General features: G+C 62.6%; 58 protein-coding genes and 2 tRNA genes (2 of these 60 cut by a window edge). 21 read left to right on the top strand and 39 right to left on the bottom strand.

Annotated elements, in window-relative coordinates:
• The 5 genes in view from J5X93_RS24670 to J5X93_RS24650 are tightly spaced (at most 59 nt apart) and all read left to right on the top strand, a layout consistent with a single transcriptional unit that may run on beyond the window.
• Positions 1–284: the final stretch of a sulfonate ABC transporter substrate-binding protein gene (locus J5X93_RS24670; RefSeq protein WP_070572025.1), read on the top strand. It extends 682 nt beyond the left edge of the window; only the last 284 of its 966 coding nucleotides appear in the window; the start codon falls outside the window, past its left edge; the stop codon is at positions 282–284.
• Between the two features lie 59 nt (positions 285–343).
• The gene (ssuD, locus tag J5X93_RS24665; RefSeq protein ID WP_043208289.1) at positions 344–1,492 is read left to right on the top strand and encodes an FMNH2-dependent alkanesulfonate monooxygenase; all 1,149 of its coding nucleotides are present in this window, start codon (positions 344–346) and stop codon (positions 1,490–1,492) included.
• A 10-nt stretch (positions 1,493–1,502) separates the two neighbouring features.
• Entirely contained in the window at positions 1,503–2,297 is a 795-nt protein-coding gene (ssuC, locus tag J5X93_RS24660) for an aliphatic sulfonate ABC transporter permease SsuC (protein WP_043208290.1), read from the top strand.
• The gene (gene ssuB / locus J5X93_RS24655) at positions 2,294–3,106 is read left to right on the top strand and encodes an aliphatic sulfonates ABC transporter ATP-binding protein (RefSeq protein WP_090344330.1); all 813 of its coding nucleotides are present in this window, start codon (positions 2,294–2,296) and stop codon (positions 3,104–3,106) included. The genes ssuC and ssuB overlap by 4 nt, the downstream gene beginning before the upstream one ends.
• Positions 3,107–3,137: 31 nt before the next feature.
• Positions 3,138–3,353 carry a TOBE domain-containing protein gene (locus J5X93_RS24650; RefSeq protein ID WP_003255829.1) on the top strand — a complete coding sequence of 72 codons (216 nt, stop codon included), beginning with the start codon at positions 3,138–3,140 and terminating at the stop codon, positions 3,351–3,353.
• Positions 3,354–3,466: 113 nt separating this feature from the next.
• Here the strand turns inward: J5X93_RS24650 and J5X93_RS24645 are convergent, their stop codons facing one another.
• From J5X93_RS24645 to J5X93_RS24630, 4 genes are all read right to left on the bottom strand, one after another.
• On the bottom strand, positions 3,467–4,093 hold the full coding sequence (locus tag J5X93_RS24645) for a TetR/AcrR family transcriptional regulator (protein ID WP_250034172.1): 627 nt from the start codon (positions 4,091–4,093) through the stop codon (positions 3,467–3,469).
• The gene (gene gshA, locus J5X93_RS24640) at positions 4,093–5,670 is read right to left on the bottom strand and encodes a glutamate--cysteine ligase (protein WP_250034170.1); all 1,578 of its coding nucleotides are present in this window, start codon (positions 5,668–5,670) and stop codon (positions 4,093–4,095) included. Before gshA ends, J5X93_RS24645 begins: the two co-directional genes overlap by 1 nt.
• Before the next feature lie 274 nt (positions 5,671–5,944).
• Positions 5,945–6,328 (bottom strand): PaaI family thioesterase, encoded by a 384-nt coding sequence (locus J5X93_RS24635; RefSeq protein WP_052352403.1) that lies wholly within the window; start codon positions 6,326–6,328, stop codon positions 5,945–5,947.
• Entirely contained in the window at positions 6,328–8,649 is a 2,322-nt protein-coding gene (locus J5X93_RS24630) for a Tex family protein (protein ID WP_043208296.1), read from the bottom strand. The genes J5X93_RS24635 and J5X93_RS24630 overlap by 1 nt, the downstream gene beginning before the upstream one ends.
• Before the next feature lie 231 nt (positions 8,650–8,880).
• On the opposite strand from J5X93_RS24630, the gene ompR reads away from it, so the two are divergent.
• Both ompR and J5X93_RS24620 read left to right on the top strand, forming a co-directional pair.
• Entirely contained in the window at positions 8,881–9,621 is a 741-nt protein-coding gene (gene ompR / locus J5X93_RS24625; protein WP_043208299.1) for an osmolarity response regulator transcription factor OmpR, read from the top strand.
• A 123-nt stretch (positions 9,622–9,744) separates the two neighbouring features.
• Positions 9,745–11,058, top strand: a complete 1,314-nt coding sequence (locus J5X93_RS24620) for an ATP-binding protein (RefSeq protein ID WP_070572020.1) — start codon at positions 9,745–9,747, stop codon at positions 11,056–11,058.
• A 31-nt stretch (positions 11,059–11,089) separates the two neighbouring features.
• On the opposite strand, the gene rimK is transcribed toward J5X93_RS24620, so the two are convergent.
• Both rimK and rimB read right to left on the bottom strand, forming a co-directional pair.
• Positions 11,090–11,995 (bottom strand): 30S ribosomal protein S6--L-glutamate ligase, encoded by a 906-nt coding sequence (gene rimK, locus J5X93_RS24615; protein WP_043208300.1) that lies wholly within the window; start codon positions 11,993–11,995, stop codon positions 11,090–11,092.
• Entirely contained in the window at positions 11,992–12,474 is a 483-nt protein-coding gene (rimB, locus tag J5X93_RS24610) for a retropepsin-like aspartic endopeptidase RimB (protein ID WP_043208301.1), read from the bottom strand. The genes rimK and rimB overlap by 4 nt, the downstream gene beginning before the upstream one ends.
• A gap of 109 nt (positions 12,475–12,583) precedes the next feature.
• Here rimB and J5X93_RS24605 point away from each other — a divergent pair, with 109 nt between their 5' ends.
• Complete coding sequence (locus J5X93_RS24605) at positions 12,584–12,985, top strand: RNA-binding S4 domain-containing protein (protein WP_043208302.1); 402 nt, start codon at positions 12,584–12,586, stop codon at positions 12,983–12,985.
• 31 nt (positions 12,986–13,016) lie between these two features.
• Here the strand turns inward: J5X93_RS24605 and J5X93_RS24600 are convergent, their stop codons facing one another.
• Positions 13,017–13,817 carry a phosphatase PAP2 family protein gene (locus J5X93_RS24600; protein WP_090344339.1) on the bottom strand — a complete coding sequence of 267 codons (801 nt, stop codon included), beginning with the start codon at positions 13,815–13,817 and terminating at the stop codon, positions 13,017–13,019.
• 108 nt (positions 13,818–13,925) lie between these two features.
• Between J5X93_RS24600 and hslO the strand changes: the two genes are divergently transcribed.
• From hslO to J5X93_RS24585, 3 genes are all read left to right on the top strand, one after another.
• Complete coding sequence (gene hslO, locus J5X93_RS24595; RefSeq protein WP_043208307.1) at positions 13,926–14,825, top strand: Hsp33 family molecular chaperone HslO; 900 nt, start codon at positions 13,926–13,928, stop codon at positions 14,823–14,825.
• Between the two features lie 179 nt (positions 14,826–15,004).
• Positions 15,005–16,546 carry a phosphoenolpyruvate carboxykinase gene (locus J5X93_RS24590; RefSeq protein ID WP_043208309.1) on the top strand — a complete coding sequence of 514 codons (1,542 nt, stop codon included), beginning with the start codon at positions 15,005–15,007 and terminating at the stop codon, positions 16,544–16,546.
• A 179-nt stretch (positions 16,547–16,725) separates the two neighbouring features.
• Positions 16,726–17,160 (top strand): acyl-CoA thioesterase, encoded by a 435-nt coding sequence (locus J5X93_RS24585; RefSeq protein WP_250034168.1) that lies wholly within the window; start codon positions 16,726–16,728, stop codon positions 17,158–17,160.
• 66 nt (positions 17,161–17,226) lie between these two features.
• Here the strand turns inward: J5X93_RS24585 and J5X93_RS24580 are convergent, their stop codons facing one another.
• Together J5X93_RS24580 and fdhD are read right to left on the bottom strand one after the other, a co-directional pair.
• Positions 17,227–17,709 (bottom strand): glycine zipper domain-containing protein, encoded by a 483-nt coding sequence (locus J5X93_RS24580; protein WP_043208314.1) that lies wholly within the window; start codon positions 17,707–17,709, stop codon positions 17,227–17,229.
• 245 nt (positions 17,710–17,954) lie between these two features.
• Entirely contained in the window at positions 17,955–18,794 is an 840-nt protein-coding gene (gene fdhD, locus J5X93_RS24575) for a formate dehydrogenase accessory sulfurtransferase FdhD (RefSeq protein ID WP_043208317.1), read from the bottom strand.
• A 173-nt stretch (positions 18,795–18,967) separates the two neighbouring features.
• On the opposite strand from fdhD, the gene lysM reads away from it, so the two are divergent.
• Positions 18,968–19,408: a peptidoglycan-binding protein LysM gene (gene lysM / locus J5X93_RS24570; RefSeq protein ID WP_043208319.1), complete on the top strand. Its 441-nt coding sequence runs from the start codon at positions 18,968–18,970 to the stop codon at positions 19,406–19,408.
• 78 nt (positions 19,409–19,486) lie between these two features.
• On the opposite strand, the gene yrfG is transcribed toward lysM, so the two are convergent.
• Positions 19,487–20,149: a GMP/IMP nucleotidase gene (gene yrfG / locus J5X93_RS24565; RefSeq protein WP_250034165.1), complete on the bottom strand. Its 663-nt coding sequence runs from the start codon at positions 20,147–20,149 to the stop codon at positions 19,487–19,489.
• 64 nt (positions 20,150–20,213) lie between these two features.
• On the opposite strand from yrfG, the gene nudE reads away from it, so the two are divergent.
• Both nudE and cysQ read left to right on the top strand, forming a co-directional pair.
• Entirely contained in the window at positions 20,214–20,780 is a 567-nt protein-coding gene (nudE, locus tag J5X93_RS24560; protein WP_043208324.1) for an ADP compounds hydrolase NudE, read from the top strand.
• Entirely contained in the window at positions 20,777–21,610 is an 834-nt protein-coding gene (cysQ, locus tag J5X93_RS24555; RefSeq protein WP_043208327.1) for a 3'(2'),5'-bisphosphate nucleotidase CysQ, read from the top strand. Before nudE ends, cysQ begins: the two co-directional genes overlap by 4 nt.
• 39 nt (positions 21,611–21,649) lie before the next feature.
• Here cysQ and J5X93_RS24550 read toward each other — a convergent pair whose 3' ends face one another.
• The 8 genes from J5X93_RS24550 to J5X93_RS24515 are packed head-to-tail and all read right to left on the bottom strand — an operon-like array spanning position 21,650 to position 28,939.
• Positions 21,650–22,105 carry a thioesterase domain-containing protein gene (locus J5X93_RS24550; RefSeq protein WP_043208329.1) on the bottom strand — a complete coding sequence of 152 codons (456 nt, stop codon included), beginning with the start codon at positions 22,103–22,105 and terminating at the stop codon, positions 21,650–21,652.
• The gene (locus J5X93_RS24545; RefSeq protein WP_182816679.1) at positions 22,102–23,511 is read right to left on the bottom strand and encodes a sigma-54-dependent transcriptional regulator; all 1,410 of its coding nucleotides are present in this window, start codon (positions 23,509–23,511) and stop codon (positions 22,102–22,104) included. Before J5X93_RS24545 ends, J5X93_RS24550 begins: the two co-directional genes overlap by 4 nt.
• Positions 23,508–25,322: a sensor histidine kinase gene (locus J5X93_RS24540; RefSeq protein ID WP_043208333.1), complete on the bottom strand. Its 1,815-nt coding sequence runs from the start codon at positions 25,320–25,322 to the stop codon at positions 23,508–23,510. The genes J5X93_RS24545 and J5X93_RS24540 overlap by 4 nt, the downstream gene beginning before the upstream one ends.
• A 37-nt stretch (positions 25,323–25,359) precedes the next feature.
• Complete coding sequence (rfbD, locus tag J5X93_RS24535; protein ID WP_043208367.1) at positions 25,360–26,220, bottom strand: dTDP-4-dehydrorhamnose reductase; 861 nt, start codon at positions 26,218–26,220, stop codon at positions 25,360–25,362.
• A gap of 5 nt (positions 26,221–26,225) precedes the next feature.
• A complete protein-coding gene (rfbC, locus tag J5X93_RS24530; RefSeq protein WP_043208335.1) occupies positions 26,226–26,771 on the bottom strand; it encodes a dTDP-4-dehydrorhamnose 3,5-epimerase in 546 nt (181 codons plus the stop codon).
• The gene (rfbA, locus tag J5X93_RS24525) at positions 26,768–27,643 is read right to left on the bottom strand and encodes a glucose-1-phosphate thymidylyltransferase RfbA (RefSeq protein WP_043208337.1); all 876 of its coding nucleotides are present in this window, start codon (positions 27,641–27,643) and stop codon (positions 26,768–26,770) included. Before rfbA ends, rfbC begins: the two co-directional genes overlap by 4 nt.
• Entirely contained in the window at positions 27,640–28,722 is a 1,083-nt protein-coding gene (gene rfbB, locus J5X93_RS24520; protein ID WP_102081114.1) for a dTDP-glucose 4,6-dehydratase, read from the bottom strand. The genes rfbA and rfbB overlap by 4 nt, the downstream gene beginning before the upstream one ends.
• A 40-nt stretch (positions 28,723–28,762) precedes the next feature.
• Positions 28,763–28,939 carry a hypothetical protein gene (locus tag J5X93_RS24515; RefSeq protein WP_180962687.1) on the bottom strand — a complete coding sequence of 59 codons (177 nt, stop codon included), beginning with the start codon at positions 28,937–28,939 and terminating at the stop codon, positions 28,763–28,765.
• Here J5X93_RS24515 and J5X93_RS24510 point away from each other — a divergent pair.
• From J5X93_RS24510 to J5X93_RS24500, 3 genes are all read left to right on the top strand, one after another.
• On the top strand, positions 28,938–31,838 hold the full coding sequence (locus J5X93_RS24510; protein WP_250034163.1) for an aminotransferase: 2,901 nt from the start codon (positions 28,938–28,940) through the stop codon (positions 31,836–31,838). The two genes, J5X93_RS24515 and J5X93_RS24510, sit on opposite strands and share 2 nt — an antisense overlap.
• A 196-nt stretch (positions 31,839–32,034) precedes the next feature.
• Complete coding sequence (aguA, locus tag J5X93_RS24505) at positions 32,035–33,141, top strand: agmatine deiminase (protein ID WP_043208342.1); 1,107 nt, start codon at positions 32,035–32,037, stop codon at positions 33,139–33,141.
• A gap of 182 nt (positions 33,142–33,323) precedes the next feature.
• Entirely contained in the window at positions 33,324–33,521 is a 198-nt protein-coding gene (locus J5X93_RS24500; RefSeq protein WP_043208344.1) for a hypothetical protein, read from the top strand.
• A 96-nt stretch (positions 33,522–33,617) separates the two neighbouring features.
• Here the strand turns inward: J5X93_RS24500 and J5X93_RS24495 are convergent, their stop codons facing one another.
• Positions 33,618–35,705: a TonB-dependent receptor gene (locus J5X93_RS24495; protein ID WP_250034162.1), complete on the bottom strand. Its 2,088-nt coding sequence runs from the start codon at positions 35,703–35,705 to the stop codon at positions 33,618–33,620.
• 485 nt (positions 35,706–36,190) lie between these two features.
• On the opposite strand from J5X93_RS24495, the gene J5X93_RS24490 reads away from it, so the two are divergent.
• Positions 36,191–37,477, top strand: coding sequence for an OprD family porin (locus J5X93_RS24490; RefSeq protein ID WP_043208349.1), 1,287 nt, complete (start codon positions 36,191–36,193; stop codon positions 37,475–37,477).
• A 30-nt stretch (positions 37,478–37,507) separates the two neighbouring features.
• Here the strand turns inward: J5X93_RS24490 and J5X93_RS24485 are convergent, their stop codons facing one another.
• The 8 genes from J5X93_RS24485 to J5X93_RS24450 form a co-directional block, all read right to left on the bottom strand.
• A complete protein-coding gene (locus J5X93_RS24485) occupies positions 37,508–39,172 on the bottom strand; it encodes an FMN-binding glutamate synthase family protein (RefSeq protein WP_250034160.1) in 1,665 nt (554 codons plus the stop codon).
• A gap of 119 nt (positions 39,173–39,291) precedes the next feature.
• The gene (locus tag J5X93_RS24480) at positions 39,292–40,677 is read right to left on the bottom strand and encodes a trimethylamine monooxygenase (RefSeq protein ID WP_250034158.1); all 1,386 of its coding nucleotides are present in this window, start codon (positions 40,675–40,677) and stop codon (positions 39,292–39,294) included.
• 363 nt (positions 40,678–41,040) lie between these two features.
• Positions 41,041–41,241, bottom strand: a complete 201-nt coding sequence (locus tag J5X93_RS24475) for a DUF3079 domain-containing protein (protein WP_043210996.1) — start codon at positions 41,239–41,241, stop codon at positions 41,041–41,043.
• A 126-nt stretch (positions 41,242–41,367) separates the two neighbouring features.
• A tRNA-Thr gene (locus tag J5X93_RS24470) sits at positions 41,368–41,443 on the bottom strand.
• Between the two features lie 87 nt (positions 41,444–41,530).
• On the bottom strand, positions 41,531–41,779 hold the full coding sequence (locus J5X93_RS24465) for a hypothetical protein (RefSeq protein WP_043210998.1): 249 nt from the start codon (positions 41,777–41,779) through the stop codon (positions 41,531–41,533).
• Between the two features lie 21 nt (positions 41,780–41,800).
• Positions 41,801–42,181 carry an Aq_678 family protein gene (locus tag J5X93_RS24460; RefSeq protein ID WP_043211000.1) on the bottom strand — a complete coding sequence of 127 codons (381 nt, stop codon included), beginning with the start codon at positions 42,179–42,181 and terminating at the stop codon, positions 41,801–41,803.
• A gap of 18 nt (positions 42,182–42,199) precedes the next feature.
• Positions 42,200–42,406 (bottom strand): helix-turn-helix domain-containing protein, encoded by a 207-nt coding sequence (locus tag J5X93_RS24455; protein WP_043211003.1) that lies wholly within the window; start codon positions 42,404–42,406, stop codon positions 42,200–42,202.
• Between the two features lie 9 nt (positions 42,407–42,415).
• On the bottom strand, positions 42,416–42,997 hold the full coding sequence (locus J5X93_RS24450) for a hypothetical protein (protein WP_043211005.1): 582 nt from the start codon (positions 42,995–42,997) through the stop codon (positions 42,416–42,418).
• Positions 42,998–43,444: 447 nt separating this feature from the next.
• Between J5X93_RS24450 and J5X93_RS24445 the strand changes: the two genes are divergently transcribed.
• On the top strand, positions 43,445–43,804 hold the full coding sequence (locus J5X93_RS24445) for a multidrug/spermidine efflux SMR transporter subunit MdtJ (protein WP_043211007.1): 360 nt from the start codon (positions 43,445–43,447) through the stop codon (positions 43,802–43,804).
• Positions 43,798–44,115: a multidrug/spermidine efflux SMR transporter subunit MdtI gene (mdtI, locus tag J5X93_RS24440; protein WP_043211010.1), complete on the top strand. Its 318-nt coding sequence runs from the start codon at positions 43,798–43,800 to the stop codon at positions 44,113–44,115. Before J5X93_RS24445 ends, mdtI begins: the two co-directional genes overlap by 7 nt.
• Before the next feature lie 223 nt (positions 44,116–44,338).
• Here the strand turns inward: mdtI and J5X93_RS24435 are convergent, their stop codons facing one another.
• The 5 genes from J5X93_RS24435 to J5X93_RS24415 form a co-directional block, all read right to left on the bottom strand.
• Positions 44,339–45,574, bottom strand: a complete 1,236-nt coding sequence (locus tag J5X93_RS24435) for a methyltransferase (RefSeq protein ID WP_409287149.1) — start codon at positions 45,572–45,574, stop codon at positions 44,339–44,341.
• A gap of 126 nt (positions 45,575–45,700) precedes the next feature.
• Positions 45,701–46,390: an ABC transporter permease gene (locus tag J5X93_RS24430; RefSeq protein ID WP_043211013.1), complete on the bottom strand. Its 690-nt coding sequence runs from the start codon at positions 46,388–46,390 to the stop codon at positions 45,701–45,703.
• The gene (locus J5X93_RS24425) at positions 46,390–47,082 is read right to left on the bottom strand and encodes an ABC transporter permease (RefSeq protein WP_043211015.1); all 693 of its coding nucleotides are present in this window, start codon (positions 47,080–47,082) and stop codon (positions 46,390–46,392) included. The genes J5X93_RS24430 and J5X93_RS24425 overlap by 1 nt, the downstream gene beginning before the upstream one ends.
• A 55-nt stretch (positions 47,083–47,137) precedes the next feature.
• A complete protein-coding gene (locus J5X93_RS24420) occupies positions 47,138–47,890 on the bottom strand; it encodes an ABC transporter substrate-binding protein (protein WP_043211016.1) in 753 nt (250 codons plus the stop codon).
• An 11-nt stretch (positions 47,891–47,901) separates the two neighbouring features.
• Complete coding sequence (locus J5X93_RS24415) at positions 47,902–48,675, bottom strand: ABC transporter ATP-binding protein (RefSeq protein WP_043211018.1); 774 nt, start codon at positions 48,673–48,675, stop codon at positions 47,902–47,904.
• A gap of 605 nt (positions 48,676–49,280) precedes the next feature.
• On the opposite strand from J5X93_RS24415, the gene gabP reads away from it, so the two are divergent.
• Positions 49,281–50,681 carry a GABA permease gene (gabP, locus tag J5X93_RS24410; RefSeq protein WP_043211020.1) on the top strand — a complete coding sequence of 467 codons (1,401 nt, stop codon included), beginning with the start codon at positions 49,281–49,283 and terminating at the stop codon, positions 50,679–50,681.
• Between the two features lie 131 nt (positions 50,682–50,812).
• Here the strand turns inward: gabP and J5X93_RS24405 are convergent, their stop codons facing one another.
• The 7 genes from J5X93_RS24405 to mutY form a co-directional block, all read right to left on the bottom strand.
• On the bottom strand, positions 50,813–51,256 hold the full coding sequence (locus tag J5X93_RS24405) for a hypothetical protein (RefSeq protein ID WP_043211022.1): 444 nt from the start codon (positions 51,254–51,256) through the stop codon (positions 50,813–50,815).
• Positions 51,257–51,346: 90 nt separating this feature from the next.
• Complete coding sequence (ppk2, locus tag J5X93_RS24400; RefSeq protein WP_043211024.1) at positions 51,347–52,354, bottom strand: polyphosphate kinase 2; 1,008 nt, start codon at positions 52,352–52,354, stop codon at positions 51,347–51,349.
• A 143-nt stretch (positions 52,355–52,497) separates the two neighbouring features.
• A complete protein-coding gene (locus tag J5X93_RS24395) occupies positions 52,498–52,818 on the bottom strand; it encodes a hypothetical protein (protein ID WP_043211028.1) in 321 nt (106 codons plus the stop codon).
• A 79-nt stretch (positions 52,819–52,897) separates the two neighbouring features.
• A complete protein-coding gene (locus J5X93_RS24390; protein ID WP_043211030.1) occupies positions 52,898–53,359 on the bottom strand; it encodes a DUF4234 domain-containing protein in 462 nt (153 codons plus the stop codon).
• Positions 53,360–53,575: 216 nt separating this feature from the next.
• A tRNA-Phe gene (locus tag J5X93_RS24385) sits at positions 53,576–53,651 on the bottom strand.
• An 89-nt stretch (positions 53,652–53,740) separates the two neighbouring features.
• On the bottom strand, positions 53,741–54,013 hold the full coding sequence (locus J5X93_RS24380) for an oxidative damage protection protein (RefSeq protein WP_043211032.1): 273 nt from the start codon (positions 54,011–54,013) through the stop codon (positions 53,741–53,743).
• Positions 54,010–54,715 carry the 3' portion of an A/G-specific adenine glycosylase gene (mutY, locus tag J5X93_RS24375; RefSeq protein ID WP_043211034.1) on the bottom strand. 362 nt of this gene lie beyond the right edge of the window, so only the last 706 of its 1,068 coding nucleotides appear in the window; its start codon lies off the right edge, out of view — the gene reads right to left on this strand; the stop codon is at positions 54,010–54,012. Before mutY ends, J5X93_RS24380 begins: the two co-directional genes overlap by 4 nt.

The following is a 54,715-nucleotide window of genomic DNA, read 5'->3' as shown; positions in this document are numbered from 1 at the left end:
TGATCCAGACCTTGGTCGACGAGGTGCGTGCCATCGGCCAGTGGTCGCAGGCCAACCCGCAGGAGGTCACCGACCAGGTCGCCCCGCTGCTCGGCCTGCCTGCCGACATCACCCTCACGTCCGTCAAGCGCCAAGGCTTCGGTGCCAAGCCGCTCACGCCCGAGGTGGTCGCCGCCCAGCAGAAGATCGCCGACACCTTCCAGGCGCTGAAGCTTATTCCCAAGCCCTTGAGCATCAAGGACGTGATTTGGACACCCCCCGCCAAGGTCGCCACCGCGCCTTGATCGATTCGCTGCGGCCGGGGCTGCCCCCGGCCCGAGCCACCCTTGAGGAGACAACTCCAATGAGCCTTAACATTTTCTGGTTCCTCCCGACCCACGGTGACGGCAAGTACCTGGGCACCAACGACGGCGCCCGTGCGGTCGACCATGGTTACCTGCAGCAGATCGCCCAGGCCGCTGACCGCCTGGGCTTTGGTGGCGTACTGATCCCCACCGGGCGTTCCTGCGAGGACTCCTGGCTGGTGGCCGCCTCGCTGATCCCGGTGACCCAGCGCCTGAAGTTCCTGGTGGCCCTGCGCCCAGGCATCATTTCGCCGACCGTGGCCGCACGCCAGGCCGCGACGCTGGATCGCCTGTCCAACGGTCGCGCGCTGTTCAACCTGGTGACCGGCGGCGACCCGGAAGAACTGGCCGGTGATGGTCTGCACTTGAACCATCAGGAGCGCTACGAAGCCTCCGTGGAATTCACCCGCATCTGGCGCAAGGTGCTCGAGGGTGAGGTGGTCGATTACGACGGCAAGCACATCCAGGTCAAAGGCGCCAAGCTGCTCTATCCGCCGATCCAGCAACCGCGTCCGCCGCTGTACTTCGGCGGATCCTCCGACGCTGCCCAGGACCTGGCTGCCGAACAGGTCGAGCTGTACCTGACCTGGGGCGAGCCGCCGGCTGCGGTGGCGGAAAAGATCGCTCAGGTACGTGAGAAAGCTGCCGCGCAGGGTCGCGAGGTACGCTTTGGCATCCGCCTGCACGTGATCGTCCGCGAGACCAACGAAGAGGCCTGGGCGGCCGCCGACAAGCTCATTTCGCACCTGGACGATGACACCATCGCCCGTGCCCAGGCATCCCTGGCACGTTTCGATTCTGTGGGCCAGCAGCGTATGGCCGCCCTGCACGGCGGCAAGCGCGACAAGCTGGAGGTCAGCCCCAACCTGTGGGCCGGCGTCGGTCTGGTGCGCGGCGGTGCCGGTACCGCGCTGGTGGGCGATGGCCCGACCGTGGCCGCACGGGTCAAGGAATATGCCGCGCTGGGCATCGATACCTTCATCTTCTCCGGGTATCCGCACCTGGAAGAGTCGTATCGGGTCGCCGAGCTGCTGTTCCCGCACCTGGATGTGCAGCGCCCCGAACAGCCCAAGAGCGGTGGTTACGTGAGCCCGTTCGGCGAGATGGTCGCCAACGACATCCTGCCCAAGTCCGTGGCGCAGAGCTGAGGGCCTGGCCATGAGTCGAGCAACTTCTTCCTGGTCGAAGCGCCTGGCACCCTGGGCCTTACCACTGCTGCTGTTGGCGGTGTGGCAGTTGGCGGTCGCCAGCGGCTGGCTGTCGACCCGCATCCTGCCGGCGCCGAGCGCGGTGGTCAGCGCCGGCGTCGAGTTGGTGCGCAGCGGCGAGATCTGGACGCACCTGGCCATCAGCGGCTGGCGCGCGGCCTTGGGCTTTGTGATCGGCGGCAGCATCGGCCTGGTGCTGGGCTTCATCACGGGTCTGTCGAACTGGGGCGAGCGTCTGCTCGACAGCTCGGTGCAGATGATCCGCAACGTGCCGCATCTGGCGCTGATTCCCCTGGTGATCCTGTGGTTCGGCATCGATGAGTCGGCCAAGATCTTCCTGGTGGCGCTGGGGACGCTGTTCCCCATCTACCTCAACACCTACCACGGCATCCGCAACGTCGACCCGGCGTTGGTAGAGATGGCGCGCAGCTATGGCTTGTCGGGCTTCGGCCTGTTCCGCCAGGTGATCCTGCCGGGCGCGCTGCCATCGATCTTGGTGGGCGTGCGCTTCGCCCTGGGTTTCATGTGGTTGACGCTGATCGTCGCCGAGACCATCTCGGCTAATGCCGGTATCGGTTACTTGGCGATGAATGCCCGTGAGTTCCTGCAAACCGATGTGGTGGTCCTGGCCATCGTCCTGTACGCCGTGCTCGGCAAGCTTGCCGACCTGGCCGCCCGTGGCCTGGAGCGTGTCTGGCTGCGCTGGCACCCGGCCTATCAACCGGCGAAGAAGGAGGGCGCATGACCGTGCTCAAGGAACAACCGCCGCGCTTGCTGCGCGGTATCCCCCTGGCTGTTCAGGGCGTGCGCAAGGCGTTTGGCCAGCGCGAGGTGCTGCGAGGCATCGACCTGCACATTCCGGCCGGCCAGTTCGTCGCTATCGTGGGGCGCAGTGGCTGCGGCAAGAGCACCTTGCTGCGCCTGCTGGCGGGCCTCGACCAGCCCAGCGCCGGCCAGTTGCTCGCCGGTGCCGCGCCCTTGGATCAAGCCCGCGAGGAAACCCGGCTGATGTTCCAGGACGCGCGCCTGCTGCCCTGGAAGAAGGTGATCGACAACGTCGGCCTGGGGCTGTCCGGCAACTGGCGCGCCGATGCGTTGCAAGCCTTGGAAGCGGTCGGCCTGGCCGAGCGCGCCCATGACTGGCCAGCGGCGTTGTCGGGCGGCCAGAAGCAACGTGTGGCCCTGGCCCGGGCACTGATTCACAAACCGCGCCTGTTGCTGTTGGACGAGCCACTGGGGGCGCTCGATGCCTTGACCCGGATCGAGATGCAGCAACTGATCGAACGGCTGTGGCACCAGCACGGTTTCACCGTGTTGCTGGTTACCCACGACGTCAACGAAGCCGTCGCCGTGGCAGATCGGGTGATTCTCATTGAAGACGGCGCCGTCGGCCTGGACCTGAGTGTCGACCTGTCGCGTCCGCGAGCGCGTGGATCGCACCGCCTGGCGGCGCTGGAAAGCGAAGTCCTCAACCGTGTTCTCGCCGTACCGGGCACGCCGCCCGAGCCGGAACCTGTAGCCCCTTTGCCCACGCAGCTGCGTTGGGCGCACTGAACCCAAGAAGCCCTAGAGAAGGAATCACATCATGACCATCAAAGCCATCAACGTTCGCAACCAGTTCAAAGGCACCGTGAAGGAAATCCTCGAAGGCCCGGTGCTTTCGGAAATCGACGTACAGACCGCCTCTGGCATCGTCACCTCGGTGATCACCACCCGTTCCGTGCGTGAGCTGGAACTGCAGGTGGGCAGCGAAGTGATCGCCTTCGTCAAATCCACCGAAGTGTCCATCGCCAAGTTGTAAGGGGGATGGGGCGCTGTGCGCCCCTCGCGCGACGCAAGGCCGCTCCTGCAGGGTGCACGATGCCCGGCAGCAGTGGCCTTGTGTCGTGAGAGGATCCGCAGCGGTCCTGTGGTTCAGCGCTTGGGCAGGAACGGCGGCAGGTACAGCCCCAGGTACGCCTCGAACACTCGCTTGCCTTCCTCGGCCATGCGTGGGGTGATCTGTTCGTGCAGTTGCATCGAGCGCGCATAGACCCGGTCGCTCAGCTCCATGGCCAGGGCGAATACATCCACATCCCTGGGCATCGCCGGTAACTGGAAGTGCTGGTCGAACAGCTTGTGCATCAGTTCGCCCAGCTCCAGGTCGTGCTGGCGGTCGGCCTGCACCACTTCGCTCAGGCCATGTTGGGCGAGGATCAGTTGGCGTGCGGCCGCATCTTCGTTGTAGATGTCCAGCATGCGCTGCTCGATCAGCCGTGACAGGTCGTGCCAAGTGCTGAACGCGCTGCTATCGATAGGGGCGCTCAGGGCTTCGCGAAACGCCAGATGCACGTCAGCGGTCAAGGCTTCGAGCAGCGCCGGTACGCTGGCGAAGAAGTGGTACACCGAAGACGGCGGGATCTGTGCCCGCTCGGCCACACTGTAGATCGACAGGCCCGCCACGCCTTGATCGGCCAACAGTCCGCGCGCCGCGGCGAGGATCGCGTCGATCCTGGCCTGGCTGCTGGCGCGTGGCTTGCGCGGGCTGGTGGCGCGGCTCATCAGTTGCTGATGGCCAGGATACTGGCCTGATAGGCACCCACGAACAGGTCGAAGTCACCGACTTCCTGCTGCTCCAGGCGCGACTGCTCGGCCAGCGACTCGCGCGCCAGGGTCTCGAAGGCCTGCTGGCGCTCGACGCTCAGCGGTTGCTCGCGGAAGGTTCCGGCATGCAGGCGGCTTTGACGCAGGGAGAACTGGACAAAGGTTTCGTTGTGTTCGGCCATGCGCGCCAGCACCTGGGCCGACGGCGTCAGGGAGGCATCGTCGACCTTGGCCTGCTGTGCGGCCAACGCGTTGGCGTGTTCTTCGCCGCCCTGGGCACGGTCGAGCAGTTCGGCCAGTGGGGCGATACGGGCGATCAGCTCGCTGGCCCAATCCTTCAGCCCGATGGGCTGGCCGTTGCGACGAAGTTCGAGGCCCGGACGGCGGCCTTCCTTGACCACGGTGAGGAAGTTGTTGGTGCACTGGCCGCATTCGCCACTTTCGAGCAGCGGGCTGTCGTCCAGGGCGCAGAACAGCAGGAAGGCATCGAGGAAACGTGCCTGGGGAAGATCGATACCCACTGGCAGGAACGGGTTGATATCCAGGCAACGCACTTCGACGTACTGCACGCCGCGGGAGGTCAGGGCCTGGATCGGACGTTCGCCGGTATAGGTGACGCGCTTGGGGCGAATGTTCGAGTAGTACTCGTTCTCGATCTGCAGGATGTTGGTGTTCAGCTGGACCCACTCGCCATCCTTGTGCGTGCCGATCTCGACATAGGGCGGGTAGGGCGTGCCGACCGCCTTGCGCAGGCTGTCGGTGTAGCTGGCCAGGTTGTTGTAGCAAGGCGTCAGGCCAGCCTGGGCATTGCTCTGGTAGCCCAGGTCGCTCATGCGCAGGCTGGTGGCGTAGGGTAGGTACAGGGTTTCGGCATCCAGCTCTTCGAGCTGATGCGGGTGGCCACGCAAGAAGCCTTTATCCAGGGCGGGCGATGCGCCGAACAGGTACATCAACAGCCAGCTGTAGCGGCGGAAGTTACGGATCAGGGCGATGTACGCCGCCGACTGATAGTCGCGGTCGTTTTCCTCGCTGCCTTCGGCTGCGCGCAGCAGCGGCCACAGCGCCTCGGGCAGGGAGAAGTTGTAATGGATGCCGGCGATGCACTGCATGGTGCGGCCGTAGCGCAGGGCAAGGCCCTTGCGGTAGACATGCTTGAGCTTGCCGATGTTGGAGGTGCCGTACTCGGCGATCGGGATGTCCTCCTCGGCCGGCAGCGTGCAGGGCATGGACGGGCTCCACAGGTACTCGTCGCCGAGCTTGGCATAGACGAAGCGGTGGATCTCGTCGAGGCTCTCGAGCACCTTGGCCGGGTCCGCCAGGGCGGGGGTGATGAACTCCAGCAGCGACTCGGAATAGTCAGTGGTGATCTGCTCGTTGGTCAGCGCCGAACCCAGGGCCTCCGGGTGCGGCGTTTGGGCCAGGCGACCTTCGTCGGTCACACGCAGGCATTCGCGCTCAATACCGTGCAGGCACTGCTTGAGCAGGGGGAGATTGGCGCCGAGCAGGCTCAGGCGGCGGTTGAGGAGTTCGCTCAAGATGTATTCCTTCACGCGTCAGTCGCCCCAATATGGGGGTAGGGATGACGGTCTACAAGGGTAGTTGGAAAAGGAACTGGCGTTGTCGCCTGGTTTGTCTGGGTTTTCAGCAGTGCCAGTGCCGACTGCGGCCGCGTCGCAGCCCATCGCAGGCCTCGCCATCACCCCCAGGACCTGATGTTTAGCCTGAGGACGCGGGCGAGGCCTGCAATGGGGCGCGCAGCGGCCCCGATACTCGATAACGCCGAAAATACCGCAGATAAGCCTTGGTGAGCTAGAGAACCGCGAAGGTTCCTTGTGCCTTGGCCACGCGCTTGTCGCCCTGGAATACGTCGGCGTCGACCACCAGTGTGCGGCGGCCGGCGTGCAGCACCTGGGCGGTGCACACGACTTCACCGTCACTGACTGCGCGCATGTAGTTGATCTTGCATTCGATCGTCACGCTCTGCTGATCGAAGCCATGGCTGGCCGAGCAGGCCAGGCCCATGGCGATGTCCACCAGGCTGAAGATCGCCCCGCCGTGCAGCTTCTGGCCGCGGTTGCGTAAGTGCGGCTCCAGCGTCAGGGCCACCTCGGCTACGCCCGTCTCCAGGCGTTGCAGGCGGCAGCCCAGGAGTTGGCTGAAGGCGCTTTCAACGTATTCGGCCGGGATCTGCATCACTTCTTCTTCAACTGCTTGGCGTTGGCGAACAGCGCGGCCATGGCGTTGTTGGCCGGTGCGGCTGCGGTTTCACGCGGGCGCGGTGCCTGTTGCTGGCGGTTGCCGCCATTGCCACGATTGCCACCACGGTTGCCTTCGACCTTCTCGCCGGGTGTGTCGCTCATGCGCATGGACAGGCCGACCCGCTTGCGCGGGATGTCCACTTCCATGACCTTGACCTTGACCACGTCGCCGGCCTTGACCGCCTCGCGCGGGTCCTTGACGAACTTTTCCGACAGCGCCGAGATGTGCACCAGGCCGTCCTGGTGCACGCCGATGTCGACGAAGGCGCCGAAGTTGGTGACGTTGGTCACCACACCTTCGAGGATCATGCCGGGCTCCAGATCCTTGAGGTCCTCGACCCCTTCCTGGAAGGTCGCGGTCTTGAACTCAGGGCGTGGATCGCGACCGGGCTTGTCCAGTTCCTGAAGAATGTCGGTGACCGTTGGCAGACCGAAGGTCTCGTCGGTGAACTTCTTCGGGTCCAGGCGCTTGAGGAATGCGCTGTCGCCGATCAGCGAGCGGATGTCGCGGTCGGTATCGGCGGCGATGCGCTGTACCAGCGGGTAGGCTTCCGGGTGCACCGCCGAGGCGTCTAGCGGGTTGTCGCCATTCATTACCCGCAGGAAGCCTGCGGCTTGTTCGAAGGTCTTCTCGCCCAGGCGGCTGACCTTCTTCAGCGCCGCACGGGTGGTGAACGGGCCGTTGGCGTCGCGATGGGCGACGATGTTCTGGGCCAGGGTGGCATTCAGGCCGGAGATGCGGGTCAGCAGGGCCACGGAGGCGGTGTTGACGTCCACGCCCACGGCGTTCACGCAGTCCTCGACCACCGCGTCCAGGCCGCGCGCCAGCTTCACCTGAGAGACGTCGTGCTGGTACTGGCCGACGCCGATGGATTTGGGGTCGATCTTCACCAGTTCGGCCAGCGGGTCCTGCAGGCGTCGGGCGATGGAGACCGCGCCACGGATCGAGACGTCCAGGTCCGGGAACTCGCGGGCTGCCAGCTCAGAGGCGGAGTAGACCGACGCGCCGGCCTCCGAGACCATGACCTTGGTGATCTTCAGGGCGGGGTATTTCTTGACCAGCTCGATGATCAGCTTGTCGCTCTCGCGGCTGGCGGTACCGTTGCCGATGGCGATCAGCTCCACCGAGTGCTTGGCGCACAGCGCGGCGAGAATGGAAAGGGTGCGGTCCCAGTCATTCTTCGGTGCGTGAGGGTAGACCGTGGTGTGGTCGAGCAGCTTGCCGGTGGCATCGACCACCGCGACCTTGCAGCCGGTACGCAGGCCCGGGTCGAAGCCCAGGGTGGCGCGAGGACCGGCGGGCGCAGCGAGCAGCAAATCGTGCAGGTTATGGGCGAAGACGTTGATCGCCTCGCTCTCGGCGTTGTCGCGCAGCTCGCCGAACAAGTCGGTTTCCAGGTGGGTGTACAGCTTGACCTTCCAGGTCCAGCGCACCACTTCGGCCAGCCACTTGTCGGCCGGACGGTTGCGGTTTTCCAGGCCAAAGTGGTTGCCGATCATCAGCTCGCAGGGGTGCAGTGTGCCTGGCAGTTCCTCGCCTACCTTCAGCGAGGCGGTCAGCACGCCTTCGTTGCGACCGCGGAAGATCGCCAGGGCGCGGTGCGAGGGCACGCTGCGCAGCAGTTCGTCGTGGGCGAAGTAGTCGCGGAACTTGGCGCCTTCTTCTTCCTTGCCGGCGACCACTCGGGCGCTGAGCACCGCTTCCTGCTTGAGGAACACGCGCAGCTTGTCGAGCAGGGCGGCGTCTTCGGCGAAGCGCTCCATGAGGATGTACTTGGCCCCTTCCAGGGCGGCCTTGACGTCGGCCACGCCCTTGTCGGCATCGACGAAACGCGCCGCTTCGGCTTCCGGGGTCAGTTGCGGGTCGTTGAGCAGACCGTCGGCCAGTTCGCCCAGGCCGGCTTCCAGGGCGATCTGGCCCTTGGTGCGGCGCTTTTGCTTATAGGGCAGGTAGAGGTCTTCAAGGCGGGTCTTGGTGTCGGCCAGCTTGATCTCGCGGGCCAGCTCCGGGGTCAGCTTGCCCTGCTCCTCGATGCTGGCCAGGATGCTGGCGCGGCGCTCGTCGAGTTCGCGCAGGTAGCGCAGGCGCTCCTCCAGGTGACGCAGCTGGGTGTCATCCAGGCTGCCGGTGACTTCCTTTCGGTAACGGGCGATGAAAGGCACCGTCGAGCCTTCGTCCAACAGGGCCACGGCCGCTTCGACCTGCTGCGGGCGAACGCCCAGTTCCTCGGCGATACGGCTGTTGATGCTGTCCATGAGAACCACCTGACAAATAATGAATGCTGGAGGCCGCAAGGGGGCATTCAGGCCCGGCGGCGCAGGGTGAAAGCGGCGCATTATACCCATCGTGCCGGGCTTGCGGTGATAGCGCCGGGCCAGCCTCGGCCAGGCGGGAAGTGGCGCCATGGGAAAAATCTGCTAACAATGCACACGGCACGCGTTGTCATGGCTACGCCATAATGCGCGGCGATACCAAAGGAGTTATTCATGACCAGCACCGCAAATACCGCTGAAGGCGAGAAGATTCTCATCGTCGATGACGATCCGGGGCTGAGCAGCCTGCTGGAACGTTTCTTCACCAGCAAGGGCTATCGTGCCCGCGCGGTGCCCAACACCGAGCAGATGGACCGCCTGCTGGCCCGTGAGGTCTTCAACCTGGTGGTGCTCGACCTGATGCTGCCCGGCGAGGACGGCCTCTCTGCCTGCAACCGCCTGCGCAAGGCCAACAACCAGATCCCGATCATCATGCTCACCGCCAAGGGCGACGAGCTCAGTCGCATCAAGGGCCTGGAGCTGGGGGCCGACGATTACCTGGGCAAACCTTTCAACCCGGACGAGCTGATGGCGCGAGTCAAGGCCGTGTTGCGTCGCCAGGCCCCGAGCGTACCAGGTGCTCCTGGCAGCGAGGACGAGACCGTCACGTTCGGCGACTACGAACTTTCACTGGCTACTCGCGAGCTCAAGCGTGGCGATGAAGTGCACATGCTGACCACCGGCGAGTTCGCCGTGCTCAAGGCGCTAGTCATGCACGCTCGCGAGCCGCTGACCCGCGACAAGCTCATGAACCTGGCTCGCGGCCGCGAGTGGGATGCGTTGGAGCGGTCCATCGATGTGCAGATCTCGCGCCTGCGCCGCATGATCGAGCCGGACCCTTCCAAACCGCGCTATATCCAGACCGTGTGGGGTGTAGGCTACGTCTTCGTGCCGGACGGAAACGCCAGCAAATGAACATGAGCCTGCAGGCTTGCCATCACGCACCAGGGCGACCCGATGGGGTCGCCCTGTTTGCGTCTGGATCAGGCCCGCACCCTGTCGAGCCCCGCCCGTGAGCGCAGCGCAGTAGTTGTCCAGATGAAAACGCCTCTTTGGTTCCCGCAAAGCTTCTTCGCCCGCACCCTGTGGCTGGTGCTGATCGTCGTCCTGTTCTCCAAGGCCTTGACGCTGGTGTACCTGCTGATGAACGAGGACGTGCTGGTCGATCGCCAGTACAGCCATGGCGTGGCCCTGACATTGCGCGCCTATTGGGCCGCCGACGAGGAGAACCGCGACAAGATCGCCGAGGCGGCAGGGTTGATCCGGGTCACCGGCTCCGGTGTGCCGGAGGGTGAGCAGCATTGGCCCTACAGCGAGATCTACCAACGCCAGATGCAGGCCGAACTTGGCGATGACACCGAGGTACGGTTGCGCATCCACGCGCCGCCTGCCTTGTGGGTCAACGCGCCGAGCCTGGGCCCCGGCTGGTTGAAGGTGCCCTTGTATCCGCACCCGCTGCGGGGGCAGAAGATCTGGAACGTGCTGGGCTGGTTCCTGGCCATCGGTTTGTTGTCCACCGCTTCGGCGTGGATCTTCGTGCGCCAGCTCAACCAGCCGCTCAAGCGATTGGTGTTCGCTGCCCGGCAGCTGGGCCAGGGGCGCAGCGTGCGGTTGCCGATCAGCGACACACCAAGCGAGATGACCGAGGTGTACCGGGCCTTCAACCAGATGGCCGAAGACGTCGAGCAGGCCGGACGCGAGCGTGAACTGATGCTGGCGGGAGTGTCCCATGACTTGCGCACCCCCCTGACCCGCCTGCGCCTGTCGTTGTCATTGATGGCTAACGACAGTGAGCTGACCGATGACATGGTCCGCGACATCGAGGATATGGATGCGATCCTCGACCAGTTCCTGGCCTTCATCCGCGATGGTCGGGACGAGCCGGTCGAAGTGGCCGATCTGGGCGCACTGGTTCGCGAAGTCGTGGCGCCTTACAACCAGCCGGAGGAGCGGGTGCGCCTGTGCCTGGAGCCGATTCCGCCGTTCCCGCTGCGTCGGGTGTCGCTCAAGCGCATGCTGGGTAACCTGATCGGTAATGCCTTGCATCATGCGGGCAAAGGGGTCGAAGTGGCGGCGTACGTGTCGGGTGACCAGAGCGCGCCGTATGTGGTGCTCAGCGTACTGGACCGAGGGACGGGGATAGACGAGTCGGAGTTGGAGACCATCTTCAACCCCTTCATCCGCGGAGATCGTGCCCGAGGCGGCAAGGGCACCGGGTTGGGGCTCGCGATCGTCAAGCGGATCGCGGCCCAGCACGGGGGCAATGTCGAGTTGCGCAATCGTTCCGGTGGCGGAATCGAAGCGCGGGTAAGGTTGCCATTGGGGTTGCTGTTGCCCCGTAACGCCGTTTGATGCCCTGTCATGGCTCCGCGGCTGTGTTGGCTCAGCCCTTGCCTTTGGTTCGTGTCTGGTTCGGCCCGCCGTTCTTCTCCAGATGTTCGATGATCATCCCGGCCACGTCCTTGCCGGTGGTGACTTCGATCCCCTCGAGCCCCGGCGAGGAGTTCACCTCCATCACCAGTGGCCCGTGATTGGAGCGCAGGATGTCCACCCCCGCCACGCTCAAACCCATGACCTTGGCCGCACGAATGGCGGTCATGCGCTCTTCGGGGGTGATCTTGATCAGGCTGGCGACGCCGCCGCGGTGTAGGTTGGAGCGGAACTCGCCAGGCTTGGCCTGGCGCTTCATCGACGCGATGACCTTGTCGCCGACGACGAAGCAGCGGATGTCGGCACCGCCCGCTTCCTTGATGTATTCCTGGACCATGATGTTCTGCTTCAGGCCCATGAATGCCTCGATCACCGATTCGGCGGCCTTGGTGGTTTCGCACAGCACCACGCCGATGCCCTGGGTGCCCTCGAGCACCTTGATCACCAAGGGGGCACCGTTGACCATCTGGATCAGGTCGGGGATGTCATCCGGCGAATGAGCGAAACCTGTGATCGGCAGGCCGATTCCGCGACGCGACAGCAGTTGCAGGGAGCGCAGCTTATCGCGTGAGCGGGCGATGGCCACCGACTCGTTGAGCGGATAGACACCCATCATCTCGAACTGGCGCAGCACCGCGCAGCCATAGAAGGTGACGGACGCGCCGATGCGCGGTATGACTGCGTCGAAACCTTCCAGCGGTTTGCCGCGATAGTGGATCTGCGGTTTGTGGCTGGCGATGTTCATGTATGCGCGCAGGGTATCGATCACCACCATCTCGTGACCACGCTGGGTACCGGCTTCGACCAGGCGGCGGGTGGAATACAGACGCGGATTGCGCGACAGCACAGCGATCTTCATGCAGCACCTGTGACAGGGGAAAGGGTGGCCGGAAAGGCCGGTTTGTCCTGAACGTACTTAAGGCCAGGATTGACTACCAGCTGGCCGTGAATCAGCGCCTTGGAACCGAGCAGCAGGCGATAGCGCATGTTTTTGCGACAGGCAAGGGTGAACTCCACCTCCCAGACCCGGTCGCCCAACGCCAGCGGCGTACGGATCACATAGCGGACCTGGGCTTGGCCGTTGGAGCTCTTGATGGTTTTCATCGTGACCAACGGGGCTTCGCAGCGACGGTGGCGAAGTTGCACCACTGACCCCAGATGAGCGGTGAAGCGCACCCAGGACTGGCCGTCGCGCTCGAACGGTTCTACGTCCGTGGCGTGCAGGCTGGAGGTGCTGGCGCCGGTATCGATCTTGGCGCGCAGGCCCGCCAGGCCGAGGTCGGGCAAGGCGACCCACTCGCGCAGGCCGATTACAGTCAGATGGTCAAATGTCTTCACGAAACACGCCCTGCGAATGAGGTGGTGAACTGTAAGCACGGCACGGACTTTTTGCATCCGCAAGTTACGGTAGTACAGTTCCGTGAAAGACAGAATTCGAGGTAATGGGATGGCCCACAAAGCGGAAGAAGACGACAAGGTACGCCTGGATAAATGGCTATGGGCGGCGCGGTTCTACAAGACCCGGGCCCTGGCCAAGGCGGCCATTGAGAGTGGCAAGGTGCATTGCCGGGGAGAACGCTGCAAGCCGGGCAAGGAGCCTCGGGTAGGTGACGAATTCGTGCTGCGTACCGGATTCGATGAACGTACCGTAGTGGTCAAGGCCTTGTCGGATGTACGTCGCGGAGCGCCGCAGGCGCAGGCCTTGTACGAAGAGACCGAAGAAAGCGTTCGGCGTCGTGAACAGGCTGCCCAGATGCGCAAGGCTGGCGCGCTCGGTGTGACCACCGATGGGCGGCCGACCAAGAAGCAGCGGCGCCAGATTCATCAGCTGCATGGCAGTTATGAATGAGTAGGGGCCGCAGCGCGGCCCCGAAGGCCATTCAGGCCGTGCGAATGACGCTCATCCTGCCCACCAGCGGCAATCGTGCCAGCCAGCTGAACAACGGGGCGGTCCATCGCAGTAACACCGCACTGGCTTTTGCCGCCAGCGGTGTGTAGCAGCTCCAGCCCAAGGCCAGCACGGCCATCAGCAATCCGCCGATATAGTCGTCCTGCCCCCAATGGGCGCCTGCCACCAGGCGCGGCAGCATGAACAGCAATGCCAGGCCCCAGATCACCAGCCGCTGCAGCAGGGTGCGGCTGAACAGGGTCATGAACAGCGCCCAGATCAACAGCACCGAAGCGTGATCGCCAGGGAAACTCTGGCTGGAGCGATCCTTCAGTTCCCACTTGGCTTCCAGATTCGGGTAGTAGTCGCTCAGATGGACTACGTTGTCGAAGACCATTGATGGGCTGTTGTGTTGCCAGCCCATGATCGCTACCCACTTGGAAAACAGTACGCGAACCACCACTAAGAGGAGCAGCGTTACCAGAAAACCGAAGAAGGCTTCGCGCACCTGGGTCGCCTTGAACACCCAATTGCCCCGGATCAGCAGGGCCAGCAAGATCAAGCCGACGACAATATCGAAAGGACGCAGACTGCCGATCGTCCAGACATATCGCCAGAGGGTATTGTCGGCCAACGGCGCGTTGAGGCTGTGGAACAGCCACTCGTCTAAAGTCAGACACAGGATCTGGCCAAAAGGCCATAACCAGAAACACAGTAGAGCAACAGGCAGCAGGGTACAGGCTACGAGGGGTCCCCAGGACCACCTTGCTTGGAACAGTGGTCGATTGTCCATAAAATACCTCTATTACCAACGGGGTTAAGAGCGTCTCGTGGACGCTCTGCCACGGGAGTCGTAATTCCCTGTAACCATTTTGTCATCATTTTTAGATAGCCAAAACCTATGAGCGATTTGCCGGATACCGACTTCACCCAACGTTTCATCTTCGACGACCGCGATATCCGCGGCGAGTGGGTGGCGCTCGAGCAGAGCTATGCCGACGTGCTGGCCCGTCATCCTTACCCTCAGCCGGTCGCCGTGCTGCTGGGTGAACTGATGGCGGCGACCGCGCTACTCGTGGGCGCACTCAAGTTCGATGGCCTGCTGGTGCTTCAGGCGCGCTCCCAGGGGCCCATTCCGCTGTTGATGGTCGAGTGCTCCAGCGATCGCGATATCCGCGGCATGGCGCGCTACGAGGCGGACCAGATCCCGGCCGACGCGACCCTGGCCCAGCTGATGCCTGACGGTCACCTGACCTTGACCATCGATCCGGTCAAGGGCCAGCGTTACCAGGGCACCGTGGACCTCGATGGCGCCAACCTGTCGGAGTGCTTCACCAATTATTTCGTCCAGTCCCAGCAGCTCAACACGCGCTTCTGGCTCGACGCCAAGGGTGGCAAGGCCCGTGGCCTGCTGCTGCAGCAGCTGCCGGTCGATCGCCAGCGCGACGAAGAAGAGCGCGAGGGCAGTTGGCAGCATGTCGTGGCCCTGGCAGGCACCCTCAAGCCTGAGGAGTGGTCTCTGGACAACGAAACCCTGCTGCACCGCCTCTACCATGAGGACGCCGTGCGTCTGTTCGACATCGAGCCCCTGCGCTTCCATTGCAGCTGCTCGCGCGAGCGTTCCGGCAATGCATTGGTGAGCCTTGGAGAAGAGGATGCCAAGGCATTGGTGGAAGAGTGTGGTGGCAAGGTCGAGATCGATTGCCAGTTCTGCAACGAGCGCTATTTCTTCGACGCGAGCGATGTGGCGCAATTGTTTGCAGGTGGTGGCACCGAGGCACCGTCAGATACTCAGCACTGAAACGGTTCACTACAGGAGAAACTCCTGTCGAATTGCGCAAAAGCGCAGTTCTGACAGGAGGGGCCTACTTTTTTTGGGCTTTTCTGGCATAATCCGGCCACTTTTTTCGCTGTAGTAGTTTGAAATAGACAACTACAAAACGTTTGGAGCACTCGGCCTTGGGCCGGATGGGGTATCTCATGACGCAAGCCAACAACACCGTGTACACCGACCTGACCGTCGATGAGCTGGTAAAAGAAGCGCTGTCCCGCGGTGAAGGCGAGCTGGCCGATACTGGCGCACTGGTTGTGAAAACCGGTCATCGTACCGGCCGTTCGCCGGCTGACCGTTTCATCGTCGACGAGCCCAGCACCTCCGGTGCCATTGCCTGGGGGCCGATCAACCGCAAGTTCCCGGCTGACAAGTTCGATGCTCTGTGGGCTCGCGTCGAGGCGTTCAACAACGCCCAAGAGCACTTCGTTTCCCACGTTCACGTAGGCGCTGCCGCCGAGCACTACCTGGCGGTCAAGATGACCACCCAGACTGCCTGGCAGAACCTGTTCGGCCGTTGCCTGTTCATCAATCCGGCCCAGTACAACCCGGCCGGTCGTGAAGAGTGGCAAGTGCTCAACGTCGCCAATTTCGAATGCGTTCCAGAGCGTGACGGCACCAACTCCGATGGTTGCGTGATCATCAACTTCGCCCAGAAGAAAGTGCTGATCGCTGGCATGCGTTACGCCGGCGAAATGAAAAAAGCCATGTTCTCTGTGCAGAACTTCCTGCTGCCAGCTGCCGACGTTCTGCCGATGCACTGCGCCGCCAACATCGGCGAAGCAGGTGATGTGACCCTGTTCTTCGGTCTGTCCGGCACCGGCAAGACCACCCTGTCGGCCGACGAGAGCCGTTACCTGATCGGTGACGACGAGCACGGTTGGGGCGAAGGCGTTGTCTTCAACATCGAAGGCGGCTGCTACGCCAAGTGCATCGACCTGTCCGAGAAGAACGAGCCGGTCATCTGGAAAGCCATCAAGCATGGCGCGGTGCTGGAAAACGTCGTTCTCGACGACGCCAAGCACGCCGACTACGCCGATGGCAGCCTGACTCAGAACAGCCGCGCCGCCTACCCGCTGGAGCACGTCGAGAAGCGTTCCGAGAAGAACCTGGGCGGCGAGCCGAACGCGGTCATCTTCCTGACCTGCGACCTGACTGGCGTTCTGCCTCCGGTTTCGATCCTGAACAATGAGCAGGCGGCCTACCACTTCCTGTCCGGCTACACCGCGCTGGTTGGTTCCACCGAGATGGGTTCGGGCGGCGGCATCAAGTCGACCTTCTCCACCTGCTTCGGCGCTCCGTTCTTCCCACGTCCGGCTGGTGAGTACGCTGAACTGCTGATCAAACGCATCAAAGGCTTCGGCTCCAAGGTCTACCTGGTCAACACCGGCTGGACCGGTGGTGGCTATGGCGTTGGCAAGCGTTTCAGCATCCCGACCACCCGTGCCGTGATCGCTGCGATCCAGAGTGGTGCCTTGATCGGTGCCGAGACCGAGCACCTGGACATCATCAACCTGGATGTGCCGAAGGCCGTTCCGGGCGTCGAAACCGTCCTGCTCAACCCACGCAACACCTGGGCTGACTCGGCTGCCTACGACGAGGCCGCCAAAGGCCTGGCCAATCTGTTCATCGAGAACTTCAAGAAGTTCGACGTCTCCGAGGCCATCAAGGCCGCTGGCCCGCAGCTGTAAGCACGCGAGCACGGACGAAAAAGCCGCCCCTCGGGGCGGCTTTTTTGTTTCTGGTCCTGAGCCGATGGTATGGTCACTGGAGCAATCGAGGGCTTGTCCGGTGATTGGGCTGCTGGGCAGCCCAACTGCTCCTAATGACGGCCGCAACCTCCACTCGCGTAACCAAGCCTGGGTAACCTATGACCGAATCCCCTCAGCGCAGCCATTTCAACCACTTCCATCCTATCCTCACCCGCCCCCACGACAACGACATCAATGGTCATATTGCCGGCGCGACGGTGCATGGCTACTTCGAGACGGCCATCCAGGCGTTTCTCGTCGAGCAGGCCGAGCTGGACTTGCGCGAGGGTGAACTGGTTGGCGTGGTGATCAGCTCGGCGGCGCAGTTCTATGCCTTGCCAGGGTTTCCCGATGTGCTCGAAGTGGGGTTGGGCGTGGTGCGCCTGGCAGGTAGCACGGTGGAGTACCACCTGGCGCTGTTCCGTCCAGGCGAGCCGCAAGCCTGTGCGGCGGGGACGGTGGTGCAGGTCTTCGTGGAGCGTGCCTCCGGCAACCCGGTGACCTTCCCCGACGCCCTGCAGGCGTCCCTGGCGGGCTTGCAGTTCAACCGCTGAGCCGCAAAGTCGACACCAACGAAAAGGCCCTGCCGGTCAGGGCAGGGCCTTTGCTTGACTGAATGATCAGTCGTCGTAACGCCAGTGGCGTTTGTGCTTGCGATGGCCGTAGTGATGGCCACGGTCCCAGTGACGGCGGCCGTCGTAGTCACGACGGTAGCGGCGGTCGTGACGATCGTCATCGTCGGCCTTGTTGCCCAGGTAGTTACCCAGGGCACCACCGGCACCACCACCTGCGGCTGCACCGATATGGCTACCGGTAGTGCCGCCCATCGAGCGACCGATTACGTTACCGCCGGCCGCGCCCAGTGCGCCACCGATGGCGGCCTCACCGCGCTGACGCTTGTCGGCACCCAGGGCACCGCCGGCCGCACCGCCCAGGCCGGCACCGATGGCGCCGCCGGTGCTACCACCGATGGAGTTACCTACTACGGAGCCGAGTACCCCACCCAATGCGCCGCCAATGCCGGCCTCGGTATTGCCACCGGCCATGGCAACGCCGCTGAGCAAGCTGAAAGACAACAACAGAATCGAGGAGTACTTCTTCATCGAGAGAGCCTCATAGGGATGACGAGGCGAATTTGAGGCTCGGCGAGGCGGCTGGCAATGGAAATCCGACGAGTAGCACGACTTGTACACAATTCTCTAACTTCTTGTTTTTTAGGTGAAACTTTCTCAAATTTTGCTTGTCTGAAGCTACTTGAGACAAAGCCCTGGCCGTTGCGCACAGGGCTTTTTTTATGGCTGTTCGCCAGCTTTCGAACAGAGGGGGGAGGCCGCGGTCTCGGGCGCGTTCATCCCTGCGACTGCTGCGCCACAGGGCTGTATACCCGTGGTGCGCTGTGTTTGGGCAAGTGGATGAGATTGAGATTGTGCTTACGCGCCCATTGCAGGGCCAGGCCGGTCGGTGCCGAGAGGCTGACCAAGGTCTGGATGCCGGCACGCAGGACTTTCTGGATCAGTTCGAGGCTGCAACGGCTGGTGACGATGGCCAGGCCACCCTCAGTATCGATGCGTTGGCGCAGCAGCGCGCCGATCAGCTTGTCCAGCGCGTTGTGGCGCCCGATGTCCTCACGGCCTAGTAGCAGCTCGCCGTCACGGTCCATGAACAGCGCCGCATGCACCGCGCCGCAGTGCTGCCCCAGGGGCTGGAAGGCATCGATGCGCTGGCGCAGCCCGGCCAACCAGTGCGCAGGAGGCAGGGGCGCACCGGGCAGCGTGGCCAGCTCGGGTAGCGCCTGCTCCAGGGCTTCGACGCCGCACAGACCGCAGCCGCTGGTGCCGGCTAGCTGACGGCGCTGGTTCTTCAGATTCCAGAAGGCGCGGCTGGAAATTTCCAGGTCGGCGTAGAGCGCCGAGCCACTGCCGGAGAGCTTCACGTCATAGATTTCGTCGGTGCTGGCGACGATACCGCTGCCGACGCTGAACCCGACGGCGAAGTCTTCCAGATGGGTAGGGCTGACCAGCATCACCGCCTGGTTCAGACCGTTGTAGACGATGGCCAGAGCCACCTCTTCGGCGAGCGGCGTGCTGTCGCGCACCTCGTCGGTGAGTTGTACGTAGTCGTAGGTATTACTGGCGGCAGGCAAGGCAAGAGGCATGGACGCCGCACAGACTGGGGGTTTGCTGTTCATCAGAGCGGATTACCGGCGGCTTGTTACCTGCACAAGCCTAGGCTTGCAGGCGGGCGACGTCTAGTCGCTAGGTTCTATCCCCTGATAGAGGACGTCGATTGGCTTGGCGAGGCGGATTGGCCAAGTCTGTCCTAGACTCCTGCTTCCCATGTTTGATCATCAAGGAGAGCGACATGAGCCTGTTCAGTTTCGTGAAGGAAGCCGGTGAAAAACTGATCGACTTGCTGACGCCCGGAAACGCCAACGCCGAGGCGCAGCTCAAGAAGCACGTCGAATCCGTCGGCTTGGGTAACCCGAACATCTCCGCCACCGTCCAGGGCGATACGATCGTGCTCAAGGGCGAGGTGGCGAGCCAGGAAGAAAAGGAAAAGATCATCCTGGCGGCGGGCAACATCGATGGCGTGGCATCAGTGGACGACCAGATCACCGTCACAGGGCCCGTGGCCCAGGCGGCACGCTTCGTCACGGTCAAGAAAGGCGATACCCTGAGCGCCATCGCGAAGGCCGAATATGGCGATGCCAACAAGTACAACAAGATCTTCGAGGCCAACAAGCCGATGCTCAAGCATCCGGACAAGATCTATCCGGGACAGGTGCTGCGCATTCCTGACTGATTGCCTGTTGTCCCGATGCGCGGATAAGCCCGCTCCCGTGTGATCGTCGTGGGAGCGGGTTCATCCGCGACTGCATGCTCACAGACCTTCCAGCAGTTGCCGGTAATCCTCCACCGCGGCGAACTCCTGAGTATTACGCGGTCCCGCCTTGCTGTCGGGCTGGCGCACGGCCAGCAAATGCTCCACGCCGAAGCGTCGCGCACTGCGCAAGATCGCCAGGGTGTCGTCGATGAACAGGCTGCGCGCAGGATCGAGGCCGATGTCCGCCTGCAGGGCGTCCCAGAACTGCGGGCTTTCCTTGGGAAATCCGTAGTCGTGGGAACTGATCAGCCGCTCGAAATAGGGCGCCAGCTCCACACGCTCGAGCTTCAGTGACAGCGAGTCGCGATGGGCATTGGTGATCAGCACCACGCGTTTGCCGGCTTGGCGGATTGCGGCGAGGAAGGTATCGGCGTCCGGGCGCAGCGCAATCAGGTCGGCGATTTCCTGTTTGAGCTCGCGGATCGGCAGGTTCAGCTCGCGGCTCCAGAAATCCAGGCAGTACCAATTGAGAGTGCCTGCATTGCGCTCGAACAGCGGCTGCAGCTCAAGTTCGGCCATGGCCCGGCTGACACCGTGCAGCTCGGCGTAGCGCTGGGGCAGGTGCTCCAGCCAGAACTGGTTGTCGTAGTGCAGGTCGAGCAGGGTGCCATCCATGTCCAGCAGGACGGTATCGATGGCGGACCAAGGAAGAACGGGCATGGGAAACTCTCGTTAGGTCGGCAAGCCACGGTATAGTAACCCGTTCACGCCAAGGAGCCGCCCCATGCGCCAGAAACCCACCGTCCTCGCCCGCGAGATCGTCGCCAGCAGCCGTCTGTTCCGCGTCGAAGCCGTGCAGTTGCGTTTTTCCAACGGTACCGAGCGGACCTACGAACGCCTGGTCGGTCGCGGCAATGGCTACGGCGCGGTGATGGTGGTGGCCATGCTCGATGCCGAGCACGCGGTGCTGGTGGAAGAATACTGTGGTGGCACCGATGAGTATGAATTGTCCTTGCCCAAGGGCCTGATCGAGCCTGGCGAGGACGTGCTGGCCGCAGCCAACCGTGAGCTCAAGGAAGAAGCCGGCTTCGGCGCGCGCCAACTGGAGCATCTCACCGAGCTGTCCCTCTCGCCTGGCTACATGAGCCAGAAGATCCAGGTGGTACTCGCCACCGATCTCTACGAAGAACGTCTGGAAGGAGACGAGCCCGAGCCGATGCGCGTGGACAAGGTCAATTTGCGTGAACTGTCGGCGCTGGCCATGCATCCGCAATTCTCCGAAGGCCGGGCGCTCGCAGCGCTGTACCTAGCCCGCGACCTGATGATCCAGCGGGGGTTGCTCAGCGTATGAACGATCAGCAATTGATGGACGAAGTCGTGAAACTGGCCCGTCTGGCGGGTGAGGCGATCTTGCCGTTCTGGCGCGCCGATGTGGCGGTGACGGCCAAGGCTGATGACTCGCCGGTGACCGCTGCCGACCTCGCCGCTCATCAGGTCATCGCGGACGGCTTGCAGGTGCTGGCCCCGCATATCCCGGTGCTGTCGGAGGAGGACTGCGAGATTCCGCTGGCCGAGCGCCAGGCCTGGCGCCGCTGGTGGTTGGTCGACCCGCTCGATGGCACCAAGGAGTTCATCGCCGGAAGCGAGGAGTTCACTGTCAACATCGCCTTGATCGAGGAGGGCGAAGTGGTGTTTGGTGTGGTGGCGATGCCGACCAATGGCCGCTGCTACTTCGGCGGCCGGGGGCTGGGCGCGTGGCGCGCCGAGGTGAATGGTTCTGCCGAATCGATCCGGGTGCGTCGGCAACCGCCGGAGGGCGGGCGCTTCACGGTGGTCGCCAGCAAGCGACATTCCAGCCCTCAGCAGGAAGCGCTGTTGGGCGGGCTGGGCAGCGCCGTTGGCGAGCTTGAACTGGCCAATGTCGGCAGTTCGCTGAAATTCTGCCTGTTGGCCGAAGGGGCCGCGGATTGCTATCCGCGACTGGCGCCGACCTCCCAGTGGGATACCGCTGCTGCCCAGGGTGTGTTGGAAGGTGCCGGGGGCGAGGTCATCGGGCTGGATGGCCAGCCCTTCCGCTACCCGGCGCGTGAATCCCTGCTCAATGAATTCTTCCTGGCCTTGCCTGGCGCGGCTGCGTGGCGTCCGGCCTTGTTGCAATTGGCAGCGGCCATCGGTCGCTGAGTTCTTTAGGACTCAAGGCGTCCCCCGGCAGCGGCAAGCCTAGCGATGCAACACGTATTGTCCGCTGAACTTCACGGCGGGCTCATCGCTGCCCGCGTTGCAGACGATCGTCTCGAGGGTCAGGCGAGCCCGTCCGCGGCGCTGGTACATCGCCACGAAACGCTCCCAGGTCTTGTCTTCCGGTGCTTCGCAGCGTGCCACGGCCGTGTCGGTTACCGGCAGCGGGTAGCTGATCTGGCCTTCCTGGATGACGATATGCCCGTCATCGATTCCCAGCTCACGCAAGCGCAGGTGCAACCAGCCCCATCCTACCAGCACCGCACCGCAATACAGGCTGCCACCGAACATGGTGCTCTTGTGATTGACGTTGGGCGCCAACGGCAATTGCAGGCGCAGGCAGTGGTCCTCCCAGCCAATGACTTCCATGCCCATCTCCCGGGTCAGGGGAATGTCGCTGTGCAGTACGGACTGCAGGTACTGGCTGTCGGTGGTCATGGGCGGGTTTCCTCCTGATCGTCGTGTCCGCTGGCGCCGCCTTCGAAATTCAGGCCATGCTTGCGCAGCTTGTCGTGCAGAGTCTTGCGCGGGATGCCGAGGGCTTCGGCAAGGCTGCGCAGGGAGTTGTGGGGTTGGGCCAGCTCGGCGGCGATCAATGATCGCTCGAACTGTTCGACCTGTTCGCTGAGCGTGCCGCTGCGCTCAGCTTCGTGGGCTGTGTGAGTGCTGGGCGCCTGGCCGTCGAGGGCCAGCTCCAGACCCAGTGCGAAGCGCTCCGCAGCGTTCTGCAGCTCGCGCACGTTCCCTGGCCAGTCGTGACGCAGCAGCAGGGCACGCTGGGCCGGTTGCAGGCTGTGGGCCGGCAGGCCATGGCGTGCGCTGGCGGCATCGGCGAAGTGCTGGAACAGCACCAGGATATCGTCACCACGCTCGCGTAGCGGCGGGATGCGCAGCGGTGCCACATTCAGGCGGTAATACAGGTCGGCGCGAAAGCGCCCTTGGTCGGCGGCTTGGCGCAGGTCTTCCTTGGTGGCGGCGATGATGCGGATGTCCAATGGGATGAGCTGGTTGCCACCCAAGCGCTCCACCACCCGCTCCTGTAACAGGCGCAACAGCTTGACCTGCACCTCCAGGCTCATGCTTTCGATTTCATCGAGGAACAACGTCCCACCATTGGCGAACTCGAACTTGCCGATGCGGCGCTTCTGCGCGCCGGTAAAGGCGCCGGGTTCATGGCCGAACAGCTCGCTCTCGACCACCGACTCGGCCAGGGCACCGGCGTTGATCGCCACGAAAGGCCCCTCGCGGCGGCTCGACAGGTCGTGCAGCGCACGGGCCACCACCTCTTTGCCGGCGCCGGTCTCGCCGAGGATCAGCACGTCCGCGCGGGTGGCGGCCAGGGCGCCGATCTGCTCGCGCAGGCGCTGTATGGCCGGCGACTGGCCAACCAGACGCGTGGACAGCTCCTGGCGGTCGCTCAGGGCCAGGCGCAGGCTACGGTTGTCCAGCACCAGACGGCGCAAGGCCAGGGCGCGGCGTACGCTGTCGAGCAGGGCATCGCTGGCAAAGGGCTTTTCGAGAAAATCATAGGCCCCGGCGCGCATGGCCTGCACGGCCAGCGGCACATCGCCGTGGCCGGTGATCAGCAGCACCGGCAGGTCACTGTCACGCCCATGCAGTTGCTCCAGCAGTTGCAGGCCATCGATGCCGGGCATGCGGATGTCACTGACCACCACGCCAGGCCAGTCCGCAGCGATGCGCTCGGCCAAGCCCTGGGCGTCGGCCAGCGTCACGACTTTCAGGCCGGCCAGGTCCAGGGTCTGCCCCAGGGCCTGGCGCAGGTGCGGGTCATCGTCCACCAGGATGACCTGGGTGCGGCTGTCGATGAGTGTCTCGGTCGTCATGCCGAGGGGTCCTCCGAAGGTTGCAGGTTCGCGCCGGGCGTGGCCACGCGCAGCTGCAGGGTGAGCAGTGCGCCGCCTTCCGGGTGGTTGCCGAGCAGCAGTTCGCCACCCAGGGCTCGCATCAGGCTTTCACAGATCGCCAGGCCCAGGCCCAGGCCTTGGGTGCGGGTCTTTGTGGTGAAGAAGGGTTCCTTGGCGTGCTCCAGGGCCTGGCTGCTGAAGCCTGGGCCGTTGTCGCGGATGTACAGGTAGACGTAGCCGTCGCGGGTTTCGGCACTGAGCCACAGCTTGCGCGGGTTGGCTTTCTCGGTCAGGGCGTCGAGGGCGTTGGCCAGCAGGTTGCCGAGCACCTGGCGCAGGCGGGTTTCGCCGGCCTGGACCCAGAGTGTGGCGTCGGGTAGGTCGCGGACCAGCTCCACGGCCATGGCCCGGCGGCGCTTGGCCAGCAACGCCAGGGCGTCATCGAGCGCCGGTTGCAGGGCGACGCTTTCCGGGGCGTGGCGGTCGCGACGGGCGAATGCACGCAAGTGGGTGATGATCGAGGCCATGCGCCCGGTCAGCTCACCGATCAGCTTGAGGTTGCCACGGGCATCTTCGATGCGTTGATGATCGAGCAGGATCTCGGCGTTTTCGGCATAGCTGCGGATAGCGGCCAATGGCTGGTTGAGCTCATGGCTGATGCTGGCCGACATGGTGCCCAGCACCGACAGCTTGCCGGCCTGGACCAGCTCGTCCTGAGCGCGGACCAGCTCCTGTTGGGCCTGTTCTCGCTCAAGTACTTCCTTCTTCAGGCGGGTGTTGAGGCCTTCGAGGTCGGCGGTGCGCTCCATTACGCGCTTTTCCAGCTCCTGGCGGCCGCGGGCTTCGAAGTCGATACGGTCGATGTAGTGGCGTCGGCGCTGCATCACCAGGCCTGCCAGCAGCATCAGCACCAGCAAGGCGGCCGCACCGATGGCCATGACCGTCTGCACGGAGCGGTCGACCAGCGTGCGCGGGGCGAGGATGCTGACTTGCCAGCCGGTTTCGTTGATGCTGCGGGTCTGGATCAGCCAGGCAGCGGTGTCGAGGTTGAGCGGCTGCGGGGCCTGGGTCGGGTAGGGCTGGATGGCGATGATCGCCTCGCGCTCGGCGGCGGTCAGCGCCCGGGTGGCGCGAAAGCGCCAGTCAGGTCGCGAGGTCAGCACCACTACGCCATTCTGGTCGGTGAGCAGCAGTTGCTCTGGGGTGCGACCCCACAGGGTTTCGGTGTGGTCCAGGTCAACCTTGACGACCAGCACGCCGACGATCTTGTCCCGCTCGTGCACGGCAGCGGCGAAGAAATAGCCACGCTTGGCCGAGGTGGTGCCTTGGCCGAAGAATCTTCCCAGGCGCCCCTGCATGGCTTCGAGGAAGTACGGCCGGAAGGCGAAGTTGCGGCCCACGAAGCTGTCGTGTTTGTCCCAGTTGGAGGCGGCCAGGGTATTGCCGCTGACGTCCATCAGATACATGACCTCGGCGCCGGTTTGCTCGACGATCTCCTTGAGCAGGCGGTTGGCGTTGGTCACCGCTTCGGTCTTGAACGGGTCGTGGAGCGCACCGCGCAGGGCTGGCAGGTCGCCTAGGATCTGCGGCAAGGTCTCGTAGCGGTGCAGGGTGCCCAGCAGGTTGGCGACATAGAGGTCGAGGGTCTGGCGGTTTTGTGAGGCCAGTTCCTCCTGGTAGTAACGCTCGGCCAGGTGATGCAGCGGCCAGAGCAGCGGAGCCAGGCACAGGGCCAGCAGGGCGAGGCTGCGCCAGCGGGGACGGCGTGGAGGCGTGGAGGTCGAAATCATCAAGGGATGCGCCAGAAGGATCTGGCGCAATTATGCGCTACTTGAGGCAGTCGATCAGCGCTTGGTGCCAGTGCGGTTGTTGGACCTGCCACTCACGGGCCAGGCGCGAGCAGTCCAGGCGCGAGTTCAGCGGCCGGCGCGCAGGTGTCGGGTACTCGCTGGACGGGATCGGCAGCAACTCGGCGCAGGGCAGGCCTTGGGCGCGCAGGTGTTCGGCAATGGCCTGGGCAAAGCCGAACCAGGACGTCTCGCCTTGCGCTGTCAGGTGGTAGAGGCCCCAGGCGCCGGCCTGGCCTGCCTGCCAACGCTCGATGAGTGCGCGGGTGCTGACGGCAAGGGTGCCGGCCCAGGTCGGCGCGCCGACCTGGTCGTCGACCACCCGCAGCTGCGGGCGCTCTTGCAGCAGGCGTTGCATGGTCAGCAGGAAGTTGCGCCCATGCCGCGAGTAGATCCAGCTGGTGCGCAGGATCAGGTGCTCGCCGCCCACCGCGCTGATGGCCTGTTCGCCAGCCAGCTTGCTGCGCCCATAGACGCCCAGCGGGTTGGGTGTGTCCGCCTCGGTGTAGGGAGTGGGCTTGTCGCCGTCGAAGACATAATCGGTGGAGTAGTGGATCAGCGGCACGCCAAGTCGCGCTGCTTGCTCGGCCAACACGCGCGGGCCTTCGGCGTTGATGGCGAACGCCAGCTCCGGCTCGCTCTCGGCCTGGTCCACTGCGGTGTGGGCGGCGGCGTTGATGATCAGGTCGGGGGCCAGTCGGCGCAGCGGTTCACGCAGTTGCTCGGGATTGGCCAGGTCGAGCTGGTCGCGTCCGAGCAGCAGTACCTCGCCCAGGTCGGTCAACTGCGGGCGCAAGGCTTGGGCGAGTTGGCCGTTATGGCCACAAACGAGGATCTTCAATGGTTTCATGGCAGCAGGTCGAGCTCGCTGAACAGCTTGCCAAGCTGGTCCTTGGCCGACAGCTGCGGCGGCGCCTGCAGTTGCCAGTCGATGTTCAGGGTCGGGTCGTCCCAGCGGATGCAGCGCTCGGCTGCGGGGTTGTAGTAGTCGGTGGTCTTGTAGAGGAACTCGGTTTCTTCACTCAGTACCACGAATCCATGGGCGAACCCTGGCGGCACCCACATCTGGCGGAAGTTCTCGGCCGACAGGCGCGCGGCGACCCAGCGGCCGCAGGTCGGGGAACTGCGACGTACGTCGACGGCCACGTCCAGGACCTCGCCGCGCACCACGCGCACGAGTTTGCCCTGGGTATTCTCGACCTGATAATGCAGGCCGCGCAGCACGCCTTTGCGCGAATAGGAGTGGCTGTCCTGGACGAAGGTGATGTCCAGGCCGGTGTGAGCGGCGAAATCCCTGGCGTTGAAGCTCTCGAGAAAAAACCCCCGGCTGTCGCCGAACACCTTGGGTTCGATGATCAGCACGTCGGGGATGTCGGTGTGGATGATGTTCATGCGGGCTCTTCGGCGATTTTGCTCAGGTACTGACCGTAACCAGTCTTCTTCAGTTCGTTTGCCTTGGCCAGCAGCTGCTCGCGGGTGATCCAGCCTTTCTGGTAGGCGATTTCTTCCAGGCAGGCAACTTTAAGGCCTTGGCGGTTCTCGATGGTCTGCACGTACTGCGAGGCTTCCAGCAGGCTCTCGTGGGTTCCGGTGTCCAGCCAGGCGAAGCCACGACCGAAACGCTCCACGCGCAGGTCGCCGCGTTTGAGGTAGGCATTGTTGACGTCGGTGATCTCCAACTCGCCACGAGGGGAGGGGCGCAGGCCCTTGGCGATCTCGATCACGTCGTTGTCGTAGAAATACAAGCCGGTGACGGCATAGCTGGACTTGGGCTCGGCAGGCTTTTCCTCGATCGAGAGTGCTCGACCTTGCTCGTCGAAATCGACCACACCGAAGCGCTCCGGGTCCTTGACCCAGTAACCGAACACCGTCGCGCCCGTGGGATGGCTGGCCGCACGGGTCAGCTGCTCGGTGAAGCTTTGACCGTGGAAGATGTTGTCGCCCAGGATCAGGCACACCGGATCGTTGCCAATGAACTGCTCGCCAATCAGGAAGGCCTGGGCCAAACCGTCGGGGGAGGGTTGCTCGGCGTAGCTGATACGCAGGCCGAACTGGCTGCCGTCGCCGAACAACTGACGATACTGTGGCAGGTCCCGGGGGGTGGAGATCAGCAAGATGTCACGGATGCCGGCCAGCATCAGCACCGAGACCGGGTAGTAGATCATCGGTTTGTCGTAGATGGGCAGCAGCTGCTTGGAAACGCCAAGCGTGATGGGATGCAGGCGGGTGCCGGAGCCCCCCGCCAGGACGATGCCTTTGCTCATGCGATCAGGTCCTTGAAATTGGAATGTCCCAGGCGCTCACCCTGGTAGCTGCCATCCTGGACATGGCGGCACCACTGGAGGTTGTCCAGATACCACTGTACGGTCTTGCGCAGTCCGCTCTCGAACGTCTCTTCCGGCACCCAGCCCAGCTCCCGCTCGATCTTGCTGGCGTCGATGGCATAACGCAGGTCGTGGCCTGGGCGGTCGTGGACGAAGGTGATGAGGTCAGTGTAGCGGGCCACGCCCGCCGGATGTTCAGGCGCCAGTTCCTCGAGCAGCGCGCAGATGGCGTGCACGACATCGATGTTCTTCTGCTCATTGTGGCCACCGATGTTATAGGTCTCGCCGACCTGGCCTTCGGTCACCACCTTGAGCAGGGCACGGGCGTGGTCGTCGACGTACAGCCAGTCGCGCACCTGCTGGCCATCGCCGTACACCGGCAGCGGTTTGCCGGCGAGGGCGCTGAGGATCATCAGTGGGATGAGCTTCTCGGGGAAGTGGTACGGGCCGTAGTTGTTCGAGCAGTTGGTAACCAGCACAGGCAGCCCGTAGGTCCGGTGCCAGGCGCGTACCAGATGATCGGACGCTGCCTTGCTTGCCGAATAGGGCGAGCTTGGCGCGTAGGGCGTGGTCTCGGTGAACAGGTCGTGTGCACCATGCAGGTCGCCGTAGACCTCATCAGTAGAGATGTGGTGGAAGCGAAACGCCGCGCGTGCCTGCGATGGCAGGCGGCTCCACCAGGCACGAGTGGCTTCGAGCAGGGTGTAGGTGCCGACGATGTTGGTCTGGATGAACTCCGCCGGGCCATCGATGGAGCGGTCCACGTGGGATTCGGCGGCCAGGTGCATGATCGCGTGGGGCTGGAAACGCTCCAGCACGGCGCTGACTGTGGCCGCATCGGCGATATCGGCCTGGACGAGTTCGTAGCGGGTATTGCTGGCGATGCGTTGCAGCGACTCCAGGTTGCCGGCGTAGGTGAGTTTGTCGAGGTTCAGGACCTCGTGCTCGGTATTGTCGATCAGGTGGCGGATCAGGGCAGAGCCAATGAAACCGGCGCCACCGGTGACGAGAATTCGCATCTGAAAGAACCTCTGGGTCTGAAGGAAGCTCCAGTGGAGCTTAGCGTGTCGGCCGGGTCGCTGCGGTCTGGCCCTTTGTTCGTGCGGCGGCATTGTCCGGCAAAGCCGGACAGTTTGGAACTGCCTTGCTGTAACCAAGGCTTTTATCGCCAGCCTCTTGTATATCGGCAGCAGCAGTGGCGATATAAGCGACAAAAAAACCGAGGTTCCACTCCATGCCCTTGAGCACCCTGATCCAGCGTTCCCGCCAGCCCAACCCTTCGCTGAGCGAAGCCCAGGCCCATGCCCTGCTGCGCGCGCACTACGACCTGGACGGACCCTTGCAGCCGTTGGGCAGTCAGCAGGACCTGAACCTGCTGCTCGACAGCGAACAAGGCCGCTTCGTGCTCAAGGCCTGCCACGCCAGCTATGCGCAGGTGGAGCTCGAAGCGCAGCACGCGGCACTCGCCTACCTGCGGGAGCAAGGCTTGCCAGTGCCGGCCGTGCGTCGGGCAGGCGATGGCCAGGATCTTTTAGCGGTGGACATCGATGGCCAGTCTTTGCGGGTGCGCCTGCTCGACTACATCGAGGGCCAGCCACTGACGCGTCTCAAACACATGGAGCCGCGCCTGATCGCTGAACTGGGCGAGCTGTGCGCGCGTGTCGACCGGGCATTGGCCGATTTCGATCATCCCGGCCTCGAGCGCACCCTGCAGTGGGACCCGCGCCACGCTAAGGCACTGATCGAGCATTTGCTGCCGGTACTGCAAGACCCGTCCCGTCGAGCCCGTGTGCAGCAACTCACCGGGCTGGCCGCCGAACGCTTGCAGCCATTGGCCGATGACCTGCCGGCCCAGGCCGTGCACCTGGACATCACCGATGACAATGCGGTCTGGGCGCGTGATGCCGGGCGCCAGTGGCAATTGCAGGGCGTCATCGACTTCGGCGATCTGGTGCGTACCTGGCGTATCGCCGACTTGTCCGTGACCTGTGCTGCCCTGCTGCACCACGCCGAAGGCGACCCGCTGCGTATCCTGCCGGCGATCCAGGCGTACCAGGCGATCAATCCGCTGCAGGAGGCCGAGCTGCGAGCCTTGTGGCCATTGGTGCTGATGCGCGCGGCCGTGCTGGTGCTCAGCAGCGAACAGCAGTTGCAGGTAGAGCCTGGCAACCAGTACATCCTCGACAACATCGCCCATGAGTGGGAAATCTTCGACACCGCCAGCGCCGTGCCTTTTGCCCTGATGGAGGCTGCGATTCTCCAGGCCGCAGGGCACGCCCTGGCGCCGCTGACCCTTTCGGACTGTGCGCCGCTGATGCCGGCCTTGGCCGGCGAGGCGGTGGCGCGCATCGACCTGGGCGTGCTCAGCCCTCATTGCGAAGCCGGTAATTGGGAGCAACCCGGTTTCGACCAGCGGCTGCTGACCGGGCAGGCCGGGCCGGCGTGCACCCTGCACGGGCAGTACCGGTTGTCACAGACGCACATCGATCGTCCCGAGGAGCCCGCCACCTGCGCTTTGGGTGTGGAACTGAACGTGCCCACCGGCACCGCGTTGCAGGCACCGCAGGCAGGTGTCTGGGAGCGCACCGGCGAGGGCCGTGGTCGGCTGCGCACAACCGACTGGAGCCTATGGCTGGCAGGGCTGGAAGAAGCGCCGCAGGACGGCCAGGCACTGGCCAAAGGGCAAGCCCTGGGGCTGACCTGCGGCTTCCTGAGCGTCCAGTTGAGCCGGGATCACCAACATCAGCCGCCGTTCTTCGCCAAACCATCCCATGCCCAGGCCTGGTTGGCGGTGTGCCCGTCCCCCCGCGCCTTGCTGGGCTTCGATTGCGACGCCGAGCCCTTGGTCGACGCCCAGGCCCTGCTGGCTCGCCGTGACGCCAGCTTTGCCCGCTCGCAGAAGCACTACTACGCGCAGCCACCCCATATCGAGCGGGGCTGGCGCAACTACTTGATCGACATGCAGGGCCGCTCCTACCTGGACATGCTTAATAACGTCGCAGTGCTGGGCCATGGGCATCCGCGCATGGCCGCCGAGTCGGCGCGCCAGTGGTCGCTGGTCAACACCAACTCGCGCTTCCACTATGCGGCGATAGCCGAGTTCTCGGAGCGACTGCTGGCGTTGGCGCCGGAAGGCTTCGACCGGGTGTTCCTGGTCAACAGCGGCACCGAGGCCAACGACCTGGCCATCCGCCTGGCCTGGGCCTACAGCGGTGGGCGCGATTTGCTCAGTGTGCTGGAGGCCTATCACGGCTGGTCGGTGGCTACCGACGCCATTTCCACCTCCATCGCCGACAACCCGCAGGCGCTGGAAACCCGGCCGGACTGGGTGCATCCGGTGGAGGCACCGAACACTTTCCGCGGACGTTTCCGTGGGCCGGACAGCGCACCTGATTACCTGCAGGATGTCGACGCCAAGCTGGCCGATCTCGATGCCCGGGGGCGGCAGCTGGCCGGATTCATCTGCGAGCCGGTATACGGCAATGCCGGGGGGATCTCGCTGCCGGCGGGCTACCTGCGCGAGGCCTACGCGAAGGTCCGTGCCCGGGGCGGGGTGTGCATCGCTGACGAGGTGCAGGTCGGCTATGGTCGCCTCGGCGAATACTTCTGGGGCTTCGAGGAGCAGGGCGTGGTGCCGGACATCATCACTATGGCCAAGGGCATGGGTAACGGTCAGCCACTGGGCGCGGTGATTACCCGGCGGGAGATTGCCGAGGCCCTGGAGGCTGAGGGTTACTTCTTCTCATCGGCCGGTGGTAGCCCAGTCAGTTGCCGGATCGGCATGGCAGTGCTGGATGTCATGCAGGAGGAAGGCCTTTGGGAGAACACCCGCGAGGTGGGCCGTTACTTCAAGGCGCGCCTGGAGGCATTGGTCGATAAACATCCACTTGCGGGGGCTGCCCACGGCTCCGGGTTCTACCTGGGTCTTGAACTGGTGCGCGATCGCCAGACGCTGGAGCCTGCCACCGAAGAGACGATGACCTTGTGCAATCGCCTGCGCGATCTGGGCATCTTCATGCAGCCCACCGGGGACTACCTGAATATCCTCAAGATCAAGCCGCCCATGTGCACCACCCGGGCGAGCGTGGATTACTTCGTCGACAGCGTGGACCGCATTCTGTCCGAAGCGCTTTAAGTCGAGGTCATCGAGCCACCTGAGTCGATTGTTATCGGCTTAGGTGGCTTTTTTATGACCCAATAATTTGTCTTTCAGCTTTTAAGTTCGATTTTTATCGAGTATATAATGGTTAACGCACGGCCGCTTCTGAGTAAGCTGCCCTCTTTATCAATGACCTGGCGCAATCGGCGCCGGGCCCTCGCAGAGGTTACCGATGAAAACCCTCAACTCGACCCCGCGTGCCGACGGTTTCCATATGCCCGCCGAATGGGCGCCGCAAACCCAGGTCTGGATGGTCTGGCCAGAGCGCCCGGACAACTGGCGCCTGGGCGGCAAGCCGGCGCAAGCTGCGCATGTGACGCTTGCCAAGGCCATCGCCCGCTTCGAGCCGGTTACCGTCGCCGTCTCTGCCGGCCAGTACGAGAACGCCCGTCGTCAGCTCGATGTCCCCAACATCCGCGTGGTGGAAATCAGCAACGACGACGCCTGGGTGCGTGACACCGGCCCGACCTTCGTCATCAACGACCATGGCGAAGTGCGGGGTGTGGACTGGGGCTTCAATGCCTGGGGCGGCTTCGACGGCGGCCTGTACGCGCCCTGGAACCGTGACGAGGAACTGGCGGCCAAGGTCCTGGAAATGGAGCGCTGCCAGCGTTACCACACCGAGGGCTTCGTACTCGAAGGCGGTTCGATCCATGTGGACGGTGAAGGTACGCTCATCACCACCGAAGAGTGCCTGCTCAACCGCAACCGCAACCCGCACCTCAATCGCGAACAGATCGAAGACATTCTGCGTGAGCATCTGGCCGTCGAAACCATCATCTGGCTGCCGGACGGGCTGTACAACGACGAGACCGACGGGCACGTCGACAACTTCTGCTGTTACGTCAGCCCAGGCGAAGTGTTACTGGCCTGGACCGATGATTCCAACGACCCCAACTATGCGCGTTGCCACGCCGCATACGAGGTATTGAAAAACAGCCGCGATGCCAAAGGCCGTGAATTCGTCGTGCACAAAATGCCGATCCCGGGCCCGCTGTACGCCACTGAGCAAGAGTGCGCAGGCGTCGACCATGTGGCTGGCAGCCAGGAGCGTGACCCGTCCGTGCGTCTGGCCGGCTCCTATGTCAACTTCCTGATCGTCAATGGCGGCATCATCGCCCCGAGCTTCGATGACCCCGCTGATGCCCAGGCCAGAGCGATCCTGGCCAAGGTCTTCCCGGACCACGAAGTCGTCATGATTCCAGGCCGTGAGCTGCTTCTGGGTGGCGGCAACATCCACTGCCTGACCCAGCAACAGCCGGCGCCGGTCAAGCGCTAAACCCCCGATCACAAAAAAGCCCGTCCATTGACGGGCTTTTTTGTGGCTGCCGATTACCGGAGGGGGGCGATGGCATATGTCTTGTATTGTTTTTCAGGTGTTTCAGTCAGATAGCAGCTTTGCTGTTCTGTAATAAAACCAACGTAAGTTAGCCGCTCACGGCACCTGGAGTACGTGTGGACATGAATGCAGCAAGTGAGTCGGCTATGCCTTCCTCGGTGATGGACCATGAATCGCTCAAGATTCTGGCCCAATGGTTGAAAAGCCATGGAGGCTATCGCTTCAAGTCGGACGATCCACGGCGTCTACTGGATGGGCGATATCCGCAGGGCCTGATCAGCGAGGCTGAGCTGGAAGCGTTGATGGCCGTCTGGCACTGATTGGGTGCACGCTCGCCCAAACGAAAACGCCACCGTGTTTATCGCGGTGGCGTTTTTTTTCGGCCTTGGCTGGCCTGACGAGATCGGATACCTGAATCAGAAGCTGTAGGTACCGGTCACCACCAGGCTGCGTGGTTCACCGAACTGGATTTGGCTGGCACTGGTGGCCGAGCTGTAGTAGGTCTTGTCGGTGAGGTTGCTCAAGGCCGCGCGCACATCCCAATCGTGGGTGCGGTAGCCCGCCAGCGCATCCCAGCGGCCATAGCCGGGCAGCTTGACGGTGTTCTGGTTGTCGGCGAATCGATCGCCTACCAGCGTCAGGCCGGTTTCGGCGTACCAGCCGAGTTCTGGTTTCCAGGTGACGAAGAGGCTGCCGTTGCGTTTGGCCACATCGTTGATGCGGTTGCCTTGCTGGCCATTGTTGTCCTTGACGATGGTCGCATCCTGCAGCCCCACGCCGCCGCGCACGTACCAATTGCCGGTGACATTGCCCATGACAGTCAATTCGATGCCTCTTGAGCGCTGCTCGCCGCTGAGCTGGATGAGCTCGGGGTTGTTCGGGTCGCGGGTACGGCGGTTGTACAGCTCCAGCTCGTAGAGGGCTAGAGTGGTGCTCAGGCGTTCGTCGAACCAATCGCTCTTGACCCCGATCTCCTTCTGCCGAGTGAGCTCAGGGCCTGCATCGTTGCCATTGCCCGGAGCGCCAGGTGTGATGCCGATCAGGCCTCCACCGACCGGTGAGAAGGTCTTGCTCCAGGACGCATAGAACGAGTGCTCGCGCCATGGGGAATAGACCACGCCCACGCGCGGGCTGGTGCTGGTGCTCTCTTGGGTTTCCGTGAGGTTCTTCACTTTGCTCGTAGTCTGCACCTCGAAGCGATCGAAGCGCACGCCTGCCAGCAGTTGCCATTGATCGTTCAGGCGGATCTGGTCCTGCACATAGAGGCCAGCGCTTTCCACGCGGGTGTGGTTGTTACTCGATACCTTCAGCGCACCGGTGTGCTGGTGTTGCCCACTGGAGCCTCCCAGCGGTACGGAAGGCACGCCGACCCCTTGATGCAACAACGAATTGCGGCGCTGTTCGCCCAGCTCCAGGCCCACCAGCAGGGTGTGCTCGAGATCGAAGGTTTGCAGATGACCTTCGGCCTCGAAGGTATTGAATAGATTGCGAGTGCTCAGGTCCTGTTGCCAGCGCTGGCGACTCACCAGGCCGGTGGAAGGGATGTAGCCGGTGAGGTAGGTGTTGTCGAAGTCGCTCTCCAGATTGAACAGGGAGAACGTATGGCGCAGTTGCCACTGGTCATTGAGCTCGTAGTTCAGGCGCGAGCGCAGCGACTGGGCACGGTTATCGATGAAGTCGCGCTGGGTATCACCGTAGGTGGTATGACGGCTGACATCGACGGGGCGCCCGGTCTGCGGATCGCCAGGAATGCCGCGGTCGGGGGTGCGGTTGTAGCGGCTGTATTCGTATTGCACCAGCCAGTTCAGCTGCGGGGTCAGCTGCCAGCTCATGGACGGTGCGAACAGTTGGCGGCTGCCGTCGATGCCGTCGCGGAAGCTGTTGTTGTCGGCATTACCGAGGTTCAGACGCAGGCTGAGGGTATCGGTCGGGTCAGCGCTCAGATCGGCATACAGGCTGCGCAGGTCTTCGCTACCGCCCTGGGCCTCGATGCTCGAGCGCCGGCCGTGCTCCGGGGCCTTGCTGACCCGGTTGACGATACCGCCCTGGCTGCCACGGCCATAGAGAACCGCCGCTGGCCCCTTGAGTACTTCGACCCGCTCGATGTTGTGCAGGTCGCGCACGTATTGGCTGTCATCGCGTACGCCGTCCAGATAGAAGTCGTTGCTGGCGTCGAAGCCACGGATGCGCAAGCTGTCGAAGCGGGTATCGGCACCACTGCTGACGTTGGGAATGCCCTCCAGTGCCTTGCCCAGGCTGAAGCTGCCGTAGTCGAGGACGTTGTGGGTCTTCACCGTGTCGATGGCCTGTGGCACGTAGCGAACCGGGGTAGAGGTGCGGGTTGCCGTGCTGACTTCGTGAACCCGAGGATTGTCGTCTTCGCGCTCGCGGTCGGCGGTGACCGAGAGCTCCGGCAGGGTGGTGGTGGCGGCGCTGGCCAGGCTTGCTCCAAGCAGTAGCGACAGGCCAAAGGATAAAGAGGGAAGGTGGGAGGGTACCGACATTGAGAATCCGCAAAACAATAAATGAAAATTGAGTGCGAATGATAACGAGTGCTATTAGTGGTCGCTTGGGTAATTTGTAAGGTGTTGTCTTTACAGGTGTTTCTATTTGTAAAAAATACTCAACCCACTTTCGGGGCTACCCGCGAGCGTTGGAAGCGCAAGATGGCAACACAGGGCGGGCCTGCGCCATAGGGAAAAAACCTAATGCTGTGCGGATTTCTCCAGAAATTCACGGGTTGTTGTCGTGAATCTGGTTATAAGCATCTGCCTTTCACGATTTTTTGACATCTCGAATCAGCCGGGGCTAGGATTCGCCCAACGCCTGCTGGCCATGACTTGGCCATGCTGTTGTACAAAGCCCGCTGCATGTCACATGACGGGCTTTTTTCAGTTTTGGATCCGCATAGCGTCGAACCTACGAAGGGGCGTTGGTTCCTGGCGTCAGGTTGCAGAGCGTTTAAAAATTCAGAAATAAGGAAAACAAGATGTTGAAAACCAGGATCAGCCTGGTCGCTCTGGCGATGATCGCCGCGACCCAGGCCCAGGCCAACGACCAGGCCGAAAGCAAGGGCTTCGTTGAAGACAGCCAGCTGAACGTCTTGCTGCGCAATGCCTACATGAACCGCGACTACAAGGACGGCAACAAGGACAAATCCGAGTGGGGCCAGGCGGCGATCGGTACTTTCTCGTCCGGTTTCACCCAAGGCACCGTGGGCGTTGGTGTTGATGCATTCGGTCTGTACGCAGTGCGCCTGGATGGCGGCAAGGGCCACTCCGGCGCGCAAGGGATCGACTTCTTCAAGAAAGGCGACAGCGGCAACGCTGCCGATGACCTCTCCAAGGGTGGCGCAGCGGTCAAGTTCCGTGTCTCCAACACTGTACTGAAGTACGGTGACCAGATGCCTACGCTGCCGGTTCTGAACTACGACAACGCGCGTCTGCTCCCGGAAAGCTACACCGGTACCCTGATCACCTCCAAGGAGATCAAAGGTCTTGAGCTCAATGCCGGTCGCTTCACTGCTGAATCGCGCAAAAGCGCCGAAGGTCGTGACAGCGGTGGCCTGAAGTCGATCAACGTGTTGGGCGGTAGCTACAAGTTCACCGACCAGTTCACTGCTGCGCTGTATGCCTCCGATGTCGAAGACGTGCTGAAGAAGCAATACGTGGGCGCCAACTACGTATTCCCGATCAGCAAGGATCAGTCTTTGACCCTGGACTTCAACGGCTACCGCACCAAGCTGGACAACTCCTATGTCCGCGAAAACGGTATCACCGGCGACGACAACAAGATCTGGAGCCTGGCAGCGACCTTCGCCACCGGTCCGCACTCGTTCACCCTGGCCCATCAGCGCTCGACCGGCGACAGCAACCTGGGTTACGCCTACGGCGGTTACCAGAAAGACCAACGCCGCGTAGGCGATGGCGGCAGCACCATCTTCCTGGCCAACTCCTACTGGTCCGACTTCAACGCCGAAGACGAGCGCAGCTGGCAGCTGGGCTACGGTCTTGATTTCACCGCCTTCGGTGTTCCAGGCCTGACCTACAACGTTGCGTACGTTCGTGGCGATAACATCACCACTTCGACCAGCACCGGCGGTACCGAGCGCGAGATCTTCAACCAGCTCAAGTACGTGGTACAGAGCGGTGCAGCCAAGGACCTGAGCGTCAAACTGCGCAGCTCCATCCTGCGTGTCTCGCAGAAATCCAGCGAGTACAACATCAGCGGTAACGAAGTCCGCGTCTTCGTCGAGTACCCGATCAACGTCTTCTGATCCCGTACTCGCGTCCCGAACAGCCCTGGCTCATGCCGGGGCTGTTTCCTTTCGGCGTACCGCTGCCATTGGCGCAACGCTGTCTGCGGTTTGCGGCGCGAAGCTGTCGCTGCGGGCCATCCGCCACATCCGCGCATAGAACTCGTTCTCGATCGAGCCGCTGAGCAATTCGCCGGGCTTGAGGAACTGGTGCAACTGGGAAAACAGGCTGATCTCGCTCGGGCTGATACGCCTTGCCAGGTGTTTGGGTTTGAGCTGCGAAGGATGCTCCAGGCCTGCCGCCGCAAGCATCTCGGCCAAGGCATGCAGGGTATTGCGATGAAAGCTCGCCACCCGTTCGGCTTTTTCCGGCACCACCAGGGCGCGCTGGCGCAGCGGATCCTGGGTGGCCACGCCGGTAGGGCACTTGTTGGTGTGGCAACTCTGCGACTGGATGCAGCCAATGGCGAACATGAAACCCCGTGCCGAGTTGACCCAGTCAGCACCGATGGCCAGCGTACTGGCGATATCGAAGGCACTGACGATCTTGCCGGCTGCACCGATACGCACGCGGTCACGCAGGTTCAGGCCGACCAGTGTGTTGTGCACGAACATCAGCCCTTCACGCATGGGTACGCCCATGTTGTCGCTGAACTCCCGCGGTGCGGCACCGGTGCCACCTTCCTTGCCGTCGACGACGATGAAGTCGGGCGTGATCCCGGTGGCCAGCATGGCCTTGGCGATGGCCATGAACTCCCAGGGATGGCCCAGGCAGAACTTGAAGCCCACCGGCTTGCCGCCAGACAGCTCACGCAGGCGGGCGATGAAGTGCAGCAGCTCCAGCGGCGTGTGGAAGGCACTGTGGGCGGCTGGCGAAATGCAGTCCTCGCCGACCCGCACACCACGGGTGGCGGCAATCTCGACACTGACCTTGTGCCCAGGCAGGATGCCGCCATGACCGGGCTTGGCGCCTTGGCTTAGCTTGAGTTCGATCATCTTCACCTGGGGATCGCGCGCCTGTTCGGCAAAACGCACCGGGTCGAAGCGGCCCTCTTCGGTACGGCAGCCAAAGTAGCCGCTGCCGATCTCCCAGATCAGATCCCCGCCGTGCTGGCGGTGGTAAGGGCTGATGCTGCCTTCGCCGGTGTCGTGGGCGAAGCGGCCCAGGCGCGCGCCCTTGTTCAAGGCGCCGATGGCATTGGCGCTGAGCGCGCCGAAGCTCATGGCCGAGATGTTGAAGATCGACGCCGAATACGGCTGCCTGCAGTGCGGGCCACCGATGTCGATGCGAAACGACGCCGGGTCGGGCGTCTGCACCGGTACCATCGAATGGCTGATGAATTCGAAGCCAGGCTTGTAGGCATCGTTGAGTGTGCCGAAGGCCTTCTCGGCGCTCTCGTTCTTGGCGCGGGCATAGACCAGTGAGCGCTGCGAGCGGGAGAACGGCAGCTTGTCGTCGTCGCCCTCGATCAGGTACTGGCGGATCTCCGGCCGAATGGTCTCGATCAGATAACGGATGTTGCCCAGGATTGGGTAGTTGCGGCGCACGGCATGATGGCTCTGGCGCAGGTCATTGAGACCGACCAAGCTGAGCAGGGCAGTGAGCAGGGTGAGCGGCCAGAGCCAGCTGTGCTGGGCAAGAAATGGAATGCTGGCGAAGGTGAACAACAGGCAGGCGGCCAGACAGGCGTAGCGGGTGGGGAGCGCGTCTTTCATGGGTCCATCGCTGACAGGATGACCCGCACTAGGATAGGCAAAGGCCGCGCGCGGAAAACCAAGGGATTCGGTAAAAGACTATTACCTGCGCGCGGCTTGTGTTCGGTCGCGGGCGCGCGTCAGCGCTTGTCCTGCCTCAGGACCTGCACATCACCGGGCTCTGCCGTCTCGCGCAGGTATTCCTCCAGCGAATCGTCCAGCGCCTGCAGCCAGCGAGTATGGTGCGGCACCGCAGCGGTACCGGTCATCACCGAACGGTAGGAGCGGTCCCGATAGCCCATGATGTCGTGCTTCTTGTCGTGCTTCCATTTGAGGAAGATGCGGTTGACTGCATCGATGTCGAAGCTTGGGTAATCGGTTTGTCCGATCAGGTGCTGAATGTAGCGCCCCTGGAATTGGTACATCGAGGCGGTGCTCTCCAAGGCTTCTTCCTCGGCACGCCAGCGCGCACTGTCGGCCTGCATGGCGGCTTGGTCCGGCAGTTGGATGCGGCCAAGCATCAGATCACGGGCGAACCAGGCCTGGGCATCGAACAGGTTGAAGCTGTACCAGAGATCTTGCATGCCCAAATACAGCAACTGCGGGTTGGCCTCCCAGACCACGCCTTGGTAGAGGCCCAGCGGCCACAGACGATTGTCGGTGCGCAAGGTCAGCTCGTCAGGCAGGAACGGGAAGTGATGCTGGTAGCCGGTACACAGGATGATCGCATCGACCCGCTTGCTGGAGCCGTCGGCGAAGTGCGCCACGTCGCCTTCGACCCGCTGTAGCTGCGGTCGCTCTTCCCACCCTTTGGGCCACTGGTAGCCCATCGGTTGGGTGCGATAGGCGCTGGTGATCGAGCGGGCACCGTACTTGTAGCACTGCGAGCCGATGTCCTCGGCCGAGTAGCTGCTGCCGACGATCAGCACGTCCTTGCCGGCGAACTCCAATGCATCGCGAAAATCGTGGGCATGCAGGATGCGTCCTGAAAAACGCTCGAAGCCCGGGAACGACGGCACGTTCGGCGTGGAGAAGTGCCCGCTGGCCACCACCACGTAGTCGAACACCTGCTCGATGCTCTGACTCTGAGCGTAGTCATGGGCAGTGACAGTGAATGTGCGGCTCTGGTCATCGAAGCGCACGGCCTTGACCACGGTGTTGAAGCGAATGTACTGGCGCACACCGGCCTTCTTCACTCGGCCCTGGATGTAGTCCCACAGCACCTCGCGAGGAGGATACGAAGAAATCGGCCGACCGAAATGCTCATCGAAGCTGTAGTCGGCGAACTCCAGGCACTCCTTCGGGCCGTTCGACCAAAGGTAGCGATACATGCTGCCGTGGACCGGTTCGCCATGCTGGTCCAGGCCAGTGCGCCAGGTGTAGTTCCACATGCCGCCCCAGTCAGCCTGTTTTTCGAAACAGACCACTTCGGGCATAGGTGCGCCCTTGGCATGGGCGTATTGGAAAGCACGCAGTTGCGCCAGGCCTGACGGGCCGGCGCCGATGATGGCAACGCGAATAGTCATGAGGATGTCCTGTAAACACGAAAAAAGGCAAAACCTCCCCAACCCCGAACGGCAACAGGCCTAGGGCTGTGGATGGGTGAAGACTTCAGGTGTCAGCAGGCAGGTGGAGGCACGGGGCGCTTGCGCTTGTGCGCCAGCAGCATGTCTCGAGGTGGAATCGACAGCGTGTGGAACAGCGTCGAGAGAGGAGAGCAGCCGAGGGTAGAGCGGACAACGGCAGGGAAGGGCCCGGTGGCCTTGCCAAGCAGAGCGGCAAGCGGGCCATGGGACCGATAGATACGTGTGATCTCGTGCATGGGGGCTTGTAGTGCCTCTTTTCTTTATGGATGCCTTTTTAGCTATAACGCATCGAGGGAAAGCATTTCAAGGTTTGTCATCGGCATGCGGCAGTAGCGCCTGGTTCTGCTGGGGCTGCCGCTCCCAGTCTTCACCGAACAGTTCCGCCGGGTGCTGGGTCCGTTCAGAACCATTGCCACAGGCCAGCGCTTTTGCCGGGCAATACAGGTCGCAGCCCCAGCAGATGCGCTCGGGGTGGCTGGGGTTGTGTGGGAATTTCTTGGCCATGGCGCATGCTCCGTTCTGGCCTGGGGATTTCAGGCTAAGGGAGATGCGGTGGGAGAGGTTGATGGGCGTCAATGGCGGAAATAAAAAAGGCCCACCGTGAAGGTGAGCCTTTTTTGATACTGCGTATGGTGCCGGCACCAGGAATCGAACCCGGGACCTACTGATTACAAGTCAGTTGCTCTACCAGCTGAGCTATACCGGCAATGGGGCGTCATTATAGCGATCGGTTGGCGCGTGTAAACCTATTCCTTCCAATAGGTTACGCCATTGCCGGGAAAGCAGAGTTTTCCTACCAGCCGCGGTGGATGCTGTTGACGCTGGGCTCGGCCTGGGCGGGGTTGAAGAACAGCTTGTCGTTGTCGCAGCCGCGCTTGCGGCAGGGTGTTTCGGCGCGCAGGGGCAGGCCTCTGTCGCCGCCCAACTGCATGCCGGGCATGTCCCAGTCGAGGGACGAGGTCTTGGGCGAGTGGGTGTTGCTGGCGCAGCCGCTCAGGGCCAGGGCGCAGCACAGCAGGGCAAAGGGCTTGGTCTGGATCACGTTGTCGATGTCCGTTCTGGGTCAGTCGTTGTTCAGAATTCGCTGGATGGTGCCGCCGCAGGCCATGTAGCAGCTGTCGTAATCAGGCTGGCATTCGGAGCCTGCGGAGTTGAAAAACGGATAGCTGGGATAGGGGCAACTGTGACGCGTGTTCTTGTTCGGCTTGCTGTCCTTGCAGTACTGGTAGGCCCTCAGCTCGGCCTGGTACAGGGCGCGCTGGCTGTTTTCTTCCAGGCGGGCCAGTTGTTTACAGTGATTGCGTTGCATCGCGCAGTTATTGATGCAAGCGAGCCCATGTGGGCTGGGCGGTGGCGAATACCTATACGTGTAGGAGGGGCCGCAGCCGCCGAGCAGCAGGCTCGCCAGCACCAGGATGGCGAAGCGTTGGTATTGGGTGTCCACGGGTACAACGGTCCTTGATCATTCCTCGCTGAACTCCAGCAGGTCGCCCGGTTGGCAGTTCAGCGCGCGGCACAGCTTCTCGAGGGTCTCGATCTTGAAACCCTTGATCTTGCCGTTCTTCAGCAGTGACAGGTTCGCTTCCGTTATGCCGATGATTTCCGCCAGGTCCTTGGAACGGATCTTGTTCCTGGCCATGACGACGTCGAGGCGGATGATTATCGGCATAGGGGGCGGCTAGACATAACAGTTGTGTTCATCGCTGAGGGTCTTGGCGTCACGCATGAGCAGCGAGAAGGCGCAGAGCAGGATGCCTTTCATGATCTCGTAGACAGCCTCGGATGATACACCGATCGACACGACGAAGCTTCTCTCCCCGGCGGGCAGGTCGATGGCCAGGGCCAGGCCTTGGAGGGTATCGATCACTGGCCATAGCAGCGGAGCGCCGATGCACAGCAGCCCGACTCGCCAGAGCATGCGGATGTTGGCCAGGCTCCAGGTGTGCCCCTTGGACAAGCGCAAGAAGAACAAGCCTGTGAGTAGCAGGCTCAGCACCGAGAGCCCTGTCGGAATCATCTCCAGCGCCAGTACCAGACCCATGGCGAGCCTCGAGGGTTGGTAGCCGTCTTCCAGGAGCAGAGGCATGTTGATGCCATGGCCCTGCAGGTAGGCCGCGACTGTGTCGGGATAGTCGAAGACCCAGAGCAGCGGTGTGCCGAAAAGCTCGACTGCACCGGTGGCCCAGGCCAGAAAAGCGGCAAAGACGCCGATGATGCGCAAGCGCGAACGCGCGTAGGCCACTGATCTGCTGTCGTTCATGGGGTGCCTCCGTACTGTGATGAACGGGGCGGATTATTGGTGAAAAATTATCGTTACACAATAATTAATTTCATTTTTTGTAAGCTGGCGACGCTTTGCCGCAGGGGAATCATTCACTTGATAGCGGCAGCGTTTTGTATAGGATGAATAATATAATTTACGAACCTTTCAGCAGGCTTTACGGGGGTTTTTCCTGGGAATGCTTGCCTCAACACGAAATTTCGTTAGTCTCAGTCTATCGTTTTGACTTATTCGATCAGCTCAGCTAATGTGCTGTTCATTATGTTGAACAGCAAAGCTTTCAAGCTACTCTCCACTTCCCGCCTGGTTTCCCGTGAGCGTCACTGGACCGGCGACCTCTAGCCCCTCCCTCGACCTGCAGCCTTAAACGTTGTGTCTCGTGCCGATGCCTGTGCGCTCGGCCGCTGTCGCCCATGGGAGGGCACCATGCGTTCCTGGATCTATTTGTTCGTCGCGATCACCGCAGAGGTGATCGGTACGGCGTCGATGAAACTCGCCGCCACACATTTCCCCGTCATGGGGCATGTCGTCATGTACGTCATGATCTGTCTGTCGTATTTCTTCCTGGCCCTTGCGGTAAAGCGTGTGCCGGTTGGCGTGGCTTATGCCTTGTGGGAAGGAATCGGTATCGTCCTGATCACCGTGGTCAGTGTGGTCTGGCTTGGTGAAAGCCTGGGTTGGACCAAGGCCCTGGGCCTGGCGGTGATGATCGCCGGCATCCTGCTGGTCAAGGCCGGTACCCGCAGCACTCCTGCTGTGCGCGAAGCGGAGGGCCTGCCATGCTGATCCCCTTTGCCTGGCTGGGTTTGGCCATCGTGTTGGAAGTACTGGCCAACCTTTTGCTCAAGTACTCAGACGGTTTCCGTCGCAAAGGCCTGGGTTTTGCCTCGATCCTGAGTGTACTGGCGGCGTTCACCGCTTTGGCCCAGGCCGTTCAGGACATCGAACTGTCGCTCGCCTACGCCATCTGGGGCGGCTTTGGCATCCTGGCGACTGTGGCGATGGGTTGGGCGTTGTTTGGTCAGCGCCTGGCTGGCCGCGGATGGCTGGGCCTGGCTTTGCTCTTGCTAGGCATGAGCCTGCTGAAAATGGCCTGAAAATCACGCGATTGGCACGAGTCCGGCGCGTTTATGCACAAGCGGCATGCCAACATTGCGCGAAAGGCATGCCACTTGACTTATCCGCTGGTCTTTGCGCAAAGGCCTGTTTTTACTGGTTTTGGCTCGCTGCCTGGAATAAGCGAACGCGCTGAAATAGCGGTTGGATCCCCGTTTTCGTGATATTCATCACAAGCTTGTTCACAGAGTTATCCACAGGCTTTCAACTGGACGGCACGTCTTCTTTGCGCTCTGCAATCAGCAACAGATTGCGAGGCGTGAGGGGGTAGTCGCAAAACACACCCATGCGCACGTCATAGCCGCGCTCGTGGAGAAACAGGGCCCTGTCCAGCACCAGCCACATTTCCAACGGGCGGCGAAACAGGTTGCGCAGCAGCTCCAGATTGCGCACCTGTGCCAGGCGTTGCCAGCCGGCGGCCTCAAGCGCCGCCCAGTCGGGCGCATCATGGATCTGGACGTGCCGAAGCTCGGCCAGATCGCGGCAGTACTGTTCGAAAGGCTTGTCCAGCCAATTAGTCGGCAGCGAGGGTGTTGGCAAGTACTCGTCGATGGCCCGCTGCTGGCGTTGCAGCAGGTCAAAGCCCAAGCGGCGGGCCATCGAGATGTCACGCTGACGTCGGACACGGGCGCTGGAAGTCACCGCCTCGTTGAGCGGCAGGCCCAGGTCTTCCTGGCTCAACTGCAAGGCCGAGGCCTGGGCCGCCGAAGACATCGGCTGATACACCTTCCCCGGAATGCGGTTGTAGCAGCAGGGCGCGACGGCAATCTGCCGACAACCTTGCTGGCTGGCCAATTGCAGCAGCCGCACATGCAACTCCCCACACGCATGCAGGGCAACGGCGCTCTTGCTGCTGTCCAAGTGACGGTGGCTGTCTGGTGCCAGCACATCTTGATGTACGTGAGTGGCCGGCAGGTGATGATGTTCGCTCAGGGCGCTTCCCGCAGTGACCAGTTCGACGTCGTACTCCAGGCAGGTCAGCCGTTGGCCGGGCTGCAGTAGGCGTCGGCCCAGGTGGCCTTTGCCTGAACACCAGTCCAACCAATGACCGGTGGGCTGGTGGAAGGCCAGGCGACGGGTGAAGGCTTCGATCTGTTGCCACTTGCGTCCCGGGACATTCACGTCCAGACGATGGCCGGCCGGGTGCAGGCCAGCATCGGGCAGCTCGCCCAGAGCGGACAACTGCGAGGCGCGAGTGGCCAGTTGTGCGAAGGGCGCTGGCGCCGGCAGCTGTTCGGGATTCTGCTGGACGGCTTCGGCTTGTTCCAGGGTGCGCTGGCGCAGCCAGGTGGCGAGTTCAGGGTGCTGGGCCTCCCAGTCCAGATGCAGCTGAGTGAAGGGGCGCGGGCGCCATAGCTGCTGATGCTGGAGAAGGAAATGGTCGAGTGCCTGGAAGCGTTCGAGCAGGTGAGGGCCGTGAAGGTAGGGCATGGTTTGCATTCAAGCACCGCAGCGCTGTTGAAAGGGGAGCGCGTCGCGCTCCTTCGCAGGCTTCGCCATTTCCTACAGGTTCAGACGATGCGGAGCCTGCGGTGGGCCGCAGGGCGGCCCCCGGGTTTTACAGTTTCAACGCCCCTGGCAGGCGTCCACGCGTAACCAGCGCTCGAGCACCTTGAAGCCCTGGACCAGTACGAAGGAGATGACCAGATAGAACACGCCTGCAGCAAAGAAGATCTCCACCGGCAGGTAGGTGCGGGCGATGATGGTCCGCGCCATGCCGGTCAGCTCCAGCAGGGTGACTGTACTGGCCAAGGCACTGGCCTTGAGCATCAGGATCACTTCGTTGCTGTAGGCTGGCAGGCCGATGCGCGCGGCGCGCGGCAGCATGATGTAGAACATGGCCTTGCCCCTCGACATGCCCAGCGCCCGTGCCGCCTCGATTTCACCTTTCGGGATGGCCTGCAGTGCGCCACGCAGGATCTCGGCGATGTAGGCGGCGGTGTGTAGGGTCATGGTCAGTACGGTGCACCAGAACGGATCGCGCAGGTACGGCCACAGCGCGCTGCTGCGCACCGCATCGAACTGGGCCAGGCCGTAGTACACCAGGAACAGCTGCACCAGCAGCGGTGTGCCGCGGAAGAAGAAGATGTAGCCGTAGGGCACTGCGCGTACATACCAATGGCGCGAGGAACGGGCGATGCCCAGTGGAATGGCCAGGATCAGCCCGGCGATAACAGCGATGGCGACCAGCTCCAGAGTCAGGGTCGCGCCCTGGGCCAGGCGTGGCAGCCACTTGATGATGACTTCCCAGTTCATTACTCGGCCCTCACGAAGCCGCGAGCGGCGCGTTTTTCCATGAAGTGCATACCGGTCATGGCAATGATGGTCAGGCTCAGGTAGATGCACGCGGCGACCGCATAGAAGGTGAACGGTTCTTTGGTCACGGTCACGCCGATCTGCGCATGACGCATGATTTCCTCGAGGCCGATCACCGACACCAGCGCCGTGTCTTTCATCAGGATCATGAACAGGTTGCCAAGGCCGGGCAGGGCGATGCGCCACATCTGCGGCAGGATGATCTTCGAGAGGATGCGGCCTTTGGACAGGCCCAGCGCCAGGCCCGCTTCGCGGTGCCCTTTAGGGATGGCCAGGATCGCGCCGCGGAAGACTTCCGTGGCGTAGGCGCCGAAGCACAGGCCCAGGGCGATCACGCCGGCGGCGAATGCGCTGAGCTCGAGGCCCGGCATGTTCAAGGCTTCGCCAAGGCTGTTCATCAGCCCGACGGTGCCGAAGTAGATGAGCAGTACCCAGAGCAGTTCGGGCACACCGCGCACCAACGTCGAATAGGTGCTGCCAAGCCATTGCAGCGGCTTGACTGGGGATGTCTTGGCCAGGGCGCCGAGCAGGCCCAGGACCAGCCCCAGCAGCAGGGCGCAGAGCGCCAGTTTTACGGTCATCAGGGTGCCGGCCATCATGGCCGGACCGAATCCGTGCAGGTCGATATTCATGGGCAGGTGCATTCAAGGGACCGGCGCCGCGCGAGGCGGCGCTGGTCTGGGTGAATCATTCGATGCTGAACGGGAAGTACTTGTCGTTGATTTTCTTGTACGTGCCGTCGGCCTTGATTTCGGCCAGTGCCTTGTTCAGCTTCTCGCGCAGCGGGTCGCCTTTGCGCACGGCAATGCCGATCTTGTCGCTGTCGACCACAGGCTCGCCCTTGAACTCGAAGTTCTGGCCGTCCTTGCTCTTGAGCCACTCGTACTGCACGTACTTGTCGGCCAGGATGCCGTCGATGCGGCCGGCGATCAGGTCCAGGTAGGCGTTTTCCTGGGTGTCGTAGAGTTTGACTTCGACGTCATCGCCGTAGTTGTCTTCCAGCCAGGTGCCGGACAGGGTCGCGCGCTGGGTGCCGATCACCTTGCCCTTGAGCGAAGCCTTGTCGGTCTTGAAGTCGACGTTCTTCGGGGCGATGAACTGCAGCTTGTTGGAGTAGTAGGGGTCGGTGAAATCGACGGCCTGCTTGCGCTCGTCGGTGATCGACAGCGAGGACACCAGGAAGTCGAACTTCTTGGCGTTCAGTGCAGGGATGATGCCGTCCCAGTCGGAGGTGACGACCGAGCACTCGACTTTCATCTTGGCGCACAGGGCGTCGCCGATGTCCTTGTCGAAGCCGACCACGTTGCCGCTGGCATCCTTGTTGTTGAACGGCGGGTAGGCCGCCTCGATACCCATGCGCAGTTTTTCCGCGGCCATGGCATTGGCCGAGAAGACCAGCGTGGCGGCAGCGGCCAGGAGGAATTTCTTATAGGTCTGCATGTGTTGCTCCGTTAGCGGTGGCTGGACATGAATTGCTTGCAACGCGCCGAGGTCGGGTTTTCGAACACCTGCTGCGGCGATCCCTGCTCTTCGACCAAGCCCTGGTGCAGGAAGACGATTTCACTGGACACCTGGCGGGCAAAGTTCATCTCGTGCGTCACCAGCAGCATGGTACGGCCTTCTTCGGCCAATGCGCGGATAACGTTAAGCACTTCTTGGACCATTTCCGGATCGAGCGCCGAGGTCGGCTCGTCGAACAGGATGACCTTGGGCTTCATGGCCAGGGTCCGGGCAATGGCCGCGCGTTGCTGCTGGCCACCGGAAAGCTGGGCGGGGTAGCTGTGGCGCTTGTCATGGATGCCGACCTTGGCCAGCAGTGCCTCGGCGGCCTCGATGGCCTCGGCCTTGCTCAGGCCCAGCACGCGACGTGGCGCCTCGATGATGTTGTCGAGGATCGACATGTGCGGCCACAGGTTGAAATTCTGGAAGACGAAGCCGATTTCGCTGCGCAGACGGTTGATCTGGCGGTTGTCGGCTGCGATCAGGTCGCCGGTCTTGGTCGCCTTGAGCTTGAGCTCTTCACCGGCGACGAGGATCTGCCCTTGGTGGGGATTCTCCAGCAGGTTGATGCAGCGCAGCAGGGTGGACTTGCCGGAACCGGACGACCCCAGGATCGAGATCACGTCACCGTCGCGTGCGGTCAGAGAAATGCCCTTGAGAATCTCCTGCTCGCCGTAGCGTTTGTGCAGGTTGCGGATTTCCAGCGCGGGCGTGGCCTGGGCCATGTGCGGTCCTCATGTGTTCGGGTGCGTTCCCAGCTGTTGGCGGCCTTCCTGGCGAGCGCCAAGCTAGCATAGCGGCGTAATGGCGGCCAACCAGGTCGCAAGTGGCTCGGGTCGCTGGCGGGATACTTTGTCGCATCGTTGCAGCGGACTGTCGCGAGGATGTCCGCGCGCACGTCCCCAGCACCGGAGCCTTGATGAAAAAAGGCGCGATGGTGCCAGCTTTGGACGTGTGTGGGAAGCCGTTTTTGGCCGGGTAGTACTTTGCGCGTGAGTGTGCGGGGCTTGGGTTGCTCCTTAAGGTTGCACTTTCTGTTGATCGTTTTTTGTGCACGGGTGTTACCGTGGGGCACCTTTGGTGCATTTGTAAGTGGGTATTTCAGTAATCAGGGCTTGGCAAGAAAATTTGACGACCTTTCGGTCAAGGCATGGCCGAAAGGCCTGCGAGGCCCGGAGCGCTTGGCCATCAGCGAATTCTGACGAGCGTGATTCGCGGCTGGCCCGCTTATTGCCATACGGAAACCACCGAATGCAGCGACGCCTACCTCAACCCCGGGCGCGCTCCGTTTAAGCATTTCGGGTGGTCCACTCCTTACAAAGGTAGTTTTATGAGCGGTAAGCACAATTCCAATGACCTCGCTCAGGGGCTCAAGCAACGGCATGTCACCATGCTGTCCATCGCTGGCGTAATCGGCGCCGGTCTGTTCGTTGGCTCCGGCCACGCCATCGCTGCGGCAGGTCCTGCCGTTCTGCTCGCCTATGCTGCGGCGGGCACCCTTGTGGTGTTGGTGATGCGCATGCTCGGCGAGATGGCCATCGCCTCGCCGGATACCGGTTCCTTCTCCACATATGCCGACCGCTCCATCGGGCGCTGGGCAGGCTTTACCATCGGTTGGCTGTATTGGTGGTTCTGGGTCCTGGTGATCCCACTGGAGGCCAATGCTGCGGCGGCCATCCTGCATGCCTGGTTCCCCGCCGTGGACCTCTGGGCCTTCTCGCTCATCATTACGCTGGCGCTGACCCTGACCAACCTGTGCAGCGTGAAGAACTACGGTGAGTTCGAGTTCTGGTTCGCCCTGCTCAAGGTACTGGCCATCATCGGCTTCATCGTCGTTGGCTGTGTGGCCATGTTCGGCCTGGTGCCCAATAGCCAGGTCAGCGGTGTCAGCCATCTATTCGATACCCAGGGCTTCATGCCCAACGGTCTGGGCGCGGTGCTGGCCGCCATGCTGACCACCATGTTCTCGTTCATGGGGACCGAGATCGTCACCATCGCCGCCGCCGAATCCAAAGACCCGGGCAAGCAGATCAGCCGCGCCACCAACTCGGTGATCTGGCGTATCTGCCTGTTCTACCTGGTGTCGATCTTCCTGGTCGTGGCCCTGGTGCCATGGAACGACCCAGCCCTGGCCGAGACCGGTTCCTACCAGACCGTCCTGAGCCGCATCGGCGTGCCGAATGCCAAGTTGATCGTCGACATCGTCGTGCTGATCGCCGTGACCAGCTGCTTGAACTCGGCGCTGTACACCTCTTCGCGCATGCTGTTCTCCCTGAGCAAGCGCGGCGATGCGCCGGCCATGGCGCAGCGCACCACCAAGGCGGGGACTCCGCACTGGGCGGTCCTGCTGTCCACAGCGGCGGCGTTTCTGTGCGTGTTCGCCAACTTCGTGGCTCCGGCTGCGGTGTTCGAATTCCTGCTGGCCAGCTCCGGCGCCATCGCGCTGCTGGTGTACCTGGTGATTGCTGTGTCGCAACTGCGCATGCGCAGCCAGCGTGAAGCTCGGGGCGAGAAGATTGCCTTCAAGATGTGGCTGTTCCCGGGGCTAACCTGGGCGACCATCGCGTTCATCGTCGCGATCTTGGTGGTGATGGCGCTGCGCGAAGACCATCGCGCCGAGATCATCGCCACCGCATTGCTCAGCATTGGCGTGGTCGCTGCCGGCCTGCTGGTGCAGCGTAAGCGCAAGGCCGAAGGCCAGGCAGCGGGCCAGGTGGCGCTGGATAACTGATCCGGGCTGTTGAACAAAAAAGGCCGTGTCCTGTGAAGGGCACGGCCTTTTCGTTTGTCTGTATCGGCGTTTTCGCAGGTAGATCCACTCCCACAGAAGCTTGTGGGGCGGGTTTGGGCTGCCGGCGATCTTCAGCCGAACTGCTTCTGCTGTTGTTGCTGCTTGGCGACCGCTTCGGAGGCTGCCACATAGGCCTCTTGGAACTCGTCGCTTTCCAGCCAGGCCATGGTGGCATCTTCGTCGCTGCCGTCGAGCCATTTGCGATAGGCAGTGAAGACCATGACGATGTAGTCGGTGGCGTGTTCTTCCTTGTGGCCCTTGAGCACCAGGGCCAGCAGCGGATCGACCAGGAACACCGAGATCATCGGCACCAGGCCGTTCTGCTGGGCTTCCTTCATCTTGTCAAACAGGCTGTTGTAGCTGCCTGAGTCCATGGCTTTGTTGAAGACCTGCTCGACGCTGGCGCTGTCGCCGGCGCTGGCCTTGACCGCCTGGCCGCTGCGCACCATGCGGTTCTGCTTGGCTTTGGTGGCGGCGCGCTTGGCGCGTTTTTGCTGCTTGGTGTTGGAGGCCATTGGGGCGAATCCTTGGGGGGGTCTGGAAAAATGCGCGTATTGAAGCGTAATTGCCGAAGAAACCCAAGGGGCCGGCTTGCGGCCCAAGGCTCAACTGACGAGCGAGGGAGGCTCATCCTCCTCGAACCCCCGCGAGGCCCGTCCGACCAGCAACGGATCCGGTGCATGGGCGATGCTATGGTCCTTGCCCGGGTAGTCCAACGAATGCAGAAAATGCCGGATGCAGTTGATCCGCGCACGCTTCTTGTCATCGGACTTGATCACCGTCCACGGCGCGTCGGCGGTGTCGGTGTGGAAGAACATGGCTTCCTTGGCGGCGGTATAGTCCTCCCACTTGTCCAGCGACTTGATGTCGATGGGCGAGAGCTTCCAGTGCTTGAGTGGATCGTCCCGGCGCGAGATGAAGCGGCGCAGCTGCTCTTCGCGATTAACCGAGAACCAGTACTTGAACAGCAGGATGCCGCTGTTGCACAGCATCCGTTCAAGCTCCGGTGTCTGGCGCATGAACTCCAAGTACTGCAACGGGGTACAGAACTCCATCACCCGCTCGACGCCGGCGCGGTTGTACCAAGAGCGGTCGAAGAAGACCATTTCGCCCGCGGTCGGCAGGTGCTGGATATAGCGCTGGAAGTACCATTGGCCCTTCTCCTGCTCGGAGGGCTTTTCCAGGGCGACGATCCTCGCCCCGCGTGGGTTCAGGTGTTCCATGAAGCGCTTGATGGTACCGCCTTTACCTGCCGCGTCGCGTCCTTCGAACAGAATGACCACGCGTTGGCCGGTTTCCTTGACCCAGCTCTGGACCTTGAGTAGCTCGATCTGCAGGGCGTGCTTGGCCTTCTCATAGTCCTGGCGGCGCAGGCGCGTGCGGTAGGGGTAGCTGGCCGGCAGGCGCGCCGAGGTGCTGTCTTCATTGCTGCCGCGCCGCGCCGAGGCCACCTCCAGCGCTGCCGGCTGCTGGCTGATGGCGCTGATGCTCGGCTCTGGGGTCGTCTTGGCGGCAGTCTGGCGTCTGCGAGGTGGGCGGTTGCGGGCGATTGGCGTGATGCTGGGCGTCGCATCGGCAGTGGGAGGGGGCAGAGGCGTGGCGTCGTCGCTCATGGCAGTCCTTTGGGGTGGGTTCGAATGTCCACCCGATAGGCTAGGGCGCGGCGAGCGATGGCTGTTTGATGTCGATCAACGTCGCGCACTTTGCGCTGTGCTGCCGTAACCCCATGGCTAGCTAGCCATGGGGTACAGGAATCTCAGGCTGCGGTCAGCGCGGGGATTTGCAGGCCGAGTTTGGCGGCGGCGTAGTCCATGTCGCCCTTGGAGATCGACTGCGCCTGGAAACCGGCACCGATCAGGTCCTTGATGTACAGCTTGTTGTAGATGAAGCAGAACACCAGCGAGCTCAGGCCCATGGTGAGCATCTGCAGTACGAACTGGATCGCACCGAACTTCCAGTCACCACGGAACAGCGCCGGGAAGAAACCGAAGAAAAAGGTGGTCCAGGAGAAACCGACCGGGGCTTCTTTCAGCGCGCCGGTTTTCGGGTTCTTGAACATGATCGACGTGTAGGCCATTTATCTCTCCTTGTACACCCGCTTTTCAATGCATGGGCGGGCTGACATGCAAATCCTTGTGCCGGTTGGCGTTCGTGGATCAGGGCTGTGCCGGCTGCGCATGGATCGGTTGCTGGCGCTGCGCGTTCTCGCCCAGTTCGTTGATGCAGTAATTGATGTAGTACGCGTTGAACAGGAACGTGTAGAAGGCGTTCATCGAGAAGTAAGGCTGCTGCTGGGCGTTGGCGTAGGTCATCAGCAGGCTGCGGGCATTGAATGCCCAGACGATGAACAATACGCCGCTGGCGATGCTCAGCAGGGCGCCGATGCCGACCAGGAAGGGTTCGGGATTGTCGATGAACACTCCGCTCAGGCCCATGCAGACGCAGATCCAGATAATGTAGGTCTCGCTGCAGACCGTCTGCCCAGTGGCTTCGCGCAGGTGTTGGTTGGTCTTGTACAGCCAGATCAGCAGGTACAGGCCGCCGGTGGCCGCGCACAGCAGTACCAGGTGCAGCGTTTTGCGATTGACCTTGTTCATGAGTTCGGCAGGGGATGTCATGGCGCTTCCGATTTTCGAGAGGAAAAAACGGGCTGAGGCATCGGCTGTCTGATGAGGCATTCCTTGCTCAACCATCGTCCTTGGGGTGTGCGCTGCAAGGCGGGGGCAGCGCGGCGCGAATGATAGCACATGGCTATTTTGACGCCAGACTTTCGTTGCAAAAGTCGCGGGCATTAAAAAACCCCAGGCAACTTGCGTTACCTGGGGTTTGGCACTTGGTGCCCAGAGACGGAGTCGAACCGCCGACACGAGGATTTTCAATCCTCTGCTCTACCGACTGAGCTATCTGGGCGACGGGGCGAATTAAAAAGGTTTTCAGACCTTCCGTCAACGACTTTTTTGAAAATTTTTTAAATTAATTCCGTCGCTTACGTTTTTCGGTCATTCGCTGGGCGGAACGTAGCCTTCGGCCTGAGCGTACTCCTCGCCAGCGAAGAACTTGTCCATCTCCGCCTGGAGGAATTTGCGGTCCTCGGCGTTCATCATGTTCAAACGCTTTTCGTTGATCAGCATGGTCTGGTGCTTCTGCCACTCATCCCAAGCCTTTTGCGAGATGTGATCGAAGATGTCCTGGCCTTTGGCGCCCGGGTAGGGAGGGCGTGGCAGGCCAGGGAGCTCTTCGTTGTACTTGCGGCACTTCACGGTGCGGGTCATCGGGACTCTCCTGCAATCAATTCATCGGCCGCGCGTTTGAGCAGCTTCTTGACCGGGGCGGCGAGGCCCAGGCGCGGCGGGGTGGCGAGGTTATACCAGAGCCAGTCGGGCTCAGTCACGGTCGTGCCCAGCGAGTCGACACGCACCAGCCACGGCTCGATGGCCAGCTGGAAATGGCTGAAGGTATGGGTCAGGCCATCCAGGGCTTGGCTGTCGGTCGCGCGCACGCCGTGCTGGTAGGCCAGGTCGTCGAGCTGTTCCAGGTTGTCCAGCTCCGGCAAGCTCCACAGCCCGCCCCATAGGCCGCTCGAGGGGCGGCGATAGAGCAGGATGGCGCCCTCATGGTTGGCCAGCATCGGCATCAATGTGCGGCGCTGCGGCAGCGTCTTGCGTGGCTTGGGCTCGGGGTATCGGGTTTCCTCCCCGAGCAGGTGGGCTTGGCAGCCGGTCTTGAGCGGGCAGATCAGGCAGCTGGGTTTGCTGCGGGTGCAGAGGGTCGCGCCCAAGTCCATCATCGCCTGGGTGTAGTGGTTGGCCCTGGCGTACGGCGTGAAGCGCTCGGCGTTGGCCCACAGCGCGTTGGCCACCTTGGGCTCGCCAGGATAGCCGGCCTGGGCGGTGTAGCGGGCCAGCACGCGCTTGACGTTGCCATCGAGGATCGGTGCGCGAATGCCCATGCTGATGCTGGCGATGGCACCGGCA

The sequence above is a fragment of the Pseudomonas sp. BYT-1 genome (assembly GCF_023611805.1).
GTDB classification, from domain to species: Bacteria; Pseudomonadota; Gammaproteobacteria; order Pseudomonadales; family Pseudomonadaceae; genus Aquipseudomonas; species Aquipseudomonas guariconensis.
The sequence above is the reverse complement of the archived record's forward strand: the minus strand, read 5'-3'. Positions and strand labels throughout refer to the sequence as shown.

Coding starts and splice junctions, on each gene's coding strand:
- cysQ (WP_043208327.1), top strand. CDS start 20,777: ATGAACGATCAGCAATTGATGGACGAAGTCGTGAAACTGGCCCGTCTG.
- ppk2 (WP_043211024.1), bottom strand. CDS start 52,354: ATGAGCGACGACGCCACGCCTCTGCCCCCTCCCACTGCCGATGCGACG.
- J5X93_RS24540 (WP_043208333.1), bottom strand. CDS start 25,322: ATGATTTCGACCTCCACGCCTCCACGCCGTCCCCGCTGGCGCAGCCTC.
- J5X93_RS24455 (WP_043211003.1), bottom strand. CDS start 42,406: ATGCCGATAATCATCCGCCTCGACGTCGTCATGGCCAGGAACAAGATC.
- J5X93_RS24490 (WP_043208349.1), top strand. CDS start 36,191: ATGTTGAAAACCAGGATCAGCCTGGTCGCTCTGGCGATGATCGCCGCG.
- rfbB (WP_102081114.1), bottom strand. CDS start 28,722: ATGCGAATTCTCGTCACCGGTGGCGCCGGTTTCATTGGCTCTGCCCTG.
- rimK (WP_043208300.1), bottom strand. CDS start 11,995: ATGAAGATCGCTGTGCTGTCGCGCAATCCGCGTCTGTATTCCACCCGC.
- J5X93_RS24430 (WP_043211013.1), bottom strand. CDS start 46,390: ATGAACTGGGAAGTCATCATCAAGTGGCTGCCACGCCTGGCCCAGGGC.
- J5X93_RS24390 (WP_043211030.1), bottom strand. CDS start 53,359: ATGACATCCCCTGCCGAACTCATGAACAAGGTCAATCGCAAAACGCTG.
- J5X93_RS24425 (WP_043211015.1), bottom strand. CDS start 47,082: ATGAATATCGACCTGCACGGATTCGGTCCGGCCATGATGGCCGGCACC.
- ssuD (WP_043208289.1), top strand. CDS start 344: ATGAGCCTTAACATTTTCTGGTTCCTCCCGACCCACGGTGACGGCAAG.
- J5X93_RS24580 (WP_043208314.1), bottom strand. CDS start 17,709: ATGAAGAAGTACTCCTCGATTCTGTTGTTGTCTTTCAGCTTGCTCAGC.
- J5X93_RS24415 (WP_043211018.1), bottom strand. CDS start 48,675: ATGGCCCAGGCCACGCCCGCGCTGGAAATCCGCAACCTGCACAAACGC.
- J5X93_RS24650 (WP_003255829.1), top strand. CDS start 3,138: ATGACCATCAAAGCCATCAACGTTCGCAACCAGTTCAAAGGCACCGTG.
- J5X93_RS24435 (WP_409287149.1), bottom strand. CDS start 45,574: ATGCAAACCATGCCCTACCTTCACGGCCCTCACCTGCTCGAACGCTTC.
- J5X93_RS24550 (WP_043208329.1), bottom strand. CDS start 22,105: ATGACCACCGACAGCCAGTACCTGCAGTCCGTACTGCACAGCGACATT.
- ompR (WP_043208299.1), top strand. CDS start 8,881: ATGACCAGCACCGCAAATACCGCTGAAGGCGAGAAGATTCTCATCGTC.
- hslO (WP_043208307.1), top strand. CDS start 13,926: ATGAGCGATTTGCCGGATACCGACTTCACCCAACGTTTCATCTTCGAC.
- J5X93_RS24485 (WP_250034160.1), bottom strand. CDS start 39,172: ATGAAAGACGCGCTCCCCACCCGCTACGCCTGTCTGGCCGCCTGCCTG.
- J5X93_RS24545 (WP_182816679.1), bottom strand. CDS start 23,511: ATGACGACCGAGACACTCATCGACAGCCGCACCCAGGTCATCCTGGTG.
- J5X93_RS24450 (WP_043211005.1), bottom strand. CDS start 42,997: ATGAACGACAGCAGATCAGTGGCCTACGCGCGTTCGCGCTTGCGCATC.
- J5X93_RS24500 (WP_043208344.1), top strand. CDS start 33,324: ATGAATGCAGCAAGTGAGTCGGCTATGCCTTCCTCGGTGATGGACCAT.
- ssuB (WP_090344330.1), top strand. CDS start 2,294: ATGACCGTGCTCAAGGAACAACCGCCGCGCTTGCTGCGCGGTATCCCC.
- J5X93_RS24590 (WP_043208309.1), top strand. CDS start 15,005: ATGACGCAAGCCAACAACACCGTGTACACCGACCTGACCGTCGATGAG.
- J5X93_RS24635 (WP_052352403.1), bottom strand. CDS start 6,328: ATGCAGATCCCGGCCGAATACGTTGAAAGCGCCTTCAGCCAACTCCTG.
- J5X93_RS24510 (WP_250034163.1), top strand. CDS start 28,938: ATGCCCTTGAGCACCCTGATCCAGCGTTCCCGCCAGCCCAACCCTTCG.
- nudE (WP_043208324.1), top strand. CDS start 20,214: ATGCGCCAGAAACCCACCGTCCTCGCCCGCGAGATCGTCGCCAGCAGC.
- fdhD (WP_043208317.1), bottom strand. CDS start 18,794: ATGAACAGCAAACCCCCAGTCTGTGCGGCGTCCATGCCTCTTGCCTTG.
- J5X93_RS24585 (WP_250034168.1), top strand. CDS start 16,726: ATGACCGAATCCCCTCAGCGCAGCCATTTCAACCACTTCCATCCTATC.
- J5X93_RS24645 (WP_250034172.1), bottom strand. CDS start 4,093: ATGAGCCGCGCCACCAGCCCGCGCAAGCCACGCGCCAGCAGCCAGGCC.
- J5X93_RS24605 (WP_043208302.1), top strand. CDS start 12,584: ATGGCCCACAAAGCGGAAGAAGACGACAAGGTACGCCTGGATAAATGG.
- J5X93_RS24380 (WP_043211032.1), bottom strand. CDS start 54,013: ATGACCCGCACCGTGAAGTGCCGCAAGTACAACGAAGAGCTCCCTGGC.
- J5X93_RS24480 (WP_250034158.1), bottom strand. CDS start 40,677: ATGACTATTCGCGTTGCCATCATCGGCGCCGGCCCGTCAGGCCTGGCG.
- J5X93_RS24475 (WP_043210996.1), bottom strand. CDS start 41,241: ATGGCCAAGAAATTCCCACACAACCCCAGCCACCCCGAGCGCATCTGC.
- yrfG (WP_250034165.1), bottom strand. CDS start 20,149: ATGCCCGTTCTTCCTTGGTCCGCCATCGATACCGTCCTGCTGGACATG.
- J5X93_RS24420 (WP_043211016.1), bottom strand. CDS start 47,890: ATGCAGACCTATAAGAAATTCCTCCTGGCCGCTGCCGCCACGCTGGTC.
- rfbC (WP_043208335.1), bottom strand. CDS start 26,771: ATGAACATCATCCACACCGACATCCCCGACGTGCTGATCATCGAACCC.
- J5X93_RS24600 (WP_090344339.1), bottom strand. CDS start 13,817: ATGGACAATCGACCACTGTTCCAAGCAAGGTGGTCCTGGGGACCCCTC.
- aguA (WP_043208342.1), top strand. CDS start 32,035: ATGAAAACCCTCAACTCGACCCCGCGTGCCGACGGTTTCCATATGCCC.
- rfbA (WP_043208337.1), bottom strand. CDS start 27,643: ATGAGCAAAGGCATCGTCCTGGCGGGGGGCTCCGGCACCCGCCTGCAT.
- J5X93_RS24395 (WP_043211028.1), bottom strand. CDS start 52,818: ATGGCCTACACGTCGATCATGTTCAAGAACCCGAAAACCGGCGCGCTG.
- J5X93_RS24495 (WP_250034162.1), bottom strand. CDS start 35,705: ATGTCGGTACCCTCCCACCTTCCCTCTTTATCCTTTGGCCTGTCGCTA.
- J5X93_RS24445 (WP_043211007.1), top strand. CDS start 43,445: ATGCGTTCCTGGATCTATTTGTTCGTCGCGATCACCGCAGAGGTGATC.
- J5X93_RS24630 (WP_043208296.1), bottom strand. CDS start 8,649: ATGGACAGCATCAACAGCCGTATCGCCGAGGAACTGGGCGTTCGCCCG.
- gabP (WP_043211020.1), top strand. CDS start 49,281: ATGAGCGGTAAGCACAATTCCAATGACCTCGCTCAGGGGCTCAAGCAA.
- lysM (WP_043208319.1), top strand. CDS start 18,968: ATGAGCCTGTTCAGTTTCGTGAAGGAAGCCGGTGAAAAACTGATCGAC.
- J5X93_RS24620 (WP_070572020.1), top strand. CDS start 9,745: ATGAAAACGCCTCTTTGGTTCCCGCAAAGCTTCTTCGCCCGCACCCTG.
- ssuC (WP_043208290.1), top strand. CDS start 1,503: ATGAGTCGAGCAACTTCTTCCTGGTCGAAGCGCCTGGCACCCTGGGCC.
- J5X93_RS24405 (WP_043211022.1), bottom strand. CDS start 51,256: ATGGCCTCCAACACCAAGCAGCAAAAACGCGCCAAGCGCGCCGCCACC.
- J5X93_RS24515 (WP_180962687.1), bottom strand. CDS start 28,939: ATGGAGTGGAACCTCGGTTTTTTTGTCGCTTATATCGCCACTGCTGCT.
- mdtI (WP_043211010.1), top strand. CDS start 43,798: ATGCTGATCCCCTTTGCCTGGCTGGGTTTGGCCATCGTGTTGGAAGTA.